Source organism: Nonomuraea sp. LP-02, assembly GCF_036289125.1.
Taxonomy (GTDB): domain Bacteria; phylum Actinomycetota; class Actinomycetes; order Streptosporangiales; family Streptosporangiaceae; genus Nonomuraea; species Nonomuraea bangladeshensis.
In genome coordinates this window covers 3153150-3209456 of sequence record NZ_JAXCLK010000001.1, presented here as the reverse complement: position 1 = coordinate 3209456, position 56307 = coordinate 3153150, and the positions used below count along the sequence as shown (strand labels likewise).

Genomic DNA, 56307 nt, shown 5'->3' with positions numbered 1-56307 from the left:
CCCGCTTCGCGGTCCGCTCGCGCCGCCGCGACAAGCGCTTCCCCCTGCGCTCCAACGACCTCGACCGCCTCGTCGGCGGCGCCATCAACGACGAGTACGGCCTCCCCGTCGACCTGCGCAACCCCGAGCTGACCCTGCACATCGAGGTCGACAGGGACGAGGTGTTCGTCTTCACCGGCGGCATCCCCGGCCAGGGCGGCCTGCCGGTCGGCAGCAGCGGCCGGGCGCTGGTGCTCATGTCGGGCGGCATCGACTCCCCGGTGGCCGCCTACCGCATGATGCGGCGCGGCCTCCACGTCGACTTCCTGCACTTCTCCGGCATCCCGTTCACCACCTCCGAGTCGATCTACAAGGCGTACGCGCTGGTGCGCAAGCTCGACCGCTTCCAGGGCCGCTCGCGGCTCTGGGTGGTGCCGTTCGGCAAGGCGCAGCAGTCGATCCGCACCTCCGGCCAGGACCGCCTGGCGGTCATCGCGCAGCGGCGGCTCATGCTCAAGACCGCCGAGGAGGTCGCCCACCGCATCAAGGCGGCCGCGCTGGTCACCGGCGACGCGCTCGGGCAGGTCTCCTCGCAGACCCTGACCAACATCACCGCCCAGGACAACGCGGTCGACCTGCCGATCCTGCGCCCGCTCGTCGGCTGGGACAAGACCGAGATCATGGCCGAGGCCCGGCGCATCGGCACGCTGGAGATCTCCGAGCTGCCCGACGAGGACTGCTGCTCCCTGCTGGCCCCCAAGCGGGCCGAGACCCGCGCCAAGATCGAGGACCTCAAGCAGATCGAGCGGCGGCTGGACGCCGAGGAGCTCTGCGTCCAGCTCGCCGACTCGATCCAGGAATACACCCTCTGAGACCAGGCTGAGACCGGGGGCGGCGCGGGCTCAGATCGCCAGCGCCGCCGCCGCCGACTTGCCGAGCAGCGGCGGCAGGTCCGTCATGACCTGGGCCAGCTCGCCCAGGTCATCCGCCACCAGCGCCTGCGGGCCGTCGCAGAGCGCCTGCTCGGGCCGCGGGTGCACGTCGATGATCACGCCGTCGGCGCCCACCGCCAGGGCCGCCCGGGTCAGCGGCAGCACCAGGTCGCGCCGGCCGCCCGAGTGCGACGGGTCCACGATCACCGGCAGGTGCGACAGCCGCTGCGCCACCGGCACCGCCGCGATGTCGAGCGTGTTGCGGGTCGCCTTCTCGAAGGTGCGGATGCCGCGCTCGCACAGCACGATGTCGAGGTTGCCGCGCTGGGCGACGTACTCGGCGGCCATCAGCCACTCCTCGATGGTGGCGCTCATGCCGCGCTTCAGCATCACCGGCCGGCCGGCCGCGCCGACCGCCTGCAGCAGCGCGAAGTTCTGCATGTTGCGGGTTCCGACCTGCAGCATGTCCGCGTACGCGGCCACCAGCTCCACGTCCTGGGCGTCCACGACCTCGGTCACGATCGGCATCCCCGTCTCCTCGCGCACGTCCGCCAGGATGCGCAGGCCCGCCTCGCCCAGCCCCTGGAAGGCGTACGGCGAGGTGCGCGGCTTGAACGCCCCGCCGCGCAGCAGCCGCGCCCCGGCCGCCTGCGCCATCCGGGCCGCGTCCAGGGTCTGCTGGTGGGTCTCCACCGCGCACGGCCCCGCGATGAGCGTCACGGTGCCGGGGCCGATCGGCACGCCGCCCACATGGACCGTCGAGCGTTCGGGATGGTTCTCCCGGCTCACCAGCTTGTACGGCGCGGAGATCCGCATGACGTCGCGCACCCCGGGCATGCCGCGCAGGCTCGCCCCGTCGAGCTGGGCCACGTCGCCGACCAGGCCGACGATCGTGCGCCGTACGCCCTTGCTGACGAACGCCTCCACGCCGGCCGCCTGCACGAGGCCGACGATCGCCTCGACGTCGCCGGACGTGGCCTCGGGCCCCATGACGATCACCATCTGAACACTCTCCTTTTCCCGGAAAACACAGAAGGCCCCGGGTCCTGTCGGACCCGGGGCCTTCGTTCGCCTGTCTGCTAGCGCAGCGTCAGATGGCGAACGGACTCGGGTCCGTCGCCATACCAAAACAGGAACGCGTTGCGCATAGGCCCGCATCCTATCGCATGAGACCCGGCCGCGAGCCGCGCGCGGACCGGTGGCAGGATGTGCGTCAGACGCGAGACAGGTGAGGGGAGAGATCGTGGAGGAGTCGCGCCTGCCACCAGGCCAGTACGTCCCGCGAGGCCGACCCGTCATCCACTACGGCAGGGTGCCGCGGTTCAAGCCGGAGACGTGGGACTTCAAGGTGTTCGGCGCCACCGCCTCGGGCGAGGAGCACCGTTTCACCTGGAGCGAGTTCGAGTCCCTGCCCCGCGTGACGCGCGTCGCCGACTTCCACTGCGTGACCAAGTTCTCGCTCATGGCCAACGAGTGGCGCGGCGTCACCCCGGCGACCCTCATGGCGGCCGCCCCGCCCGACCCGGGCGTCAGCCACGTCATGATCTGGGCCGAGTACGGCTACAGCGCCAACCTGCGCATGTCCGACTTCGCGGCCCCCGAGACGTTGTTCGCGATGGAGCTGGACGAGAAGCCGCTCAGCGCCGAGCGCGGCCACCCGGTCCGCATCGTGGTGCCGCACCTGTACGCGTGGAAGAGCGTCAAGTGGGTGCGCGCCATCGAATACCTCCTGGAGGACCGGCGCGGCTTCTGGGAGGAGCGCGGCTACCACAACGTCGCCGATCCCTGGCGCGAGCAGCGCTACTCCTACCAGGAAGAACCCGGCGAAGGCCCTCCCTGACTTCACTCTGCGTTTCCGAGCGAACACGCACCGTAGTGAACTACGGTGTGCCGCATGCTGATCATCGCGTGCCTGGCGCTGTGCTGCCTGGCCGTCGCCGCGGGGCTCGCCGCGGGGTGCGTCGCCGGCCCCCGTCTCGCCCGTGGTCCCCGCCGCCGCGGTGAGGACGGCTCGCCGGAGGGCGGGCGCACGGGCCGGCGGGCCGACGAGGCCACTTACGCCACCCTGCACCTCGCCGCGATGGCCGCCCCCGCCCTGCGCGCCGGGCTCGACCGCGACTCCGCCCGCAAGGCCGTACGCCATCTGCGCGCCCTGCTCGGCACCCGCGCCGTCGCCATCACCTCGACCGAGGCCGCGCTGGCCTGGGACGGCCCGTGCACCGACGACGTGCTCACGCACGCCCGTGCCGCGCTGGCCGCCGGCCGGGCGCAGGTGTTCGCGGGCGAGCCGCACGGGGCCGTCGTGGTGCCGCTCACCGTGGAGGGCACCGTCGTGGGCGCGCTCGCGGCCTTCGACGACGAGCTGAGCGCCGCGCTCGTGCGTACCGTCACCGAGGTCGCCGGATGGGTGTCGGGACAGCTCGAACTTGCCGAGCTCGACGCCTCCAGGCGGCGGGCGCTGGAGGCCGAGATGCGCGCGCTGCGCGCCCAGATCTCGCCGCACTTCGTCTACAACGCGCTCACCACGATCGCCTCGTTCGTGCGCACCGACCCCAAACGCGCCCGCGAGCTGCTGCTGGACTTCGCCGACTTCTCCCGGTACGCGCTGCGCCGCGCCCACGACTTCACCACCCTGGCCGACGAGCTCACCTGCGTCGACCGCTACCTGCTGCTGGAACGGGCCCGGTTCGGCGACCGGCTGCGCTTCAGCATGCAGGTGGCCCCCGAGGTGCTGCCCGTGCCGGTGCCGTTCCTGTGCCTGCAACCCCTGGTCGAGAACGCCATCAAGCACGGCATGCGGGGCAGCCGCGGCGGCGAGGTGCGGGTGACGGTGTGCGACGCGGGCCCCGAGGCGCACATCACGGTCGAGGACGACGGCGCCGGCATGGATCCGGAGTGCGCCCGCCGCACGCTGGACGAGGACCCGGCGCGCGAGGGCAGCGGCATCGGCCTGGCCAACGTGGACCTGCGGATGCGCCAGATCTACGGCGACTCCTACGGCCTCGTCGTGGAGACCGAGCTCGGCTCCGGCACGAAGGTACGGCTGCGCGTCCCCAAGACCCACGCCGCCAAGGTGTAGCCGAATCAGCACGCTCCGTTGGCGTGTCGCTTGTGACCTTCGCGTTCATGCGGCAGCGTGGCGGCCATGCTGAGAGTGCTGGCCGTGGACGACGAGGTCCCCGCCCTGGAGGAGCTGGCCTACCTGCTGCGCCAGGACGACCGGATCGAGCACGTCTCGACCGCGGCCGACGGCGTCACGGCGCTGCAGGACATGGTCCAGATGATCCGCGGCGGCGAGCGGCTCGACGCCGTGTTCCTCGACATCCGTATGCCGGGGCTCGACGGGCTCGACCTGGCCCGGCTGGTCGGCGGCTTCCCCAGCCCGCCGCGGCTGGTCTTCGTCACCGCCCACGAGGAGTGCGCGGTGCAGGCGTTCGAGCTGGAGGCGGTCGACTACCTGCTCAAGCCGGTCCGGGCCGAGCGGCTGTCGGAGGCCGTGCGCCGGCTGGAGGCCGCCACCGCGCCCGCGGCCGAGCCGGCGCAGGACGACGTCATCCCGGTCGAGCTGGGCGGGCGCACCCGGTTCGTGCCGCAGCAGGCCGTCCGCTACGCCGAGGCCAAGGGCGACTACGTGCGGCTGCACACCGTGGACGGTAGCTACCTCGTCCGCATGTCGCTGGCCGCGCTGGAGCGGCGCTGGTCGGACGCCGGGTTCCTGCGCATCCACCGCAGCACGCTGGTGTCGGCGCGGCACGTCAGCGAGCTGCGGTTCGAGGGCGGGCGGGTGACGCTCACCGTCGGCGGCGAGCAGCTCCCGGTGAGCCGCCGGCACAGCCGCCAGGTGCGCGAGCAGCTCGTCCGCCAGCACCGGGGCGTGATCTCGTAAGGGCGTGAAACGGGGTGCGGGCGCTCCCGCCCCGGCATCGCTCGCGGGGGCGGACCGTCCGCGCCGGTGGGAATGATTTCCCTGGTCACATGCCCTCGGACGGCAGGGCGAACGGGCCGGACGCGGACGCGGACGCAGGCGCCCGGCGGCCGGGCACGCCCCCTGATCGGCCGCTCGTCGTCCCGGGGTGACCGCTCGTCGTCAACCCACTCTCCGTACAGCGCTGACTACGCACCGTTCGACGCGCTGGTCATCAACAGGGTTTCGCTCCCAAGATCGCATCCGTAGTGTCATGGCATCGGAAGCCACTCCGGCGCATCGGGGGGACGAGCCGGGGGGCTCACCGCAGGTCTGATGCGCCGGACTCACCGGCGGCCTTCGCCGGCCGCCGCGGCGGCCGGGCCCTTGACCGGGGGGTGGGGCCCGCCACGCCGGCTCGTGAAGGGGCGCCCGCCGAGGCCGGTCCGCCGGCCCCGCGATCCGGCCACGGGGGCGGTCGGATCGCGCGCGCGGGCGCCCCAGCGTCACAGGATCCCGCCGTCACGGCACTCCGGGCGGCTCAGTGGGCGGCTCAGTGGGCGTCGCGCAGCTTCTTCAGCAGGGCGATGTCCTCGGCGTGCTTGGGCGCCTTGCCGGGCGTCTCGATGCAGATGGGCACGCCCGCCACCGCCGGATGCCGCATGATCTCCGCGAACGGCTCCGCGCCGATGTGCCCCGCCCCGATGTTCTCGTGCCGGTCCTTCTTCGCCCCGCACACGTCCTTGGAGTCGTTGGCGTGGATCAGCTTGAGCCGGCCCGGCGCGATGCGGTGCAGCGCGTCGAACGTCTCGGCCACCCCGCCCGGCGCGGCCAGGTCATGGCCGGCGGCATAGGCGTGGCAGGTGTCGAGGCAGACGCAGGCGCGCGGATGCCACTCCAGCGCCGCCAGGTAGGGCTCCAGGTCCTGGACGGTCGCGCACAGCATGGCGCCCTGCCCGGCCATCGGCTCGAGAAGCAGGTCGGGCCCGCCGTCGGGGATCTCGTCGAGCAGCGGCAGCAGATGCTCGTGGAGCTGGCGCATGGCGTCGTCGCGCGGCTGCGTCACCGCCGAGCCGGTGTGCACCACGACGCCCTTCGCGCCGGTCTCGACGCCGCGCCGCAGCGCGTGCCGGACCACGCCGACCGAGTTGGCGAGCGTGTCGGCGTTCGGCGAGCCGAAGTTGACGAGGTAGGGCACGTGGATGAAGGCCGTGACCCCCGACTCGGCCAGCTTGGCGTCCTGGTCGGGCTTGCCGTCGCTGAGCGCCCAGCCGCGCGGGTTGGTGACGAACACCTGGATCATCTCGGCGCCGATCTCGGCCATGTACTTGAGGCCGCCGGTCGCCAGGCCGCCGGTCACGGACACGTGTCCGCCGATCAGGGATGTTGGGCTCATGATGCCCTCAGTTTAGGCGCACCGCGTGCCGCCGGGAGCCGCCGCGACCTGCGCAGAGTCCGTGTCGCGGGCGACCGCGCCGGAGCATGGGTTGGAGCATGACACGAAAAGCGGGCCGCCCCGGGGGCGGGAGTTGGGAGTTCTCGCGGATGGACCGGGCACGAAGGGCCTGTGTGTACTTCTCACATGCCCGCAACGCTCAGCGCGCTCGCCGCGTTCAACGCCGCCCCGGCGGGACAGGCCGAGGAGGAGCTGCGCGCCTGCTGCGCCTCCACCGCCTTCGCCGCGCGCGTGGCGGCGGGCCGCCCGTACGGTGACCTCGCCGGCCTGCTGGCCGCGGCCGAGGCGGCGGCCGGCGCGCTGGCCTGGCCGGACGTGCTGGAGGCGCTGGCCGCCCACCCGAGGATCGGGGAGCGGCCCGCCGGCGCGGGCCGGGAGGCGGCCTGGTCGCGGCAGGAGCAGTCCGGCGTCGGCGACGACCTGCGCGCCGCGCTCGCCGAGGGCAACCGGGCCTACGAGGCCCGCTTCGGGCACGTCTATCTGGTGTGCGCCACCGGCCTCGGCGGGGCCGAGCTGCTGGCGCGGCTGCGCGAGCGGCTGGGAAACGACGAGGAGCGCGAGCGCGCGGCCGTACGCGGCGAGCTGGCGAAGATCACCCGGTTGCGGCTGGTCAAGCTGATGGGAGGAGGGGAGTGAGCTTCTCGACGCACGTGCTCGACGCGGTCGCCGGGCGGCCGGCCGCCGGGGTGCGGGTGCGCCTGGAGGACGCCGGCGGGCGCGTCCTGGCCGAGGGCCGCACCGACGGCGACGGCCGGATCAAGGGATGGGACACCGCGGGCGCGGGCGTGCGCCGCGTCGTCTTCGACACCGGCGGCTACCTCGCCGAGACCTTCTATCCCGAGGTCGTCATCGCCTTCACCGTCACCGACCCCGCGCAGCACCACCACGTGCCGCTGCTGCTCAGCCCCTACGCCTACTCCACCTACCGAGGAAGCTGATGACCGTCAAGCTCGGCCCCAACCGCTACGGCAAGGCGGGCGTCAGGCTCGTCCGGGTGGTCCGCGAGGGCCCCGTCCACCACCTCAAGGACCTCAACGTCTCCACCGCGCTCTCCGGCGACATGGAGGCCGTGCACCTGACCGGCGACAACGCCGCCGTGCTGCCGACCGACAGCCAGAAGAACACCGTGCACGCCTTCGCCAGGAAGCACGGCGTCGGCGAGATCGAGGAGTTCGCGCTGCTGCTGGCCCGGCACTTCGTCGGCACGGGGCGGGCCGTCCACCACGCGCGGGTGGAGATCGAGGAGTACGCCTGGCGCCGCGGCGGCCCGCACTCGTTCGTCCGCGACGGCGGCGAGGTGCGCACCTGCGTCGTCCACCACGACCGCGACGGCCGCACCACGGTGGTGTCAGGGCTCAAGGACCTGGTGCTGCTCAACACCACCGGCTCGGAGTTCCACGGGTACGCCGTGGACGAGTACACCACCCTCCAGCCCACCACCGACCGCATCCTGGCCACGGCCGTCACGGCCCGCTGGCGGCACCGCGGCGAGAGCGCCGACCACGCGGCGTCGTACGAGCGGGCCCGCCGCTGCCTGCTGGAGGCGTTCGCGGGCACCCACAGCCTGTCGCTCCAGCAGACCCTGTACGCCATGGGCGAGCGCGTCCTGACCTCCTGTCCCGAGCTGTGCGAGGTGCGGCTCGCCCTGCCGAACAGGCACCACTTCCTGGTGGACCTGTCGCCGTTCGGCCTGGACAACGACAACGAGGTCTACCACGCCGCCGACCGGCCGTACGGGCTCATCGAGGGCGGCGTGCTCCGCGAGGACGCGCCCGACGCCGGATTCGCCTGGGAGTAGCCACGATGGACTTCTTGCGGCCCACGACGTGGGCGGAGGCGCTGGCCGCCAAGGCGGACCAGCCGGAGGCGGTGCCCCTCCAGGGCGGCACCGACGTCATGGTGGAGATCAACTTCGCCGTGCGCAGGCCGCCCGCGCTGCTCGACCTCACGCGGGTGGCCGAGCTGCGGGAGTGGTCCGTGGCCGGCGGCGAATGCCGGATCGGGGCCGGGGTGCCGTACCGGGTGATCGTCGAGGAGCTGGGCGGCGTCGTGCCGGGGCTGGCGCAGGCGGCGCGTACGGTCGGCTCGCCGCAGATCCGCAACCGCGGCACGGTGGGCGGCAACCTCGGCGCGGCCTCGCCCGCGGGCGACAGCCATCCGCCGCTGCTGGCCGCCGGGGCGATGATCGAGGTGGAGTCGCGCGACGGGGGCGTGCGGACGATCCCCGCCGCGGAGTTCTACCTCGGCGTCAAGCGCAGCGCCCTGCGGCCGGACGAGCTGATCAGGGCCGTACGCGTGGCGAGCGCGCCGGGCCCTCAATACTTCTCCAAGGTCGGCACGCGCAACGCCATGGTGATCGCGGTGTGCTCGTTCGCGATCGCGCTCGACCCCGCGCGGCGGCGGGTGGGCACCGGGATCGGCTCGGCCGCCCCCACCCCGCGCCGGGCCGAGGAGGCCGAGGACCTGATGGCCCGCGAGCTCGACTGGGACGCCCCCGCGCTCGACCCGGCGCTGGTCGAGCGGTTCGGACGGCTGTGCGCGCGGGCCGCCGCGCCGATCGACGACGTACGCGGCACCGCCGCCTACCGTCTGCGTGCTCTCGACGTCATGGCCCGCCGCACGCTGACCTGGGCCTGGAACGACCACAGGGGAAGGAGGGCGGCCTGATGCGCGTCACGTTCACCGTCAACGGCCGCGAGGAGAGCGCCGACGGCGTGTGGGAGGGCGAGAGCCTGCTGTACGTGCTGCGCGAGCGGCTCGGCCTCCCCGGCTCCAAGAACGCCTGCGAGCAGGGCGAATGCGGCTCGTGCACCGTCTACCTGGACGGCGAGCCGGTCTGCTCCTGCCTGGTCGCCGCCGGTCAGGCCGAGGGCCGGCGGGTGCGCACCGTGGAGGGCCTGGCCGAGGGGGACAGGCTCGACCCGGTGCAGGAGGCGTTCGTCGAGTGCGGGGCCGTGCAGTGCGGCTTCTGCACGCCCGGGCTGCTCGTGCAGGCGCACGACCTGCTGGAACGCCTGCCGGACCCGTCCGACGCGGAGATCCGCGAGGCGCTGGCGGGCAACCTGTGCCGGTGCACGGGCTACGAGAAGATCCTCGACGCGGTGCGCCTGGCCGCCACCAGGAAAGGGGCCGCCGGATGAGCCTGATCATCGAGAACGTGCACCTCGCGCCGGTCGCCGGGCCCGAGATCGCCTCGGGCTGGCTGAGGATCGAGGGCGACAGGATCGCCGGGCTGGGCCCCGGCCCCGCCCCCGACGCGCCCGGCGCGGAACGCCTCGACGGGACCGGCTGCCTGGCCACCCCCGGGCTGGTCAACACCCACCACCACCTGTACCAGTGGGCCTCCCAGGGGCTCGCGCAGGACGCCACCCTGTTCGAGTGGCTGGTGGCGCTCTACCGCGTGTGGGCCGCCATGGACGCCGAGATCGTCAGGGGCGCCTCGGCGGCCGGGCTCGGCTGGCTGGCGCTGTCCGGCTGCACCACCTCCAGCGACCACCACTACCTGTTCCCGAAGGGGCGGGGCGACCTGTTCGCGGCCGGGATCGAGGCGGCGCGCGAGGTCGGGCTCCGCTTCCACCCCGCCCGCGGCTCCATGGACAGGGGCGAGTCACGCGGCGGCCTGCCGCCGGACGAGGTGGTCGAGGACCTGGACGAGATCCTCGCCGCCACCGCCGAGGCCGTGGACGCCTACCACGACCCGTCGCCCTCCTCGATGCTGCGGGTGGCGGTCGCGCCGTGCTCGCCGTTCTCGGCCAGCGGCGAGCTGATGACGCAGTCGGCCGCCCTGGCGCGGGACAAGGGCGTACGCCTGCACACCCATCTCGCCGAGACCGTGGACGAGGACGAGCACTGCCTGGAGCAGTTCGGCCTGCGGCCCGTGGACTACATGGACAAGCTGGGCTGGCTCGGTCCTGACGTGTGGCTCGCGCACACGGTGCACCTCAGCGACGCCGACATCGCCAAACTCGCCATCACCGGCACCGGCGCCGCCCACTGCCCGTCCTCCAACGGGCGGCTCGGGGCCGGCATCGCCCGCGTCTCGGAGATGCTGCGGCGCGGCGTGAACGTCGGCCTCGGCGTGGACGGCGCCGCCTCCTCCGAGCTGACTCCGCTGGCCGGCGAGATGCGCCAGGCCCTGCTGTTCCAGCGCGCCCGCTACGGCCCGCGGGCGCTGACCGCCCGCCAGGCGCTGGAGCTGGCCACCCTGGGCGGGGCGCGCAACCTCGGCCGCGAGGGCGAGCTGGGCACGCTGGAGCCCGGCAAGCTCGCCGACGTCGCCCTGTGGCGGGTGGACGGCCCGTACGCGGCGGCCGTCGCCGACCCGGTCTGCGCGCTGGTCTTCGGGCCCGCGCTGCCGCTCGTCCGGCTGCTGGTCGGCGGGCGTACGGTGGTCGCCGACGGCGAGCTCAGGACCGCCCCCCAGGACGCGCTCGGACGGGCCGGGGCCGCGGCCGGGCGCAGGCTGCTCGAACAGGCCGGAGGCACGGCATGACCGTTAAGGTGTGGATGTCCTGATCGAACACTCCCCCGGAAGGCGGCCCCGTGACGGCGGAACTCCCCGAACAGCGGCTGGCGCGGCTCAAGAGCACCTTCGCCGCGATCGACACCGACGGCGACGGCTACATCAGCGAGAGCGAGCTGAAGCAGCACTTTCCCGACCTGCCGGCCGAGGCGCTGGGGGCGCTGAGCCAGAGCGCGGACTCCGACCAGGACGGCCGCTACTCCCTGGAGGAGTTCATCCGCACGGTCTCCTGACGGCCCGCCCGCCGTACGGAGGGCTACGGGGCCGACAGCTCGCGCTCCAGCGGGGTGCGGAAGCGCGGGGTGACGCGGACCTCGCCGAGCCAGGCGGCCAGCGCGTCCGCCTGGGCCTCGACCGCCGCCCGCCCTTCCGCGCCCACGTCCGCGAGCAGCCGCCACACGATCTCGCCGTCCGGCCGCTGCGCCCAGCCGCCCGCCACGCGCCCGTCCCACCACACGGTGGGGCCGATGTTGCCGTTGCGGTCGAACAGCTCGGCGCGGTGCCCGGCGTCGAGATACCAGTCGCGCGCCTGCCATCCCATCGGCGTCGGATCGAGCGCCGGCAGCAGCGCCGCCCACGGCTCCGGCTCCGGCACCTCCTCCAGGTCGTCCGGCAGCGCCACGCCGGGCCCCTCGTCCAGCTCCACCTCCACCGCGCCGACCGCCGACAGGGCCGCGCGCGTCTCGGTCAGCGTCCAGCCGGTCCACCACTTGAGATCGGCCTCCGTGGCCGGGCCGAACGCCGCCAGCCACCGGCGCGCCAGCTCCGCCCGCGCCTCCGGCATCCCCAGGCGGGGGAGTTCGGGGGCGAGGCCCCACAGGTGCCGGCCGTTCACCCACGTGCCGCCGGCGCGGCGGCCGCGTACCAGCAGGCCGTCCATCGCCATCAGCGGCACCAGCCGGGAGCCCAGGCTGACCAGCGCCTCGTACGGCTTGCCCGCCGCCAGCACCGCCTGCTCGCGCAGCTCCGGCACCAGCGTCCCCAGCATGGCCGCGTCCGCCTCGCCGTGCTCGGCCAGCGCCCGCAGCACCGCGGCCTCGGCCGCCGCGACGCGGGCCTCGTCCCAGCCGTCCGCGCCGAAGACCTTCATCAGCGCGCGCCGCTCCCTGCGGGCGACCGGCGCCATCGTGGACCAGTGCACCACCGGCACCAGCTCGGCCGGCACCGCGAACACCGTCCGCCGCATGCCCGTCATGCGCACCAGCGTGCGCTCGTCGTAGATGGCCCGCTCCACCGGCTCGTGACCGGGCACGGCGAGCCGCGCCCCCGCCGACAGGAACACGCTCGTCGGGTCGCTGCCGTGCAGCGCCACCACGGACGCCGCCACCTCCTCCGGCGTGGCCGCCTTGACCGCGAGCCGATGCCGCAGGCCGAGCCGCGCCCGCCGCTGCCCCGTGGAGAAGCGGACCTTGGAACCGTGCACAACGCCCCTTTCGCTGCAAGGCCGTCGCGGGGAACACGATGCCTTGATGTCAGGATGATGAGGCACGCCTTCCTGCCCGCTCGCACCGGGCAGGAAGGCGTGTGCGGCCATTGTTCATCATCATGTGGGAGTTGGTAGTGGTTCAGCATGTTCTGGTGGCTCCGGACAAGTTCAAGGGGTCGCTGACGGCGGCGGAGGTGGCGGCGCGGGTGACGGCGGGGCTCGGCGTGCCCACGGTGGAGCTGCCGGTGGCCGACGGCGGCGACGGCACCGTGGACGCCGCCGTCGCCTGCGGGTTCGACCGCGTCACGATCGAGGTCACCGGGCCGACGGGTGAGCGCGTCACGGCCTCCTACGCCTGGCACCCCGGCGACGCCACGGCCGTGGTCGAGCTGGCCGAGGCGTCCGGGCTGCGCCGGCTGCCGGGCGGGCCCGAGCCGCTGACCGCCACCAGCCACGGCACCGGCGAGCTGGTCGCGCACGCGGTGCGGCACGGCGCCAGGCGCGTGGTCCTCGGGCTCGGCGGCAGCGCGTGCACCGACGGCGGCGCGGGCATGGCGCAGGCGCTCGGCGCCCGCCTGCTGGACGCCGAGGGCCGCGAGCTGCCGAGGGGCGGGGCGGCGCTGCGCGCGCTGGACCGCATCGACCTGTCCGGCTTCCCCGACCTCTCGGGGGTCTCGTTCGTGGTCGCCAGCGACGTGGACAACCCGCTGCTCGGCCCGCACGGCGCCGCCGCCGTGTACGGCCCCCAGAAGGGCGCCACGCCGGACGACGTGAAGATCCTGGAGTCGGGGCTGACCCGGCTGGCGGCCGTGGCGACCCGTACGCACGGGCTCATGGGCGCGGTCGAGCACGACGACATCGTCCGGGCCATGGGCGTGGCCGGCGCGCCGGGGGCGGGCGCGGCCGGCGGCGTCGGCTTCGCCGCGCTGGCGTTCCTGCACGCCGAGATCCGCCCCGGCATCGACCACCTGCTCGGGCTGCTCGGCTTCGGCGCGCACGCCGCGGACGCCCGGCTGGTGATCACCGGTGAGGGCTCGCTCGACGAGCAGTCGCTGCGCGGCAAGGCCCCCATCGGGGTCGCCCAGGCCGCGGCCAGGGCCGGCGTGCCGGTCGTCGCCGTCTGCGGGCGGCGTACGCTCTCCGACGCCGAGCTCAAGGCGGCCGGCATCGAGGCCGCCTACGCCCTCACCGACCTGGAGCCCGACCCGGCGCGCTGCATGGCGGAGGCCGGCCCCCTGCTGGAACGCCTGGCCGCCAGGATCGCCGCCGACCGCCGCCTCTCGGAGGGGACGCCATGACGCCGTTCGACCTCGTGGTGCGCTCCCGCAGAACCGTCACGCCGGAGGGGGAGCGGCCCGCCGCGGTGGCCGTACGGGGGGAGCGGATCGAGGCCCTGCACCCCTACGACGCGCCGCTCGACGCCGCCGAGGACGTCGACCTGCGCGACCTCGCGCTGCTGCCCGGCCTGGTGGACACGCACGTCCACATGAACGAGCCGGGCCGCACCCACTGGGAGGGGTTCGCCTCGGCGACCAGGGCGGCGGCCGCGGGCGGCGTCACGACGATCGTCGACATGCCGCTCAACTCGCTGCCGCCCACGGTCGACGTGGCCGCACTGGAGACCAAGCTGGCCGCGGCGCGCGGGCAGTGCCACGTGGACGTCGGGTTCTGGGGCGGGGCGGTGCCGGGCAACGTCAAGGAGCTGGGCCCGCTGCACGAGCGCGGCGTGCTCGGCTTCAAGTGCTTCATGTCGCCGTCCGGGGTGGCGGAGTTCCCGCCGCTGGCGGGAGGCGACCTGCGGCGGGCGCTGGAGGAGGTGGCCGGGTTCGGCGGGCTCATGGTGGTGCACGCCGAGGACCCGGCGCTGCTGGCGGAGCCGGACGGGCCGACGTACCCGGAGTTCCTGGCCTCGCGGCCGGAGGCCGCCGAGCGCGGCGCCGTCCACCGGCTCGTGGAGCTGGCCAGGGAGACCGGCGCGCGGGTGCACGTCCTGCACGTCTCCAGCGCCGCCTGCCTGGACGTGCTCGCGGCGGCCCGCGCCGACGGCCTGCCGGTCACCGCGGAGACCTGCCCGCACTACCTGACGCTGGAGGCCGAACGGGTGCCCGAGGGGGCGACGGCGTTCAAGTGCTGCCCGCCGATCCGTTCGGCGGCCAACCGCGACCTGCTGTGGGAAGGGCTGGCCGAGGGCACGCTGAGCTGCGTGGTGTCGGACCACTCGCCGTCCACCGCCGACCTCAAGGTGCCCGACTTCGCCGCGGCCTGGGGCGGGATCGCCTCGCTGCAGCTCGGCCTGTCCGCCGTGTGGACGGAGGCGGCCCGCCGGGGGCACCGGCTCGCCGACGTGGTGCGCTGGATGGCCGCCGCCCCGGCCGCGCTGGCCGGGATCCCCGGCAAGGGCACGATCGCGCCGGGCAACGACGCCGACCTCGTCGCCTTCGACCCGGCCGCCGACCAGGCCGTGGACGCCGCCCGCCTGCACCACAAGAACCCCGTCACCCCCTACCACGGGCAGGTGCTCAAGGGCGTGGTGCTGACCACCTGGCTGCGCGGCCGGCCCGTGGACGGCGAGCCGCACGGGAAATTCCTCCTGAGAGAGAGCACTGGATGACCAGCTTCACCATGCTGCCCGACCTCGCCCTGCGCACCTTCGGCGGGGCGGTCGTGGCCGCCAGCGACGAGTCGTTCGCCGAGAAGGAGAGCCTCGTCCGGCCAGGACGGCCCGGCTTCCGCCCCGAGACCTTCGGGCCCAAGGGCCAGGTGTACGACGGCTGGGAGACCCGGCGCCGGCGCGAGCCCGGCCACGACTGGGCGCTCGTGCGGCTCGGCGTGCCCGGCGTGATCCGCGGCGTGGTGATCGACACCGCCTGGTTCAAGGGCAACTACCCGCCGTACGCGACCGTCGAGGCCGCCCGCGTCGAGGGCCACCCGTCGCCCGCCGAACTGCTGGCGGCCCCGTGGACGGAGATCGTGCCGCGGGCCGCGCTGAAGGGCGACGCCGAGCACCACTTCGAGGCCGCGGGCGAGTTCCACGGCACCCACGTACGGCTCACCATCTTCCCTGACGGCGGCGTCGCCCGCCTGCGCGTGCACGGCGAGCCCCGCCCCGACCTGTCCGTGTACGACGGCCTCGGCCTCGACCTGGCCGCCCTCGCCAACGGCGGCGTCGTCACCGCCTGCTCCGACGACTTCTACTCGGCCCCCCACAACGTCATCGCCCCCGGCCTGGCCCGCCACCAGGCGGAGGGCTGGGAGACCGCGCGGCGGCGGGACGGCGGCAACGACTGGCTGATCATCCGGCTGGCCGGGCGCGGCGTGCTCAGGCTGGCCGAGATCGACACCACGAACCTGCTCTTCAACGCCCCCGCCGCGGTCACCCTCACCGGTTTCGACGGCGAGCCCGGCGCGGCCGCGCCCGTGGAGCTGCTGCCGCGCACCCGCCTGCAGCCGGACACCCCGCACCGGTTCCGCCTGGCGGCGGCGACGCCGGTCACCCACGTGCGGGTGGACATCCACCCGGACGGCGGCCTGGCGAGGGTCCGCCTCCACGGACACCTGACGCCCTGACCCGCCGGCCGGGGATCACTGCCAGAGGTGGACGGTGGCTCCGGCCGGGCGCTCGCTGTTGGGCAGCGGGCGCTGGAACTGGACCACGCCGCGGTTGCCGAGCCGGTGGACCTGCACCTTGAAGCCCTGCGCCTCCAGGTCGCGGCGGGCGTCGTTGACGTTCTTGCCGATCACCTGCGGGACGATGGCGAGCTGCTGGTCGTCGCGGGCCTGGGTGTCGCCCTGGCCGAACCACTGCCAGAAGTCGGTCTGGCAGCGCGCCACCGTGACCATGACCTGCGCGCCCCCGTCGACCTCGGACTTGGCCTTCGGCACCTGGGCGATGACGGTGCACGGCTCGGCGTCGTCGTCGACCTCCTGGACCTGCACCTGGAAGCCCTGCTGGCCGAGGTAGGCGGCGGCCTCGTCCTTCGGCATGCCGCCGACGTCGGGCATCAGCAGGCCGGCGCTGACGAAGATGTCGACCCGCGCGCCCTCCTTGACCTTCTCGCCCACCTGCGGCGAGGAGCGGATGACCTTGTCGCGCTCGACCTGCGTGTTGGGCAGGCGCTTCACCGAGCCCGGGGTGAGCCCTTCCTTGGCGAGCGCGGCGCGGGCGTCGTTGCCGGTCATGCCGGTGACGTTGGGCACGACCACGCGCTTGGGGCCGAGCGAGGGCGTCAGCGTGATCGTGCTGCCCCGCTCGACCTCGGTGCCGGCGACCGGCTCGGTGGCCAGCACCAGGCCCTCGGCGGTCTTCTCCGAGTACTGGCCCGGGGCCGTCTTGACCTTGAAGCCGCCGTTGACCGCGCTCTGCTCGGCCAGCACCACGTTCCTGCCGACCAGGCTGGGCACCTGGACGTAGTCGGGCTGGGCGAAGAACCACCCGGTCAGCGCGATGGCGGCGACCATGACGCCGGCCAGCGCCACCAGGAACCAGTTGGGCCGGAACCCGCGCCGCCGCGCCGGCGCGGGCACCTCGACGCGCGGCTGGATGAGCGTGTGCGCGGGGGCGGCCTGCGGCATCGACGGGGCGGCGTGCACGGCGGTGCGGTCGTTCGGCTGGGACGGCGGCTGCGGGCGGAACTGCGCCCCGGACCCGGCCATCGGGCCGGACATCGCCCCCGAAACCGCCCCCGAAACCGCCCCCGAAACCGCGCCCGGCACCGCCCCAGAGCCCGTCATCGCGCCCGAGCCGGGGAACGGCACCGGCCCGGAGCCCGGCCCCGGTCCGTACGGCTGCGCCTGCGGCGTCGGCGGGAGCGTGGTGCGCGGCAGCATGCGGTGCGCGTCGACCGCCGCCACCAGCAGGGCCGTGGCGTCCTTGGGCCGGTCGTGCGGCTCACGCGCGGTCGCCTGCGCCACCAGCGTGTCGATCAGCGGCGGCACGTCGGGCGCCAGCGCGGAAGGCGGCGGCACCGTGTCGTGGACGTGCCGGTAGGCGACCGACATCGGCGTCTCGCCGTCGTAGGGCTGCTGCCCGGTCACCAGCTCGAACAGCATGATGCCGGCCGCGTAGACGTCGCTGCGCACGTCGGCCGCGCCGGTGAGCACCTGCTCGGGCGCCATGTAGCCGATGGTGCCGATCATCACGCCGGTGCGCGTCTGGTTGGTCGCCTCGATGGCCTTGGCCAGGCCGAAGTCCACGACCTTGACCCGCCCGTCGTCGGTCATCAGGACGTTCTCGGGCTTGACGTCGCGGTGCACCATGCCGGCCTGGTGGGCCGCGCCGAGGGCGGCCAGCACCGGGATCAGGATCTCCAGCGCCTCGCGGGCGGGCAGCCGGCCGCGCTCGCGCAGGACGTCGCGGAGCGTGCGGCCCGGCACGTACTCCATCGACAGGTAGACGACGTCGTTGTCGGTGCCCTGGTCGAAGACGTGCACGACGTTGGGATGGGAGAGACTGGCCACCGACTTCGCCTCGCCGATGAACCTCCGGACGAACGCCGGGTCGTCGGCCAGCGAGCGGTGCATGACCTTCAGCGCGACGGTCCGGTCCAGCCGGACGTCGAGCGCCAGGTAGACGGTCGCCATACCGCCCCGGGCGATCCGGCTCTCGATGCGATAGCGCCCATCGAGGAGCCGCCCGACCAGAGGGTCCGCAGTCGTCGTATCCACCCCGCTGAGTTTACGGGCGTTTTGGCACCGGCAGGGCCCAGCCGCCCGAAACCGATGCCGAGCCGTGCCCCCTGTGACGCGCCGGAGCCTCGCCAGCCCCGGCGCGTCCCTCGCGTCTCAGGAGTCAGGGCGTCATGGGGGAGGACGCCTCGGCGTAGCGGCGGCGCGGGATGCGCCCGGCCTGCCGCGCCAGCCGCCCGGCCGTCACCGCCGCCTTCATGGCCGCGGCCATCTGGTCGGGGCGCTGGGCCCGGGTGACCGCCGTCGCCAGCAGCACCGCGTCGCAGCCGAGCTCCATCGCCAGCGCGGCGTCGCTGGCCGTGCCGATCCCCGCGTCGAGAATCACCGGCACCGACGCGGCCTCCACGATCAGCTCGATGTTGTGCGGGTTGCGGATGCCGAGGCCCGATCCGATCGGCGCGCCCAGGGGCATCACCGCCGCGCAGCCCGCCTGCTCCAGCCGTCGGGCCAGCGCCGGGTCGTCGCCGATGTACGGGAGCACCACGAACCCGTCGGCCACCAGCCGCTCGGCCGCGTCGAAGGTCTCGATGGGGTCGGGCAGCAGCGTCCGCTCGTCGGCGATGACCTCCAGCTTGACCCAGTTCGTGCCGAGCGCCTCCCTGGCCAGCCGGGCCGTCAGCACGGCGTCGCCCGCCGTGAAGCAGCCGGCCGTGTTGGGCAGCACCTTGATGTGGCGCTCGCGCAGCACGTCGAGCACCGACCCGCGGGAGCGCGGGTCGAGCCGCCGCATGGCGACCGTGGTCAGCTCGGTGCCGGAGGCCGCCAGTGCCTGGTCGAGCACCTCCAGCGAGGGGGCGCCGCCGGTGCCCATGATGAGCCGGGAGGAGAACTTCTCCCCGGCGATGATCAGCTCATCCACCCTGCACCGCCGTCAGCACCTCCACGCGGTCGCGCTCACGCAGCGCCGTGGTCTCCCAGGCGCCGCGCGTGACCACCTCGTCGTTGACCGCCACGGCGACCCCGGTGGTCGTCGCGGTCAGGGCGCGTACGGCCTGCGCCACGGTCGTCCCGTCGGCGACCTCGTGCGTGGCCCCGTTGATCTGCACCATCATGCGATCTCTCCAAATCTCGCCGGCGAGCACAACGCCGCCAGCCCGCCCTCCTCGCCGCCCGCCTCCCCGGCCACCAGGGCCGCCGTCAGAGGCGCGAGCAGCACGCCGCCCCGGTGGTGTCCGGTGGCGAGCACCAGCCCGTCACCGGCCGGCCCGACGATCGGCACGTTGTCCGGCGTGCCGGGGCGCAGGCCCGCCACCACGTCGGCCAGCTCCAGCTCGGTCACGCCCGGCACCAGCTCCCTGGCGTCGCGCAGCAGCTCGTACAGGCCGCCGGCGGTCACCCGGGTGTCGAAGCCCAGCTCCTCCTGGGTCGCACCGACCACCAGCTCGCCGTCGCCCCGGGGGACGAGGTAGACGGGGGAGCCGTGCACGGAGCCTCGTACGCACCGGGTCAGCAGCGGCTGCGGCGAGCGCAGGCGCAGGATCTGCCCCTTGACCGGCCGCACCGGCACCCCGGCCAGAGCGGCGCTCCAGGCCCCGGCCGCCAGCACCACCGTCGTGGCGGGCAGCTCGGCACCCTCCTCCAGCCGCACACCCGTGACCCGGCCCGCCGGCCCGTCCGCGCGCAGCAGCGTGGTGACCCGGGCGCGTACGAGCGGCACGTCCAGACGTTCCAGCGCGGCGAGCAGCGCCGCCGTCACCCGGCGCGGATCCACCCAGGCGTCACCGGCGGCCAGCAGCCCGCCGCGCACCGACGGCGCCAGCATCGGCTCCAGGCGGCGGCACTCGCGCCCGGTCAGCCGCTCCACCGGGAGCCCCAACTTGTCCATGAACGCGGCCAGCTCGTCCAGCGCCGCGAGGTCGTCGGCCCCGAACGCCACGTCGAGCGTGCCCTCCGCGCGCAGGTCCACCCCGCGCGCCCCCTCGGGCAGCCCCGCGTCGGCGGCCAGCTCGGCGGCGAAGGCCGGCCAGCGGCGCAGCGACGCCAGGCCCAGCCGCAGCAGCGGCTCCTCGGTGTAGGTCACCTCGCTGACCGGCGCCAGCATGCCCGCGGCCGCGTGCGAGGCCCCGCCCGCGGGATCGGGATCGACCACGGTGACCGGCCGCCCCGCCCGCGCCAGCCGCCACGCGACGGACAGCCCGACGACCCCGCCGCCGACGATGACCTCCACCATGCGCTCCCTTCGCCGGCATGATCCGGATCAGGTGTCTTGCGGTCGAAGGCCCTGTACAGCCTTCCTCTCAGCCCGGTCACGGCCGGACTCCCGCGCGTCTTACGCCCCCAGCCTACGACCTCGCCGGCGGCGCCAGGCACGCCCCCCTTCGCCGCCGGGCCCCGTACCCGTCTATGGTCTTGGTCGTGGACCATGTCGTGGTGGTGGGAGCGGGCCTGGCCGGCGTACGCACGGTCGAGGCGCTGCGCGGGCGCGGATTCGGCGGCAGGATCACCCTCGTCGGGCGGGAACGCCACCGCCCCTACGACCGTCCGCCCCTGACCAAGAGCGTGCTGCTCGGCGAGTCCGACACCACCTTTGTCGACGCCGACCTCGCCGCGCTGCGCGTCGCCTTCCGTCCCGGCGTGTCCGCCACCGCGCTGCGGCCGGGCGCCGTCGAGACCACCGAGGGCGAGCTGCGCTACGACGGCCTGGTCATCGCGACCGGCGCCGACCCGGTCCTGCTGCCGGGCGACGGCCCCCAGCACGTCCTGCGCACCCTCGACGACGCGCACGAGCTGCGCGCCGCGCTCGTGCCCGGCGCCCGCGTCGTGGTCGCCGGCGCGGGCTGGGTGGGGGCCGAGGTGGCCACGGCCGCCCGCCGCGCCGGCTGCGCGGTCACCGTCGTCGAGGCCGGTCCCGCGCCGCTCGCCGCCGCCGTCGGCGAGGAGATCGGCGCCCGCACCGAACGCTGGTACGACGGCATCGACCTGCGTCTCGGCGCCATGGTCCACTCCGTCGAGGAGGGCGGCGTCGAGCTGGTCGGCGGCGAGTTCATCGACGCGCACGTGGTCGTCGCCGGCATCGGCGTGCGCCCGGCCGTCCAGTGGCTGGCCGACGCCGACCTCGACCTGCACAACGGCGTCGTCGTGGACGAGCACCTGCGCGCCTCGCTGCCCGGCACGGTCGCGGTGGGCGACTGCGCCGCCTGGTGGTCGCGCCGCTTCCAGGACCGGCTGCGGGTCGAGCACTGGGACACCGCGCTCAACGCCCCCGAGGTCGCCGCCGCGAGCCTGCTCGGCGAGGACGCCGTCTACGACCCGGTGCCGTACTTCTGGTCGGAGCAGTTCGGGCACATGGTCCAGTACGCCGGCCATCACCCCGCGGGCGAGCGCCTGCTCTACCGCGGCGGCCCCGAGGGCAAGTGGTCGGCCGTCTGGCTGAGGGGCGACGACACCCTCGCCGCGGTGTTCGCCGTCGACCGGCCGAGAGACCTCGTCCAGGGCCGCCGCATCATCGGCGCGGGCTCCCGGCTGGACGCGGAACGCCTGGTAGATCCAGACGTCCCCCTACGGGATTGTGTTGTTTGAGCAAGCACGGCATGTGGTAGTTGTGGTTCCGTGACGCTTTCTGTTGCACAGATCGACCGGGAGACCGACCAGCTCGTCAGCGAGTGGCTCACGCTCCCCGAAGTGGCCCAGCGCCTGGAACTCCCGATCGGGCGGGCCAAGCAACTCCTCAAGGATCACAAGCTCCTCGGCGTGCGCCGGGAGGGCAGCGGGTCCCCGCAGGTGCCCGCGGTGTTCCTCGACGGGAAGGACGTGATGAAGGGCCTGCCCGGCACCCTGACCGTGCTGCAGGACGCCGGCTACGACGACGCCGAGTCCCTGCGCTGGCTCTTCACCCCCGACGACTCGCTGCCAGGCTCGCCCATCGAGGCGATCAGGGCCGGTCGCCACACCGAGGTCAAGCGGCGTGCCCAGGCCCTTGCTTTCTGACGCGCGCCTCTATCTCTGCACCGACGGCCGCCGCGACCGCGGCGACCTCGCGCAGTTCCTCGACACGGTGCTGGCGGGCGGCGTGGACATCGTCCAGCTGCGGGAGAAGGGCCTGGAGGCCCGCGAGGAGCTCGCCCTCCTCGAGGTCTTCCGCGACGCCTGCGACCGGCACGGCAAGCTGCTGGCGGTCAACGACCGGGCGGACATCGCCTACGCCGCCCGCCCCGACGTGCTCCACCTGGGGCAGGACGACCTTCCCACGACGGTCGCGCGAGAGATACTCGGCGACGACATCGTCATCGGACGGTCCACCCACTCCGCCGCCGAGGCCTCCGCCGCGGCCGTGGAGGAGGGCGTCGACTACTTCTGCTGCGGGCCGATCTGGCCCACGCCGACCAAGCCCGGCCGCCCGGCCCCCGGCCCGTCGCTGCTGCGGCACGCGGCGTCGCTGGGCGAGGCGCGGCCGTGGTTCGGCATCGGCGGCATCGACCTCGGCAACCTCGACGACGTCCTGTCGTACGGCGTGCGCCGGGTCGTCGTCGTGCGTGCCATCACCGAGGCCGACGATCCTGGCGCGGCGGCGGCGGAGTTCGCCAAGCGCCTGGCCGCGGCGGCCTGACCCACCCACCCGACCCTCGCGCCGCCCCGCCCTCCGGCGGGGCGGCGCTCGCATGTCCGGCGCCGCCAGGCGCGGCCGATCAGGTGGTGCGAGAGGTGGCGGCGATCGCCAGCTCCTTCAGCGCCGTGCGCGCCTCCTCGGTGACCGGGGCCCGGTCGAGCGCGGCCAGCGCCTCGCCGAGGTAGTCGCCGATGAGGTCCTCGCACGCGCTCAGCGCGCCCGTGCCCTCGATGACGCCGCGCAGCGTGGCGACGCCGTCCTCGTCGAGGCCGGGGTCGCCGAGCAGGCGGCGCACGGTCGCGGCCTCGCCGGGGGAGGCGGCGGAGAGCGTGCGGGCCACGAGCATGGTGCGCTTGCCCTCGCGCAGGTCGTCGCCCGCGGGCTTGCCCGTCTGCGCCGGGTCGCCGAAGACGCCGAGGATGTCGTCGCGGAGCTGGAAGGCGATGCCGACCCGCCGCCCGTAGCCGGTGCACAGCTCGTCCATCCAGGGCGCGAGCTCGCGGGCGGCCAGCGCGAGGCCGAGGCGCAGCGGCTGCTCGACGGAGTACTTGCCGCTCTTGTAGAGCGCCACCCGCAGCGCCGAGTCGAAGGTGTTCTCGCCGTGGGCCTGCTCCAGCAGGTCGAGGTACTGGCCGCACATCAGCTCGGTGCGCATGTGGTCGTGCACGGGCTGGGCCGCCTCCAGCGACTCGGGGGGCAGCCCGCTGGTGCGCCACATCTCGCCCGACCAGATGAGCAGCAGGTTGCCCAGCAGGATCGCGGCGCCCTCGCCGAACTGCGCGGCCGAGCCGTGCCAGCTCTCCTTCTCGTGCAGCGCCTCGAAACGGCGGTGCGCCGCCGGCATGCCCCTGCGCAGGTCGCTCTTGTCCATCACGTCGTCGTGCACGAGCGCGCTGGCCTGCAGCAGCTCAAGCGAGGCGGCGGCGGTGAAGATGCCGGGGCCGTCCGCGCCGCCCGCGCCGCGCCACCCCCAGTAGCAGAACGCGGGCCGCAGCCGCTTGCCGCCGGCCAGCAGGTCCTCGGCGGCCGCGCGGAGCGGCTGGAAGTCGGGGTCACCGGAGGCGGGGAGCTGGCGTTCGACGAAGGCGCCCAGGGCACGCTCAACCCGCGTGCGCAGGACGTCCATGCTCGCGGCGTCAGTGGTCATGACTCCGAGACTAGTGGCCGGTTCGAGCGGTTCCGATCGGGGCGCGCGCGAGCGGTGGTGATCCGCGCCACGGCGGGCCGCGCCGCTGCCTGTAACCTGTGGGGCATGGCGCTTGGTCGACCCTCCGTCCTGCCGGGACGTGTCCCCACCGTCCGCGACATGCTCGCCTCCGGCAAACGCACGTTCTCGTTCGAGTTCTTCCCCCCGAAGACCGACGAGGGCGAGCGGCAGCTGTGGAAGGCGATCAGGGAGCTGGAGTCGCTGCGGCCGACGTTCGTGTCGGTGACCTACGGCGCCGGCGGTTCCACCCGTGACCGCACCGTCGACATCGTCGAGCGCATCGCGCACGACACCACGCTGACCCCCGTGGCCCACTTCACCGCGGTCAACCACTCCGTCCGCGAGCTGCGCCACCTGGTGGGGCGCTTCGCCGACGCCGGGGTGCGCAACATCCTGGCCGTGCGCGGCGACCCGCCCGGCGACCCCACGGGCGAGTGGGTGCGGCATCCCGAGGGCGTGCTCTACGCCGAGGAGCTCGTACGCCTGGTCAGGCAGGCGGGCGACTTCTGCGTGGGCGTGGCGGCGTTCCCGTACAAACACCCGCGCTCGCCGTCCATCGAGTCAGACACCGACCACTTCGTACGCAAGTGCCGGGCCGGGGCCGACTACGCGATCACCCAGATGTTCTTCCAGGCCGACGACTACCTGCGGCTGCGCGACAGGGTGGCGGCCCAGGGCTGCGACACGCCGATCATCCCGTGCATCATGCCGGTCACCCAGATGAGCACGATCGCGCGTTCGGAGCAGTTGTCAGGTGCGCCGTTCCCCTCGGACGTGGCGGCGCGCTTCGAGGCGGTCAAGGACGATCCCGCGGCGGTGCGGCGGCTCGGCATCGACCACGGCGCCGAGCTGTGCCAGCGGCTGCTGGACGAGGGCGCGCCGGGCATCCACTTCATCACCTTCAACCGCTCCAGCGCCTCCCGCGAGGTGTTCCAGCGCCTGGAGCCGGCGTCGCTGCCCGCCTAGACGACCTGCGTAAAGGCTCGTCCATGAGCGGGTGCGGGCCGTCATCCGCCCGCAGGGGGACCGGGCGGATGACGGCAGGGTAACCAGATCGGTCGGTAAAGGGTCGGTCACTTTCCGTGATGACTCATGCCCCGGGTCATCACGCGGTAAACCAACGGTTGAGGGCAGGGCTCAGGGCAGGGGGAGCGGGCGGCCCGCGATGGCGTACTCCTCGTAGCCGCCGGGGAAGACGAACCCGGCGAGCAGGTCGACGAAGCCGAGGCTCGCGTAGAGGTGGCGGGCGGCGGTCGGCTGGTCGTGGGTGGACAGCACGGCCGACCGTTCCGGGCGGCCGGCGCAGAGCGTCCTGATCATCGCGCGGCCGATGCCCTTGCCTTGGAAGTCGGGGTGCACGTGGATCTCGGCCAGCTCGAAGGCGTGGCCCAGCCAGGCATGGGCGGCCTCGGGCCCGGACCGCTCGGTGAGCGCCCGCAGCACGACGTCGTGCCACCACTGCCCGGGCGCGCCGCGGAAACCGTAGGCGAAGCCGACGACGTACGGCTTCTCGCGGTGGCCCGGCGAAAGGGATGAATCGCGCAATTCTGCGAAATAACACTGGAAATAGGGATATGTCGCGTGGTTGCGCATGATGGTCTTGCGGCCGGCGATCTGGTCCGCGGGCGGGCGCATCGCGGCCGTGTAAATGCCGATCACCGTGTCCAGCCGCTCGGTGAACTCGGCCGGTCCCGCCCCGCGAAACTCGATCACCGTCGCACCCTACTCGACGTCCACCGCCACGCCTCCGGTGATCCGCACCAGCTCCTCGAACGTGGTCGGGAACACCGTCAGCGGATGCCCGCCCGCCGCCCACACCACCTCGTGCTTGCCCAGCCAGTTGTCCACCAGCGTGCGCACCGGCGCGGGATGCCCGACCGGGGCCACGCCGCCGATGGGCTGGCCGGTCGCCGCCCGGACGAACTCGGGGGTGGCCCGCCGTACCTTCGCCGCGCCCGCCGTACGGGCGATGAGGGCGGTGTCGACGCGGTGCGCGCCGCTCGTCAGCACCAGCAGCGGCTCGCCGTCGGCGTCGAAGATCAGGCTGTTGGCGATGGCGCCGACCTCACAGCCGAGCTGCGCCGCCGCGGTGGCCGCCGTGGGCGCCTTCTCCGGCAGCACGATGACCTCGCCGTCCGCGCCCAGCTCGCGCAGGGCGGACTGCACGACGACGGCGTTTGGTGGCAACTTCTGAGACATGGGGACACTCTAAACAGGTTGACGGCTTCATTACCCGTTCATGGTGACTGGTGTAGGGTCCTGTGATCCGTTGTCCACGGCATGAGAGGTGGTACGGGTGGGAGTTTCGCGACTGCCCGGAATGGCGGCTCTGCTGACGGCCGGAGCTTTAGCGCTCGCGGGATGCGGCACGGCGGCGCTCAGCCCGCCCGCGCACAACCTCTCCACACCCGCGACGGCGGTCGCGCCCGCGGGAGCGCAGGCCGGTCCCGCGACCACCGCTCCCGTCGCTGTCCCGCGCAAGACGCTGAAACTGGGCGCCAAGGGCAAGGCCGTCACCTGGGTGCAGCGGCGGCTCACGGAGCTGGGCTACCGTCCTGGCAAGGCCGACGGCCGCTACGGCGGCAGCACGCTGGCCGCCGTGTGGGCGTTCCAGAAGGTCAACGGCATCAAGCCGACCAGTACGATCGCCAAGCGCACCTGGGACGCGCTGGAGAGTCCCAAGGCCCCCAAGGTCCTGGTGCCGCGCGGCCGGCCGACCCGCGCCGAGGTCAACCTGAGCAAGCAGATCATGGTGCTGTACGTCGGCGGGAAGCCCGAGCTGATCACGCACATCTCCTCCGGCAGCGGCGTGCCGTACTGCGAGACCGCCGTGTGGCAGGGCAAGGAGCAGCGTTTCTGCGGCTCGGCCACCACCCCCACCGGCGACTACCGGACCACCTGGCGCACCAGCGGCTGGCACAGGTCCTACCTCGGCGAGCTGTACAACCCGATCTTCTTCAACGGCGGCATCGCCTTCCACGGCGCGCTCTCGGTGCCGCTGTACCCGGCCTCGCACGGCTGCGTCCGCCTGCCGATGAACGTGGCCGAGGCGCTGCCCGGCCTGCTGGGCAAGGGCGTGCCGGTGCACGTACGGGGCCGCTTCAGGGGCCTGTGAGCGGGCCTCACGACGCGGGGCGGGGTTCCTCGGCCTCCTCGGCCGGCAGCGGCGTCCGTGGGGCCTCGGCGGGCCTGCGGCGGGCCGTCAGCGCCAGCCCCACGGCCTGCGCGAGCCCCGCCGCGGGCAGCAGGAAGGCCGTGGCCGGCTGCCAGGCGGGCAGGCCCGCGACGAAGTCCGCCGCCTGGTAGAGGCCGCCCAGGAGCCGCGGCGGGTTGACGAACGCCACCACGCAGCCCAGCGCGTACGGCACGATCAGGAAGCCCGACAGCACGAGCAGGAACGTCCGGCCCCGCCCGCCGCGCCCCAGCAGCGGCCCGATGACCAGGTAGGCCAGCGCGGCCACCCCCACCACCAGGGCGGTGAGCACCACCACGCGCCAGGCGTCCACGCCGAGCGAGGTCAGGCCGTCGGCGTCGATCCGGCCGCCCTCCCACCTCGGGCCGCGCGCCTGCGCCTCGGCGGCCTGGTGGACCGCCGTCCGCCCGGCCAGCGCGTACGCCGCCACCAGCACCGGCCCCGACGCCAGCAGCGCCACGCCGATCCGCCGCCCCCGGCCGCCCATGCGCCCCCCTTGCTCGACCGGTCTCAGCTTGCCATCCCCGGCGGTTCCACCGGGATCCGGCCGGCGGCCCGGGTCTCGAGGGCGCGCAGCCCGTCCAGCGCCAGCTCGGCCGCGCGCCGGCCGGTCGTCTGGAGGTCCTTCAGCGACCGTTCGTGCCCGAGATGCGCCATCACGGCCAGCTTGACCGCCCCGAACAGCGCGCCCACGGCGGCCGCCGCCTCGACCTCGTCCAGCTCGTCCGGGCACGCCTGGCGCAGGGCCGCGGCCAGCTTGAGCTGGCTGTCGTACATCAGCAGCAGCGCCCGCGCCCGCAGGGCGGGCTCCTCCATGATGAGCCGCATCCGCAGCTCGGCCTCCTCGAACGTCAGCGCCTCGTCCTCCAGCGCCCACCCGAACCCGGCCTCGACGAGCCGCAGCAGCAGCGCCCCGGCCGTCTCGCCGGGACGGCGGCCGGCCAGCAGCGCCAGCGCGCGCTCCATGCGCTCCTCGCCGTCGTGGAAGACCAGGTCGTCCTTGCCGTTGAAGTAGCTGAAGAACGTGCGGGTGGAGACCTCGGCCGCGGCGGCGATCTCCGCGAGCGTCGTGTCGGCGTAGCCCTTGCGCGCGAACAACCGGAGCGCCGCGTCGATCAGCGCCCGGCGCGTGCGCTGCTTCTTGCGCTCCCGAAGTCCCGCCATGTCCGAACTTTACTGCATGCGAAGTTCTCTTTCATTCATTGCAATTTTGCAGTGGTAGAGGTTTTCTGGGAGTACGTTTCGGAGAGGAGCCGAGGCATGTCCGATCTGACCCTTCCCATGGCCCGGCGGCACCCGCTGGACCCACCCGACGAGCTCGGCGAGCTACGGCGGCAGGCACCCCTGCACCGCCTGACCTTCGCCGACGGCCATCTGGGCTGGCTCGTCACGGGCTACGCCGCCGCCCGCGCGGTGCTGGCCGACCCGCGCTTCTCCAACCGGCCGGAGGGGATGCACCCGCCGCTCCCCGGCAGGATGGAGCTGGCCAAGCGGCAGGACTTCCGCGTGCCGCCGGGCATGTTCCTGCGTACCGACCCGCCCGAGCACACGCGCTACCGCCGGCTGCTGACCGGGCAGTTCACCGTACGCAGGATGAAGGCGCTGGAGCCGCGCATCGCCGAGATCACCGAGGAGCACCTGGACGCCATGGAGGCCGCGGGGCCGCCCGCCGACCTGGTGGAGTCGTTCGCGCTGCCCATCCCCTCGCTGGTGATCTGCGAGCTGCTCGGCGTCCCGTACGAGGACCGCGCCCGCTTCCAGGAGGACGCCAGGGTGCTGTTCAACCTGGAGACCAAGGTCGAGGACGCGCTGGCCGCCGTGGGCAGCACCATGGCCTACCTGCACGACCTCATCGGCCGCAAGCGCGACAAGCCGGACGACGACCTGCTGAGCGGGCTCATCGAGGGCGGCGAGCTGACCGACGAGGAGCTGACGGGGGTCGGGTTCCTGCTGCTCGTCGCCGGGCACGAGACCACCGCCAACATGCTCGGGCTCGGGACGTACGCGCTGCTCACCAACCCCGCGCAGCTCGCCGCGCTGCGCGACGACCCCTCGATCACCGAGACCGCCGTCGAGGAGCTGCTGCGCTACCTCACGATCGTCCACCTGGGGCCGCTCAGGAGCGCCGTCGAGGACGTCGAGATCGAGGGCGTGCTCATCAGGGCGGGGGAGACGGTCGCGCTCAGCCTGTCCGCCGCCAACCGCGACCCGGCGCGCTTCCCCGGTGGCGACACCCTCGACGTCACCCGGCCCGCGACCGGCCATCTCAGCTTCGGCCACGGCATCCACCAGTGCCTCGGCCAGCAGCTCGCGCGTACGGAGATGCGCATCGCCTACCCTGCGCTGGTGCGCCGTTTCCCTGGCCTACGCTTGGCCGTAACGCCGGAGGAGGTGCCGATGCGCTCGGACATGAGCATCTATGGAGTGCACCGCCTCCCTGTCACCTGGTAGAGGTCATCACCATGGAAATCAAGGCAGACACGACCGTGTGCATCGGTGCCGGCATGTGCGCGCTGACGGCTCCCGAGCTGTTCGACCAGAGCGAGGACGAGGGCACGGTGCTGGTCCTGCGGCGCGAGGTGCCCGCGGAGATGGAGGACGTCGTACGGCGGGCCGTCACCCTGTGCCCCTCGGGCGCCATCTCCGCCGGCTGACGCCGCCCTCCTCCCGCCGGGAGGGGGCCACGAGCAAGGGCCGCCGTCGCGACACGCCGTCGCGACGGCGGCTTTCCTGCTTTCGAGCTGCTTTCCTTCAAGGTCATCGAACCTGTGTTCGTGGAACCGGTTGACATCGGAGGGTGATCGAAATTATGTTCGACCTAGTGACGGTGGGGCTCGCGGCTCAGCGTCACGAGAGCCTGGTCGCGGGCTGATCGCTTCCCCAAGCGCGACCCGCGGCCAGGCTCCACGGGCGAAGGTCATGTCCTCGTCGTCGGCGGAGACGAACGGGCGTGTCCTGGCCGGACGGGGAGAGGGGAAGCTCCTCGTCCGGCCGGCCCGGCGGAAATGTCGGTGGCGTCTGAGAGTGTTGACATCACCGGTGGAGATGCCGGCAGCCGCCCACGATTTCGAGGAGGCGCGCAAGATGGCACCAAGGCCGAGAGACACGCCCGGGCCCCGGCTGTCGCCCGCGGTCCGGGCACACCTGGCCGACGCACGTTCCAGCCTGGCGGAGGCGAGCGCCGCTCGCACCCCGGCGTCCCGATACGTGGCCGCGCACCTGGCGGCCCTGAGAGCGGCCGCGGCGATGCTCGCCGCCCGCCCCCGTCCCGGCGAGGGTCGCAGACGCAAACTGCGCAGCGCGTGGGACCTGCTGCCCGAGGCGGAGCCGCACCTGACCGAGTGGGCCGCCTACTTCTCGGTGACCGCCGCCAAGCGGGCCGCCGCGGAGGCGGGCATGACCAGCCGGATCAGCGCGGCCGACGCCGACGAGATCCTGGCCGAGGCCGACACGTTCGTGTCCACCGTCGAAGATCTGCTGGGGGTTCCCGTCCAGCCCCAACTACCACTGAACGTCCCCCTCGCCGGCTGACTACCTGATCCCGCCGCCGACGATGACGGCGACGAGGGGACAACCGGGACGGCCTGACCGCTGGCCCGTCAGTGCGACCTGTCCGGGCGCGGTCTGACCGCCGGCCTGTCAGTGGCCCAGCGGCTGCTTTCTGTGTGCCCGGAACACCCTCCCCGCCGTACGGCGTTCATGGATGTGGGCTGAAACGGGGAACGCTTCCCGGTCAAGGCCGGTCGGGCCCTGGCGGGAAGCGCTCGGTTACATCACCCCTGTCAGTCGTCGGCGCAGATGGCGAAGACGCTGATGCCGACGTCGTTGTAGCCGATCTGGCGGCCGATGCCGATCCAGCCGCGGCGGTCGTCGGTGGGGAACGAGCCGACCAGGATCGCTCCGTTGCCGCGGGCCTCGGCGCCGCCGCCGACGACCTTCTTGCCGGCGGGACAGTACAGCGTGCGGCGCTGGAAGTTGGGAACGTTGGCGTTGGGCAGCGTGACGAGCTGGAAGCCCGAGCCTCGCCCCGATGGGCGGCTCTCGGCGGAGGCGGTCGAGGTGCCGACCACGGCGGCGGTGGCCACGCACGCGCCCGCCGCGATGAGCGCGAGGGGAATGGTCAGGAGCTTCTTGGACTGCATGGGTTCTCCTTCTTGCGAACTCCCGATGAACGCGATCCGGGCAGCACGAGACACGCCGGCGTATCCGGTGCTCGTGGACTGCGGTCACGGGGGCTAAAGGGCCTTACACGAAGAGTATCCATGTGATTACGCTCCGCGTCCAGGAACCTTTACTACAGGGGCCGGAGAAAGGCCGAGAAGGGCCGAGAAGGGCCGGAAAAAGCGAAGGAGCCCGCCGGGCGTGGCGGGCTCCTTGAAAAGGGTCAAACGGCCGGGCGGTCGGCCCGTACGGGTCCGGGGGCCGGCCCCGATGGGGCGGGACGACCGCGCGGGATCAGAAGGACTCGACGGCCCTGCGGGCCTCCGCGTCGAGGACGCCCCAGCTGATGAGCTCCTCGGTCAGCTCGCTCGGCGACTTGTCATAGATCACGGCGAGGGAGCGCAGGTCCTCCTGGCGGATGGACAGCACCTTGCCGTTGTAGTCGCCACGCTGGCTCTGGATGGTGGCGGCGTAGCGCGCCAGCGCGCCGGCCTTCTCCTTCGGCAGCGTCGCCAGCCGCTCCAGGTCGATCACAAGCTTGGGTGTCGGCCCCAGCGGGCTGGGCGCGGCCCCACCCGGCAGCAGCTCCGAGACGGGCACCCCGTAGAAGTCGGCAAGCTCGGCAAGCTTCTGCACCGTGACCGCGCGGTCGCCACGCTCGTACGAGCCCACGACCACGGCTTTCCACCTGCCACGCGACTTCTCCTCGACTCCATGCAGGGACAGGCCCTGCTGGGTGCGGATGGCGCGAAGTCGTGCACCCAGCGACTTTGCGTACTCAGACGGCATCGTGTGGCCCCCCGGCTCTCGTATGTATCGCTCTCAGTAGATTGTGCTCCCTTGCGGCATATGCCCCAGCCACCGGGGGGTCTGGTGCCAGGCTCGGCACCATCGGTAGCCATGGCTCTGGGTTTACCCCAGAAGGCCGCGAGGTGTGGTTACGCACAGTGACGGTAAAGGGGTGGACGCCGAAGGTCAAGCTGATTGGAAAAAAGATGCCGAATCCGGTCCGGTATGGATCGCCGCAAACGCCCCTCATGTCCCAGAGGTAACACTACTTTGTCACAGAATGCCCATGCATGCGCCCATGTCAGGGCTGCCGCGTCAGAATCATGACAGGGCGCGTCGAGGCCCGTACGATCTTCAGCGAGGTGTCCCCGAGGAACACCCGCCGAAGTGGCCCGGTGTCGCTCGAAGCGCATATGATCATCTCGCCGGGCAGCCACGAGGCCGCGCCGAGCGCCTGCGCGACCGTCCGGCCCTCCAGCACCTCGACCTCCACGCGCAGCCGCCGGGCCTGGCCGCGGGCCGCCGCGCGCAGATCGGCCGCGGCCTGCTCGCGCAGCCGCGCCAGCATGTCCTCCTCGGCCCTGACCCGGCGGGCGGGACCGACGACCAGCGTCACCAGCCGCAGCGGCAGGCCGAGCGCCACCGCCGTGCGGGCGGCGTCCTTGACCGCGGCGTCGCAGCCGGGGCCGCGCCGGTAGGCGAGGGTGAGCCGGTCGAAGGCGGGCGGCGGCTCGTCGCCGTACCCGCGCGGGGCGAGCAGGACGGGCACGGACGAGGCGTGCAGGAGCTGGTCGGCCGTGCTGCCGACGGCGATGCGGCCTCTGGCGCCGCCAGGGGCCGAGCCGATCACCACGACGTCGGCCGAGCGCCTGCGCGCCAGCTCCACCAGCCCGCGCCCGCTGTGCCGGCTGGCGTGGACGACGTACCCGGCCTCGTCTCCCGCCAGCTCGCGGGCCTGGGCGAGCGCGGCGTCGGCCTGCTCGGCCAGGTACGCCCGCCAGGCGCTGTCCTCCGCCCGCGCCGGGCCCGGAGGCGACCAGACGGGCGGGCGCACGTACGCCACCGTCAGGCGGGCGCCGGCCCGCCGCCGCAGCAGCAGCGCCAGCGCCAGCCCGTCCCGGCCGCGCGGCCCCGGCACGTACCCCGCGAGAAGTTCGCCCAGCCTCATGGCTCCACCTCGGTGTTCAGCCGCGAACGGCGGAAGCCGTACAGGAAGTAGCAGGCCAGCCCGACCGCCATCCACAGCCCGAACGCCGCCCAGGTCACCCCGGCCAGCCCCGCCATCACCAGCACGCACATGACGGCCCCCAGCACCGGCGTGAGCGGGAAGAACGGGACGCGAAAGCCGCGCGGCAGGTCGGGCCGGCGCCGCCGCAGCACCACCACGCCCACGTTGACCAGCGCGAAGGCGAACAGCGTGCCGATGCTGGTGGCCTCGGCGAGCTGCCCCAGAGGCACCAGCCCGGCCAGCACCGACACGAACACGGCCACGATGAGGGTGTTGGCGACCGGCACCTGCCGGCGCGGATCCACCCGCTGGAACACGCGCGGGACGAGCCCGTCGCGCGACATCGCGAACAGGATGCGGGTCTGCCCATAGAGAACGGTCAGCACGACGCTGGCGATGGCCACGACCGCGCCGAACGAGATGATCAGCCCCGGCCAGGTCGCTCCCACGGCCAGGTCCGCGATGGCCGACAGGCTCGCCTCCGAGCTCGCGCCGAACTCCGTCCACGGCCTGGCTCCCACGGAGGCCACCGCCACCAGCACGTACACGGCGGTCACGACGGCCAGCGACAGGATGATCGCCAGCGGCAGGTCGCGCCGCGGGTTGCGCGCCTCCTCGCCGGCCGTGGAGGCCGCGTCGAAGCCGATGTAGGAGAAGAACACCTGCGAGGCCGCCGCGGTCACCCCCGCCACCCCCAGCGGCGCGAACGGCGTCATGTTGCCCGACCGGAAGGCCGTGAACGCCACCGCGCAGAAGAACAGCAGCACCGCCACCTTGATCAGCACGAAGACGACGTTGGCCCGCGCGCTCTCCGACGCCCCGTGCAGCAGCAGCCAGGTCGCCAGCGCCACGATGAGGATCGCGGGAAGGTTGACCACGCCGCCGTCCTGGCCGGGGGAGCGGGTGATCGCCGCCGGCAGCTCGAAGCCGGCCAGCGAGCGCAGGAACGCGTTGAGGTAGTCGCCCCACCCGACGGCCACGGCCGCCACGGACACGGCGTACTCCAGCATCAGGCACCAGCCGCACACCCAGGCCACCAGCTCGCCCATCGTCGCGTACGCGTACGAGTACGACGAGCCGGACACGGGGATCGTCCCGGCCAGCTCCGCGTACGACAGGGCCGACAGCAGCGCCGTGAACGCCGCCAGCACGAACGACAGCACCACGGCCGGGCCCGCCTTGGGCACCGCCTGCCCGAGGATGACGAAGATGCCGGTGCCGAGCGTCGCGCCCACGCTGAACAGCGTGAGCTGCCACAGCGACATCGTCCGCCGCAGCTCGCCGCCCTCGCCGTGGCCGCCCTCGGCCACGATCCGCTCGGTGGGCTTGGTGCGGAAGAGCCGCCCGACCGGCGTCATCCGCCCCACCCCCTGCCCCCCGCGCAACGTGCCGGCCGGCGGCGTCGTCCGCGCCGGCGTGACCGGATCGTGCCCGAGGACCGGCCGAGTATGCGCGGGCCCCGCCGGCCCCCCGGCGGGCCCTCTAGATGCCGTCGCGTTCGAGCGGGCAGCTCATGCAGCGCGGCCCGCCGCGGCCCCGTCCCAGCTCGCTGCCCCTGATGGTGATCACCTCGATGCCGTGGTCGCGCAGGTAGGCGTTCGTCGTGGTGTTGCGCTCGTAGGCGACGACCACGCCGGGCTCCAGCGCCAGGCCGTTGCAGCCGTCGTCCCACTGCTCTCGGGCCGCCGCCCGCACGTCCTGCGCCGCGCTCAGCACCGTGATCTCCGGCAGGTCCAGCGCGTGCGCGATGGCCTTGTGCATGTCCTCGGGCGGATGGTCCGTGAACCTGAGCTCCTTGGCGGTGCGGCCGGGCTCGATCGTGTACGCGGGCAGCATCCCGAGGCCCGCGTACTGGGTGAACACCCCCTCGTCGAGCATCGTCATCACGGTGTCGAGATGCATGAACGCCCGCGCCTTCGGCATGTCCACGGCCACGATCCGGTTCGCCGCCCCGGCGCGGAACAGCCGCCGCGCCAGCATCTCCACCGCCTGCGGCCGGGTGCGCTCGCTCAGCCCGACCAGGACCGCGCCGCGGCCGAGCACCAGCACGTCGCCGCCCTCCATGGTGGCGGGCGCGGCCGCGTGCCCCGGCGTCCAGCAGTGGAAGCCGCCCTGGCCGGGCCGGTCGAAGCCGGCCGCGAACATCGGGTGGAACATGTAGACGGCCTCCATGTTGACCGTCTCGCGCATGCGGGCCTTCCTGCGCATCGCGTTGATCGCGACGCCGTCGTACACCCAGCAGGAGGGGTCGCGGGTGAACAGGTGGTTCGGCAGCGGCGGCAGGATGAAGTCGTGCTCGCCCATGGCGTGGAAGGTCACCGACTGCGGCGCGCACCCCAGCTCGGCCAGCTCGCCCTTGGTGATGCCGCCGGTCAGGTAGACCTGGAGCGTCGCGGAGTCCATGCCGTCCAGGGTGTTGCGGATGTCGTCGATCGCCACCGGCCCGAGCCAGCGCTCGTCCACGACGGCGTCGAGGATGTGCTTGCGGGCCTCCGGGATCTCGACCGTCTCGCGCAGGAGGTCGTCGAGCATGTGGATGACGACGCCCCGCGAGCGCAGCACCTGCTGGAACTCCTCGTGTTCCTCCATCGCGCGCTGCACCCACAGCACGTCGTCGAACAGGAACGCGTCCTTGTTGCCGGGGGTGAGTCGTTTGAGCGCGAGGTCGGGCTTGTGCAGGAGGACCTGCCGGAGCCGCCCGACCTCCGAATCGACGTGAAATGTCATCCTTGCGGTATCCCCGTGCGATGGCCGATCTCACGCCGCGCCACGCCCGGCGCACCACGGGGCGCTCACGTCGTACCTGGTAGCCCCTGGTACTGTGTGTCACGGCCAACACCCTTTAATGACCCGTCCCGTGAGGCGGGAAAGGCGGTGAGTTTCGTCATGTCCGACTCCCGGCCCGAGCCGCGGGCCGATGCGCGGGCGGTCCTTGAGGCCCCCGACGTCCACCGGGCGCTGACCCGCATCGCGCACGAGATCCTCGAACGCACCAAGGGCGGCGACGACGTCGTCCTTCTCGGCATTCCCACCCGCGGCGCCACCCTGGCCCGCCGCCTCGGCGACCGCATCGAGCAGTTCGAGGGCGTCAAGATCCCCGTCGGCTTCGTCGACGTCACCATGTACCGCGACGACCTGCGGCTCAGGCCCGCCCGTCCGCTCGGCCGCACCGAGCTGCCGCCCGACGGCGTCGACGGCAAGATCGTCGTCCTGGTCGACGACGTCCTCTACTCCGGCCGCACCGTCCGCGCCGCGCTCGACGCGCTCAACGACCTCGGCCGCCCGACCGCCGTCCAGCTCGCCACGCTGGTCGACCGCGGCCACCGCGAGCTGCCCATCCGCGCCGACTACGTCGGCAAGAACCTCCCCACCGCCAAGAGCGAGAAGGTCAGGGTCTACCTGCAGGAGACCGACGGGCGTGACGCGGTGCTGCTCATGAAGGGCCTGCCGGCGAAGGAGGAATCCAGGTGAACCGTCACCTCATCTCCGCGGGCGACCTGTCCAAGGACGACGCGCTGCTCATCCTCGACACCGCCGAGGAGCTGGCGAGGGTCTCGGAACGTTCCATCAAGAAGCTGCCGACGCTGCGCGGCCGCACCGTGGTCAACCTGTTCTTCGAGGACTCCACCCGCACCCGCATCTCGTTCGAGGCGGCGGCCAAGCGGCTGTCCGCCGACGTCATCAACTTCTCGGCCAAGGGGTCGAGCGTGTCCAAGGGCGAGTCGCTCAAGGACACCGCGCTCACCCTGGAGGCCATGGGCGCCGACGCGGTCGTCATCCGCCACGGCGCCTCCGGCGCGCCGCACCGCCTGGCCAACTGGGTCCACGGCAGCGTCGTCAACGCCGGCGACGGCACCCACGAGCACCCCACGCAGGCGCTGCTCGACGCCTTCTCCATGCGCCGCCGCCTCGGCGGTCTCGAAGGCCGCAGGATCACGGTCGTGGGCGACATCCTGCACAGCCGGGTCGCCCGCTCCAACGTGCTGCTGCTGCACACGCTCGGCGCCGAGGTCACCCTGGTCGCGCCGCCCACGCTGCTGCCGGTCTCGGTCGGCGACTGGCCGTGCGAGGTCTCCTACGACCTCGACGCGGTGCTGCCCAAGTCCGACGTGGTCATGATGCTGCGGGTGCAGAAGGAGCGGATGAACGCCGCGTACTTCCCGAGCGAGCGCGAATACTCCCGCCGCTACGGGCTCGACCGCGACCGCTTCGCCAAGATGCCGGACGAGGCCATCGTCATGCACCCCGGCCCGATGAACCGGGGCATGGAGATCGCCGCCGAGGTGGCCGACTCGGCCCGGTCCACCATCGTGGAGCAGGTCGCCAACGGCGTGACCATCCGGATGGCCGTCCTTTACCTGCTGCTCGGGGGAGAGACCGCATGATCGTCGTCAAGAACGTCAGGATCCTCGGCGGCGAGCCCGCCGACATCAGGATCGACCAGGGCGTGATCGCCGAGATCGGCCAGGGGCTGAGCGGCGGCGAGGAGATCGACGGCGGGGGCGCCGTCGCGCTGCCCGGCCTGGTCGACCTGCACACCCACCTGCGCGAGCCCGGCCGCGAGGACGCCGAGACCGTGCAGACCGGCACCCGCTCCGCCGCCCGCGGCGGCTACACCGCCGTGCACGCCATGGCCAACACCTCGCCCGTCGCCGACACCGCCGGCGTGGTCGAGCAGGTGTGGCGGCTCGGCCGCGAGTTCGGCCACTGCGACGTGCACCCGGTCGGGGCCGTCACCGTCGGCCTGGAGGGCCGCCAGCTCGCCGAGCTCGGCGCGATGGCCGACTCGGCGGCCCGGGTGCGGGTCTTCTCCGACGACGGCCGCTGCGTGGACGACGCGGTCCTCATGCGCCGCGCCCTGGAGTACGTCAAGGCGTTCGACGGCGTCGTCGCCCAGCACGCCCAGGAGCCGCGCCTGACCCAGGGCGCCCAGATGAACGAGGGCGTCGTCTCCGGCCGGCTCGGGCTGACCGGCTGGCCCGCGGTCGCCGAGGAGGCGATCATCGCCCGCGACTGCCTGCTGGCCGCGCACGTCGGCTCCCGCCTGCACGTCTGCCACGTCTCCACGGCCGGCTCCGTCGAGATCATCCGCTGGGCCAAGTCCAAGGGCTGGGACGTCACCGCCGAGGTGACCCCCCACCACCTGCTGCTCACCGACGACCTCGTCGAGGACTCCCCGGTGGGCGCCTACAACCCCATCTACAAGGTCAACCCGCCGCTCCGCACCCGCGCCGACGTCGAGGCGCTGCGCGCGGCGCTGGCCGACGGCACGATCGACATCGTCGCCACCGACCACGCGCCCCACCCGGTCGAGGACAAGGAGACCGAGTGGTCGGCCGCGGCCATGGGCATGGTCGGCCTGGAGACCGCGCTCAGCGTCGTCCAGGAGGCCATGGTGGAGACCGGGCTGCTCGACTGGGCGGGCGTCGCCCAGCGCATGAGCGCCGCGCCCGCGCGCATCGGGCGGCTCTCCGGCCAGGGGCAGCCGCTGGAGCAAGGCGCTCCGGCCAACATCACGCTGTACGACCCGTCCGCGCGGACCGAGGTGGATCCCTCCGCCTTCGCGTCCAAGAGCAGGAACACCCCCTACGAGGGCATGACGCTGCCCGGCAGGGTGGTGGCCACGTTCCTGCGGGGCAGGCCGACCGTTCTCGAAGGGAAGCTGGTTTGAACACGCCCGCCGTGCTCGTACTGGAAGACGGCCGTGTCTTCCACGGAACCGCCTACGGAGCCGAAGGCGAGACGTTCGGCGAGATGGTCTTCAACACCGGCATGACCGGCTACCAGGAGACCCTCACCGACCCCTCCTACCACCGGCAGATCGTCGCCATGACGGCGCCGCACATCGGCAACACCGGCGTCAACGACGAGGACCCCGAGTCCCGCCGCGTCTGGGTCGCCGGCTACGTCGTGCGCGAGCCGTCGCGGGTCGTCTCCAGCTGGCGGGCCAACCGCTCGCTGGACGACTACCTCAAGGAGCAGGGCGTCGTCGGCATCGCGATCCCCGGCACCCGCGCCCTGACCCGCCACCTGCGCGAGCGCGGCGCCATGCGGGCGGGCATCTTCACCGCCCCCGCCGTGCCGGTCGAGGAGCTGGCCGAGCGGGTCAGGCAGGCGCCGCGCATGGAGGGCGCCGCCCTCGCCGGCGAGGTCGCCACGACCGAGCCGTACGTCGTGCCCGCGATCGGCGCCAAGCGGTTCACCGTCGCCGCCGTCGACCTCGGCATCAAGGGCATGACCCCGCAGCGCATGGCCGAGCGCGGCTGCGAGGTGCACGTGCTGCCCGCAGACGCCACCTTCGAGCAGATCATGGCCGTGCGGCCGGACGGGGTGTTCCTGTCCAACGGCCCCGGCGACCCCGCCACCGTGGACGTCACCACGCTGCGCCGGGTGCTGGAGGCGAAGGTGCCGTTCTTCGGCATCTGCTTCGGCAACCAGATCTTCGGCCGGGCGCTCGGGCTGTCCACCTACAAGCTGCGCTACGGCCACCGGGGCGTCAACCAGCCGGTCCAGGACGTACGCACCGGCAAGGTGGAGATCTCCGCGCACAACCACGGGTTCGCGGTGGACGCGCCGCTCGACGGGCCGTTCGCGACCCCTTACGGCGAGGCCGAGGTCAGCCACGTCAACCTCAACGACCGCTGCGTGGAGGGGCTGCGCCTGCTCGACGGCAGCGCGTTCAGCGTCCAGTACCACCCGGAGGCCGCGGCGGGTCCGCACGACGCCGCCTACCTTTTCGACGAGTTTTGCGAGGTCATGAGCCGTGCCCAAGCGTGAGGACATCAGGTCGGTCCTGGTGATCGGCTCGGGGCCGATCGTGATCGGCCAGGCGTGCGAGTTCGACTACTCGGGCACCCAGGCGTGCCGGGTGCTGCGGGCCGAGGGCTTCCGCGTCATCCTGGTCAACAGCAACCCGGCCACGATCATGACCGACCCCGAGTTCGCCGACGCCACCTACGTCGAGCCGATCACCCCGGAGTTCGTCGAGAAGATCATCGCCAAGGAGCGGCCCGACGCGCTGCTGCCCACCCTCGGCGGCCAGACCGCGCTCAACACGGCGGTCGCGCTGCACGAGTCGGGCGTGCTGGAGACGTACGGCGTCGAGCTGATCGGCGCCGACTTCGACGCGATCCAGGCGGGCGAGAACCGCGAGCGGTTCAAGGAGATCGTCGCCAAGGTCGCCCGCGAGCACGGGCTCAACGCCGAGTCCGCCCGCTCGGTCATCTGCCACACCATGGACGAGGTGCTGGCCGGCGCGGCCGAGCTCGGCTACCCACTGGTGGTGCGGCCCTCGTTCACGATGGGCGGCGCCGGCTCCGGCTTCGCCTACACCGAGGACGACCTGCGCCGCATCGCCGGCGCCGGCCTCGACGCCTCGCCGACCACCGAGGTGCTCCTGGAGGAGTCCATCCTCGGCTGGAAGGAGTACGAGCTGGAGGTCATGCGCGACAAGGCCGACAACGTCGTCATCGTGTGCTCCATCGAGAACATCGACCCGATGGGCGTCCACACCGGCGACAGCGTCACCGTCGCGCCCGCGCTGACCCTGACCGACCGCGAATACCAGAACATGCGCGACGTCGCCATCGCGGTCATCCGCGAGGTCGGCGTCGACACCGGCGGCTGCAACATCCAGTTCGCGGTCGACCCGCGCACCGGCCGCATGATCGTCATCGAGATGAACCCGCGCGTGTCGCGCTCGTCCGCGCTCGCCTCCAAGGCCACCGGCTTCCCGATCGCCAAGATCGCCGCCAAGCTGGCCATCGGCTACACCCTCGACGAGATCCCCAACGACATCACCAAGGAGACCCCGGCCTCCTTCGAGCCGACCCTCGACTACATCGTGGTCAAGGTGCCGCGCTTCGCCTTCGAGAAGTTCCGCGGCGCCGACCCCACGCTCACCACGCACATGAAGTCCGTGGGCGAGGCGATGGCCATCGGCCGCTCCTTCCCCGAGGCGCTCCAGAAGGCGCTGCGCTCCATGGAGAAGAAGGACTCCGCCTTCACCTGGGCGGGCGAGCCCGGCGACAAGGACGAGCTGCTGGCCGCCTGCCGCACCCCGCACGACGGCCGCCTGCGCACCATGCAGCAGGCCATCAGGGCCGGCGCCACGCCCGAGGAGCTTTTCGCGGCCACGAGCGTCGACCCGTGGTTCATCGACCAGCTCTTCCTGCTCGACGAGGAGGCCGCGGCCGTCGCCGCGGCGCCCGAGCTGACCGCCGAGGTGCTGGGCCGCGCCAAGCGCCACGGCTTCAGCGACGCGCAGCTCGGCGAGATCCGCGGCATCGACGAGGCGCGGGTGCGCGACCTGCGGCACGCCCTCGCGCTGCGGCCCGTCTACAACACCGTCGACACCTGCGCCGCCGAGTTCGCCGCCAAAACCCCCTACCTCTACTCGACGTACGACGAGGAGAACGAGGTCCCCTACGGTGAGCGGCGCAAGGTCATCATCCTCGGCTCCGGGCCCAACCGCATCGGCCAGGGCATCGAGTTCGACTACGCCTGCGTGCACGCCTCGTTCGAGCTGTCGCGGGCCGGGTTCGAGACCGTCATGGTCAACTGCAACCCCGAGACCGTCTCCACCGACTACGACACCTCCGACCGGCTCTACTTCGAGCCGCTCACCCTGGAGGACGTCCTGGAGGTGGTCCACGCCGAGCAGCAGACCGGGCCCGTCGTGGGCGTGATCGTGCAGCTCGGCGGGCAGACGCCGCTCGGGCTCGCGCAGGCGCTCAAGGACGCCGGCGTGCCCGTCGTCGGCACCTCGCCGGAGTCCATCCACCTCGCCGAGGAGCGCGGCGCGTTCGGGCGGGTGCTGGCCGAGGCCGGGCTGCCGGCGCCGAAGCACGGCACCGCGCTCACGGTGGCCGAGGCCAAGGAGATCGCCGACGAGATCGGCTATCCGGTGCTGGTGCGGCCCTCGTACGTGCTGGGCGGGGCCGGCATGGCCATCGTGTACGACGAGCAGACGCTGAGCACCTACATGGCGGCCCAGGAGGGCGGCCACCCGGTGCTCGTCGACAAGTTCCTCGACGAGGCCATCGAGATCGACGTGGACGCGCTCTACGACGGCGAGGAGCTCTACCTCGGCGGCGTCATGGAGCACATCGAGGAGGCCGGCATCCACTCCGGCGACTCGGCGTGCGCCCTGCCGCCCATCACGCTCGGCGGCCACGACATCAAGCGCATCCGCGCGGCCACCGAGGCCATCGCGCGGGGCGTGGGCGTGCGCGGGCTGCTCAACGTCCAGTACGCGATGTCGGCCGGCGTCCTCTACGTCCTGGAGGCCAACCCGCGGGCCTCGCGCACCGTGCCGTTCGTGTCCAAGGCCACGGCCGTGCCGCTGGCGAAGGCGGCGGCCAGGGTGATGCTGGGCGCGTCGATCGCCTCGCTGCGCGCCGAGGGCATGCTGCCGGCCGAGGGCGACGGCGGCACGCTGCCGCTCGACGCCGCGATCGCGGTCAAGGAGGCGGTGCTGCCGTTCAACCGCTTCCGCGGCGTCGACATCGTGCTCGGGCCTGAGATGCGCTCCACGGGCGAGGTCATGGGCATCGACGCGTTCTTCGGCATCGCCTTCGCCAAGTCGCAGGCGGCCGCGTACGGCGAACTTCCGACCAAGGGACGCGCGTTCGTGTCCGTGGCCAACCGCGACAAGCGTGCGATGATCTTCCCTGTGAAGGCTCTGGCGGATCTCGGCTTCGAGATCCTCGCCACCGAGGGCACCGCCGAGGTGCTGCGCCGCAACGGCGTCCATGCCAAGATCGTGCGCAAGCACAGCGAGGGGCCGGGCCCGGGAGGTGAGCCGACGAGCGTGCGCGCCATCCTCGACGGCGAGGTCGACCTCATCGTCAACACGCCCTTCGGCAGCCCGGGCCAGTCGGGGCCGCGTCTCGACGGCTACGAGATCCGCACCGCCGCGGTGCTGCGGGGCATCCCGTGCATCACGACCGTCGCGGGGCTCGCGGCCGCGGCGGCGGGCATCCAGGCGATCGTACGCGGCGACGTGGGCGTACGGTCGCTCCAGGAGCACGGGCAGGCGCTGCGGGGCTGAGCCCCGCAGGGGAGGTGAAGACGACTGGCCGGCACACCGGTGCAGGTGACGGGCACGGTGCTGACGACGCGCCGGGTCGACGCCTACCATGCGCTGACGGTGGTCGCGCCCGGCATCGCCGAGCGCTTCCGCCCCGGTCACTTCGTCTCCGTGGCCGTGGGCGGCGGGCACACGTCGATGGTGACGCGGCGCGCGTTCTCCGTCCACGACGTCAAGTCCGACTACGGCGGCACGGTCGAGCTGGTCTTCACCGTACGCGGCCGGGGCACGGCCTGGCTGGCCGAGCGGCGCGCCCGCGACACGCTCGACCTGGTCGGGCCGCTCGGCCGCCCCTTCCCGCTGCCCCGTGACCCGGCGCACTGCGTGCTGGTGGGCGCCGAGTACGGCTCGGCCGTGCTGTTCCCGCTGGCCGACGCGCTGCTGGCGCGCGGCTGCCGGGTCGACTTCGTGCTGGGCGGCGCGGGCGCCGAGCGGGTCTTCGGCGCGATGCGGGCCCGCCGCATCGCCGAGACGACGACGCTGACCACCGAGGACGGCTCGCTCGGGCTGCGCGGCAAGGTCACCGACGCGCTGCCTTCGGTGATCGCCGACACCCGTGCCGACGCGGTCTACGCCTGCGGGCCGATGGAGACGCTGCGGGCGGTGACGGCGGTGGGCATGGAGTTCGACATCCCGGTGCAGGTGGCCGTCGAGGAGCGGATGGCCTGCGGCATCGGGGTGTGCATGACGTGTGTGATCCCGGTCATCGGGGAGGACGGGGCGACCAGGATGGTCCGGGCGTGCGCGGAGGGGCCGGTGTTCCGGGGGGAGCGGGTGCGGTTCGAGGACGTGGGAACGATCCCGTTCGACGCGCTCGGCGCCCCCGGAGGCGGTGCGCGACATGTCAGTTGATATGCGTACATTCCTGGCGCACGTGGAGCTCGCCAACCCGATCACCACGGCCGCCGGGTGCGCCTCCTCGGGGCGGGAGCTGGCCCAGTTCTTCGACCTGCACCGGCTCGGCGCCCTCACCACCCGCTCCATCACCATGGCGCCGCGCGCCGGCCGGCCCACGCCCCGCATGGCCGAGACGCCCTCGGGCATGCTCAACGCGGTCGGGCTGCAGGGGCCGGGCATCGAGGCGTTCCTGGAGCGCGAGCTGCCCTGGCTGGCCCAGCGCGGCATCAAGACCATCGTCTCCATCGGCGGCGGCACCGTCGCCGAGTACTCCGAGCTGGCCCGCAGGCTCGCCGACGCGCCCGGCGTCACCGCGCTGGAGGTCAACCTCTCCTGCCCCAACATCGAGGACCGCGGCCGGATCTTCGCCCGCGAGGGCAGCGCCGCCGCCGAGGTCATCGCCTCCGTACGCTCGATCATGCGCTACGACGTGCCGGTCGTGGCCAAGCTCGCCCCCGACGTGGCCGACATCGTGTCCGTGGCGCGGGCCTGCGTGGACGCCGGCGCCGACGCGCTGTCCATGATCAACAACCCGCTCGGCATGGCCATCGACACCGAGGCCCTGCGCCCGTCGCTCGCCGCCGTCACCGGCGGGCTGTCCGGGCCGGCCATCCTGCCGCTCGCCGTACGCTGCGTGTGGCAGGTGCACGCCGCGCTGCCCGGGGTGCCGCTCATCGGCATCGGGGGCGTCATGACCGGCAGGGACGCCTTCCAGCTCGTCCTGGCGGGCGCCTGCGTGGTCGGCGTGGGCACCGCGCTGTTCCACGACCCCTACGCCTGCCTGCGCATCGAGCGTGAGCTTGAGGACCTCCTGCGGGCCCGCGGGTTCCAGCGGCTCGCCGACGCCGTCGGGCTGGCCCACCGGCCGCCGGGGAGCGCACCCCGGCACCTGCTCGTCGACACCGAGGAGAGCGCGCTATGACGCGCCCCTCTGACCACTACGCCTCTGAACCACGACCGAACGACCGAGGAGAGCACGACTTGACCCCCGCACCGATCGCCGTCGCACTCGACGCCCCTGACCTGGAGACCGCCGCGCGCTGGGCGTCGCTGGTGACTCCGCACGTCAGCACGGTCAAGGTGGGCCTGGAGCTCTACCTGCGCTACGGCCCCGACGTGATCGCCTCCGTGCGCGGCGCCAGCGGCGTGCAGGTGTTCCTCGACCTGAAGCTGCACGACATCCCCAACACCGTCTCCGGCGCCGCCCGCGCGGTCGCCCGCCTGCGGCCGGCCATCCTGACCGTGCACGCGGGCGGCGGCCCGGCGATGATCCGCGCCGCGGTCGAGGCCGCGCCGCACACGGCGATCGCCGCGGTCACCGTGCTGACCTCGCTGGACGAGGCCGACCTGGAGCGCATCGGGCTCCGCGGCCCGGCCGGCGACGCGGTGCGCCGCCTCGCGGCGCTGTCGGTGGAGGCGGGAGCCACCGCGCTGGTGTGCTCGCCGCACGAGGTGTCGGCCGTGCGGCGTGAGGTGGGGGAGGGCATCACCCTCATCACGCCCGGCGTGCGGCCCGTCGGCGCGGACGTGCAGGACCAGGCGCGGGTGGCGACGCCGGAGCAGGCTCTCGCCGACGGCGCGGACCTGCTCGTCATCGGCCGGCCCATCACCGGCTCCCCGGACCCGGGTGCGGCCGCCGCCGCGATCGCCGCCTCGCTGCGGCGCGCGTCCTGACGGGACACACCGGGGCACGGGCCGGTGCGGCCTGTCCGGCAAGATCATAGCGGGGCGTCATCCCAAGATCAAAGCAGGTTTCGGGCCTGGTGGGGATGGGGTTTCGGACATCGGCCCGGCGCGGGGACACGATCACCGCTGCGTTTCGCGACATCGGCGGGATCGGACGTCCGTACGCGGATGTGAGGGCGATTTGATCAGCACTGTGTGATTTTACTGTCACGGACAGTGATGAAGTGGATTTTGTGAGGAGAGAAACTGCTCTTGGCGTTGCTTAGGGGGCGATGACCAGCTAGTTTCCCTTCCCGTCCGAGTACATCGACAGAAATTCGAGGTGACCCGGCGTGGCTCTTCCTCCCCTGACCCCTGAGCAGCGCGCCGCAGCCCTGGAGAAGGCTGCCAAGGCCCGTAAAGAGCGTGCCGAGGTCAAGAACCGGCTCAAGCATGGCGCGGTTTCTCTGGCTGAGGTGCTCAAGGATGGGCAGACCGACGACGTCATCGGCAAGATGAAGGTGTCGGCTCTGTTGGAATCACTCCCCGGCGTGGGCAAGGTCCGCGCCAAGCAGCTCATGGAGCGGCTTGCCATCGCCGAGTCCCGTCGCGTACGGGGCCTCGGCGCGAACCAGAGGGCCTCCCTCGAGCGCGAGTTCGGTGGCAACGAGAGCTAATCTCGGTTCCACACGGAAACGCGGGTTCAACGGGGGGTAGGAAAGTGACCGACAGGTCCTGGTCCGGCGGTGCACGTGCCCACGAGGCGGTCGGGCCGGGGGCGGAGGTCGGATTCCTGCCCATGAACGAACGACGCCTGACGGTCCTGTCGGGGCCGTCGGGCGTCGGCAAGTCCACGGTCGTCGCCGAGCTCCGGCGGGCACACCCCGAGGTGTGGCTGTCGGTCTCGGTGACCACCAGGAGCCCACGGCCCGGCGAGGTCAACGGGGTCCACTACTTCTTCGCCGACGGCGAGGAGTTCGACCGGCTGGTGGAGTCGGGCGAGCTGCTGGAGTGGGCGGAGTTCGCGGGCAACCGCTACGGCACGCCGCGCGAGCCGGTACTGAAGAAGCTCGCCGAGGGTGTCCCCACCCTGCTGGAGATCGACCTGGAGGGCGCCAGGCAGGTGCGCCGCACCATGCCGGAGGCCCTGCTGGTGTTCCTGGCCCCGCCCACCTGGGAGGAGCTGGAGAAGCGGCTGCGCGGGCGCGGCACCGAGCCGGAGGACGTCATCGCGCGCCGGCTGGAGGCGGGACGCGTCGAGATGGCCGCCGAGCCGGAGTTCGACCTGACATTGGTCAACACGAGTGTCCAGGACGTGTGCGACCGGCTGATAGCCTTGATGACTGACCCTCAGGGGGTCACGACTACCACCAAACGAGAGGTCTGACATCGTGGCAGGCACCGTTGCGGCCGCGGAGGGCATCACCAACCCGCCGATCGACGCGCTGCTCGACATCGTCGACAGCAAATACTCCCTGGTGATCATGGGCGCCAAGCGTGCTCGCCAGATCAACGCCTACTACTCGCAGCTCGGCGAGGGCCTGCTGGAATACGTCGGACCGCTGGTCGAGACGCACGCCCAGGAGAAGCCGCTGTCCATCGCGCTGCGCGAGGTCTCCGAAGGGCTGCTGACCGCCGAGCCCATCGAGGGCGCGGCCTGACCCTTCGATGAAGGTCGTCCTGGGCGTCAGCGGCGGCATCGCCGCATACAAGGCGTGCGAGCTGCTGAGGCTGTTCACCGAGTCCGGTCACGAGGTGCGGGTCGTCCCGACCCGCGAGGCCCTGAATTTCGTGGGCGCGCCCACCTGGGCCGCCCTGTCGGGCAACCCCGTGTCGGCCGAGGTGTGGGACGACGTCCATCAGGTGCCCCACGTGCGGATCGGCAAGAGCGCCGATCTCGTCGTGGTGGCGCCGGCGACCGCCGACCTGCTCGCCAAGGCGGCGCACGGGCTGGCCGGCGACCTGCTCACCAACACGTTGCTCACCGCGACGTGCCCGGTCGTCTTCGCGCCCGCGATGCACACCGAGATGTGGCAGCATCCCGCCACCCGCGCCAACGTCGCCACGCTGCGCGAGCGCGGCGCGATCGTCCTCGATCCCGCCGTCGGGCGGCTCACCGGCGCCGACACCGGCCCCGGGCGGCTGCCCGACCCCGCCGAGATCTTCCAGGTCTGCCTGCGCGTGCTGCGCGGCAGGCCGCGCGACCTGGCCGGGCGCCGGGTCGTGGTGTCCGCCGGCGGCACCCGCGAGGCCATCGACCCCGTCAGGTTCCTCGGCAACCGCTCGACCGGGCTGCAGGGCTACGCCCTGGCCCGCACGGCGGCGGCGCGCGGCGCGGAGGTCACGCTGGTGGCCGCCAACGTCGCGCTGCCCGACCCGGCCGGGGCCACGGTCGTCCGGGTGGAGTCGGCGGCCCAGCTGCGCGAGGCGGTGCTGGCCGCGTCGGAGGGGGCCGACGTCGTCGTCATGGCCGCCGCGGTGGCCGACTTCCGGCCCGCGGACCGGCACGACATCAAGATCAAGAAGACGGACGGCGAGCCCGAGCCCATCCGCCTCACCAAGAACCCCGACATCCTCGCCGAGCTGGGCGAACTGCGCCGCGCGGCCCGCGAGGCCGCGGGTCACCCCGAGGCCGGTCGCGCGCCGGTGGTTCACGCGGCGGCCGGTCCTGCAACGGCGGGGCCTGCGGCGGCGGGGCCTGCGGCGGCGGGGCCTGCGGCGGACGGACCCGCGCCGGGCCGGCCTGCGGCGGACGGTCGCGTGGCGATGGGGCCCGCGGTCATCGTCGGGTTCGCCGCCGAGACGCACGACGTGCTCGCCAACGGGCAGGCCAAGCTCGCCCGCAAGGGCTGCGACCTGCTGGTGGTCAACCAGGTGGGGGAGGGCCGGGCCTTCGGCACCCCCGACAACGCGGCCACCGTGCTGGTCGCCGGGGGCGAGCCGGTGGAGGTGCCGCTCGGGCCCAAGGATGACGTGGCCGACGCCGTCTGGGACCTGGTGGCCGTGCGACTCCCGTGACCTGTGCCACAAAAGCGGCGAAAACGTACAAAGCGTGTTAGATCGATTACTCGATCACCTGTTGCGACATTCCCCCCTGCCTGCGGATACTTGGGGCGGAGGGGGACGGAATGCCGCTGGGTTCTGCTGTCAGGGATCGGTGCCGGACGTTGCTCGGGGGGCAGGGGGACATCCACTACGTGTTCCCCGCATCCGCTGTGGGACCGGCGGGCACGGGACACTTCCTCGTCGTCGTCACGGAGGCGTCCATCGCGGTGCTCGCCACCCGCACCCTCAGGACCGACCGCCCGATCGGCGTGTACGCCGAGTTCCCGCGCAGGACCCGCCTCGGGCCCGTCCTGCCCGGACCGGTCCTGGAACTGGGCTCGATGATGTTCGCCTTCGACGAGGAGTACGCCGCGGTCGTGGCGGCGGCCGACGCGGAGGTGTTCGCCCCCGAGACGCTGCCCCACGATCCGCTGCCGGACCTGTGACTCACGCGACGCGAGCGCGCGGATGGGGCGTGGTTTCGCGACCCGGCACCCGGTAGGGCTAGACTTCGGCGAGGCCCTGGCGCGCGTCCCGTCCCGGGCCGTCGATACGTCAGCAGCCGCTGCATTGAGGAGCCACTGAGTTGTCACGTCGCCTGTTCACCTCCGAGTCGGTCACCGAAGGCCACCCGGACAAGATCGCCGACCAGATCAGTGACGCGATTCTCGACGCCATGCTCAAGGACGACCCCAAGAGCCGGGTCGCCGTCGAGACACTGATCACCACTGGCCAGGTCCACGTCGCAGGCGAGGTCACGACCGAGACCTACGTCGACATCCCCGGCGTCATCCGCGAGAAGATCCTCGAGATCGGCTACGACGCCTCCCACAAGGGTTTCGACGGCGCCTCGTGCGGCGTGTCGGTGTCCATCGGCGCCCAGTCGCCGGACATCGCGCAGGGCGTCGACGACGCCTACGAGCACCGCGTCGACGGTGACGGCGACGAGCTCGACCGCCAGGGCGCGGGCGACCAGGGCCTCATGTTCGGCTACGCCTGCCGCGAGACCCCCGAGCTGATGCCGCTGCCGATCACGCTGGCCCACCGGCTCTCCCAGCGGCTGTCGCAGGTCCGCAAGGACGGCACCGTCCCCTACCTGCGCCCCGACGGCAAGACCCAGGTCACCATCGAGTACGACGGCGACACGCCGGTCCGCCTCGACACCGTGGTCGTCTCGACGCAGCACGCGGCCGAGATCGACCTCAAGGAGATGCTGACGCCCGACATCAAGGAGCACGTGGTCGACCCCGTGCTCGCCGACCTCGAGATCGCGGTCGAGGGCTACCGGCTGCTGGTCAACCCGACCGGGCGTTTCGAGATCGGCGGCCCCATGGGCGACGCCGGCCTGACCGGCCGTAAGATCATCATCGACACCTACGGCGGCATGGCCCGCCACGGCGGCGGCGCGTTCTCCGGCAAGGACCCGTCCAAGGTCGACCGCTCGGCCGCCTACGCCATGCGCTGGGTCGCCAAGAACGTCGTCGCGGCCGGGCTCGCCGACCGCTGCGAGGTGCAGGTGGCCTACGCGATCGGCAAGGCGCAGCCGGTCGGCCTGTTCGTCGAGTGCTTCGGCACCGAGAAGCTGCCGGTGGAGCAGATCCAGGGCGCCGTGCTCCAGGTGTTCGACCTGCGGCCGGCGGCGATCATCCGCGACCTCGACCTGCTGCGGCCCATCTACTCCGAGACCGCCGCCTACGGGCACTTCGGGCGTGAGGGCTTCTCCTGGGAGTCCACCGACCGCGCCGAGGCGCTCCGCACGGCCGCCGGTCTCTGACCGATCTCCGGTGACGTCGGGAGGCCCGCCCTGAGGGGCGGCGCCTCCTGAGACGTCGCCTGCGCGAGCCCGGATGGCACCACTCGGTGCGATCCGGGCATTCGCCTGCCCCTCGCCGGACGCCCCCTCATGGGACGAGGTGCGGGCGGGCGTGGCGGGGTGAGCGGGTCTGGTAGACGTTATGCGTGACCGACTCCGACGACGCCCTCCTGCCGCTCGACGCCGTGCGGCCCGCGGCCTCGTCGAAGGACACCAAGGGCGCCGTTGTCCCCGCGCCCGAGCGGCCCGTGGCCCGGGTCGCCGTGGACAGCCCGCTGCCCCACCTCGACCGCCCCTTCGACTACCTGGTGCCCGCCGCCCTGCACGAGACGGCCGAGCCCGGGGTGCGGGTGCGGGTACGGTTCGCCGGCAAGCTGGTCGACGGGTTCCTGCTGGAGCGGGTGGACGAGAGCGACCATGAGGGGCGGCTCATGCCGCTCGAACGCGTGGTGTCCCCCGAGCGGGTGCTGACCCCCGAGATCGCCGGGCTGGCCAGGGCGGTCGCCGACCGCTACGCGGGCACCTTCACCGACGTGCTCCGCCTCGCCATCCCGCCCCGCCACGCCAAGGCCGAGGCCGAGACCCCGAAGCCGGACCGTTCCACGGCGCCCCACGCCCCCGGTGGGACGGACGTCCAGGACGAGGACGCGGGGAGTGCCCGGGACGGGGAAGGAGCTGGGGGTCCAGGAGGCATTGGGGATCCGGGGGGCGGCGGAAGCTCGGAAGGCGCCGGAAGCTCGGAAGGCGCCGGGAATTCGGAAGGCGCCGGGGATCCCGGAGGCGCCGGGGATCCGGGAGGCGCCGGGGGTCCAGGAGGAGGCGCGGGTCCAGGAGGAGGCGCGGGTCCAGGAGGAGGCGCGGGAGATACGGGAGGCGCCGGAGACCCGGGAGGTGCCCGGGGCGCGGAGAGCGCCTGGGACGCCTATCCGATGGGGCCGTCCTTCCTGGACGCGCTTCGCCACGGCAGAGCCCCCAGGGCCGTCTGGTCCGCGCTGCCCGGCGCTCTCGGCTGGGCCCGCCCCATGGCCGAGGCCGTAGGGGCGACGCTGGACGGCGGCAGGGGAGCGGTCGTCGTGGTCCCCGACGGCAAGGACGTGGCGCTGGCCGACGCCGAGCTCGCCCGAATGCTCGGCCCGGGCAGGCACGTGGCGCTCACCGCCGACCTCGGCCCCGCCGAACGGTACCGCCGCTGGCTGAAGGTGCTGCGCGGCCAGGTGCGGGCCGTGGTCGGCACCCGGGCCGCCATGTTCGCCCCGGTCGCGGAGCTGGGGCTGGTGGCGATCTGGGACGACGGCGACGACCTGCACGCCGAACGGCTGGCCCCCTACCCGCACGCGCGCGAGGTGCTCGGCCTGCGCGCGCACCGCACCGGGGCGGCCATGCTGATCGGCGGCTACGCCCGTACCGCCGAGGCCACCCAGCTCGTCGCCGGGCGCTGGGCCCGTCCCATCGTGGCGGCCAGGACCACGATCAGGAGCCTCGCGCCGCGCGTGCGGCCCGCGGGCGAGGACGCCGAACTGGCCAAGGACCAGGCCGCCCGGCAGGCCCGCCTGCCCAGCCTCGCCTGGCGCGCCCTGCGGCACGGGCTGGACGGCGGCGGGCCGGTGCTGGTCCAGGTGCCGAGACGCGGCTACCTGCCCGCCCTGGCCTGCCGGCACTGCCGTACGCCTGCCCGGTGCGTCCTCCCGCCCACCCGCACCCTCCTCGCCCCGCCCGGGGCGGACGCGTCCCCGGCCGTCCCCGCCTCCGGCCCGTCGTCGGGCTTCTCGGGGGGCGGGGGAGAGGCGCGCGGGCGCGCGGGTGGTGGACAGGACCTGGGCCGTCTCCCAGGTGGTCCGTCCCGCGTGTCGTCGGGCCTCGCCGGTGGTGGGCAGGATGTGCATCACTTCCCGGGGGGTTCGTCCCGCCCGCAGTCGGGCCCGTCCGGTGGTGGGCAGGAGGTGCGTCACTTCCCGGGTGGTTCGTCCCTTGCGTCGTCGGATGTGACCGGCGGCGGGCAGGAAGTGCTTCACCTCCCAGGCGGCCCATCCCGCTCGCCCGCGGATCCGGCGCGCGGTGGGGAGGACGAGCGCCGCTTCCCCGGCGGGCCGACCCGTCCGGGGGCCGGTGATGCGGGTCAGGGAGGCGTTGGTGAGGGGGTCGGTGCCGCTCTGCCGCTGGAACTGGCGGGGACGCCGGCCGCGTCGTGTCACGGGCCTCTGGCCCTGCGTGGCGGGCATGCCGCGCCGTACTGCCGCTGGTGCGGGCGGGTGGACGCCGCGTGGCGCTGCCCGTCGTGCGGCAGCCCGCACCTGCGGGCCGTGGTCATCGGTGCCCGCCGTACCGCCGAGGAGCTGGGCCGGGCCTTCCCGTCGATCCCCGTGCGCACGTCCGGCCGGGACGGCGTGCTGGCGACCGTGCCCGGCTCCCGTGCCCTGGTCGTCGCCACGCCGGGGGCCGAGCCGGTGGCCGAGGGAGGGTACGCCGCCGCCGTCCTGCTGGACGGCTGGGCGCTGCTCGGCCGGGCCGACCTGCGGGCCGGCGAGGAGGCCGTACGCCGCTGGATGAACGCCGCCGCCCTGCTGCGCCCCGGCGCGGAGCTGGTGGTGCTGGCCGACGCCGCGCTGCCCGCCGTACAGGCTCTGGTGCGCTGGGACCCGATCACGCACGCCGAGCGCGAGCTGGCCGACCGGACCGAGCTGGGCTTCCCGCCCGCCGTCCGGATGGCCACGCTCACCGGCCCGGCGGCCGCCGTCCGGCAGATGATCGACGAGGCCCACCTGCCCGCCGAGGCGCAGGTGCTCGGTCCCGTGCCGGTCGACGACGAGGGCCAGGAACGCGCCATGATCCGGGTACGCAGAACCGGTGGTGCGGCGCTGGCGGCAGCGCTCAAGGGGGCCAGCGGGGTACGCGCGGCGCGTAAGACGCCGGATGTCGTGAGGGTGAGTGTCGACCCACTCGACCTGATTTAGACCGTTTCCCCGATTCGCTCATCCGGAGACCAGCCGTTAGCGTGCCCCTGTGTCGATCGAATGGGTGAACCAAGCCATCGACGACCTGCGCGCCTGGGGGCGCGCGCGGGAAGTCGAGGTGGACGCGGACGAGGTCCGCCTGCTCTGCGACTACGCCAGCGACTACCTCAACGTCAACGAACCAGGGGATTTCACCCCGGAGACCTTCGACGAGCTGCTCCTGTCCATCTACCCGCGCAAGGTCATCGCACCTCCGGAGAGCGCCCCGGAGACCATCGCCGCAGCCCGCACCCTGGTCGCCTACCTCACCGAGACGGGCGCCGTTCCCGAGGAACGGGCGGCCCGCATGCGCGAGCACATCGCCGACATCGAGCCCCGCATGTCCGACGCGCTCGCCGACACCGCCAACTTCGGCATGGCCAAGAGCCTGTTCAGCTCCATCGGCCCCGAGTCGCTGGAGCAGTCGATCGCCATCCCCTCGGGCGAGGTGCCCGACCTCGGCGAGGCGCCCTGCGACTGCCCCGGCTGCACCCCGCTGCCCGCGGCCCGCCTCGCCCCGCCCGAGGAGCTGACCGCCGCACTGGGCGACGTCCCGATGCTGCGCGAGCGGCCACTGCCGGGGGCCGGCGAGCCGCTGAGCGAGTGGGCCGACGTCGTCACCGGCATTCTCGAACGCGACCCGCGCGGCTCGGTCACCGGCTCCGCCGAGCTGGACGAGGGCCTCTACGACCTGTTCGACATGCTCTACCGCCTCCAGGTGCGGGTGCCGGCCGGCGTCATCGGCGACTACCTCGACGACCTGTCCTGCGACGGCGAGGTCGACCTGGACGCCGTGCTCGACCGGCTGTCCTGGTGCGGCCTGCTGCGGGTGGAGGACGGCGAGGCCGAGCTCACCCCGCTGGCCGTCTGGGGCCTGCGCGAGCACTACCTCGCGCTCGGCCTCGACGCCCCGCTCGCCCCCGACCTGGCAGAGGCCGACGCGTTCGGACTCATCCAGGGGCTGCTCGAAGGCGTGCCCGCCGAGCTCGCCGAGGGCGACATCGACCGCTGGCTGAGCGGCCGCACCCCCGGCGAGGCGGCCGGCGAGCTGCTGGCCGCCGCCTCCGGCGCGCCCGCCGTGGCCCGCGGGATCGCCGTCACCATCGTCGACCGGCTCGGCGCCGAGGCCGAGCCCCAGGTACGCCATCACCTCGACGACGCCGAGCTGCGCCCCCACGTCATCCACTGGCTGGCCGCCCGCCGCCTGCCCGCGCCGCAGCTCACCCAGGACGAGCTGCTGTGGGTCAGCGTGGACATGCTCGCCCTCGCCATGCCGGCCGCCGAGGAGGATCCGGAGATCTTCGCCGAGAACATGGCGGCGTCCGGTCCGCCGGCGCATATGATCGAGGAGATGTGGCGGGTCGACCACCCTGACGTCGTCGAGGTCCTGGAGCTGCTGGGACGCTCGATCCCCGACGGCACGGTCGCCAAGGCCGCCCGCAAGGCGGCCTTCAAGGCCCGCTCCCGGACGATCCGTTGAGTACGCTCATGTGACTGCCGTGCAGTAAGTTTCGTGAGTGGCCAACAACGTCTTCGACCTCGCCGAGCTGCGCAAGCTGATCGATGAGCAGGCTGCCGTGCCCCCACGGCAGGCCGAGGCGGCTCCCGCCGAGGAGCACGAAGCGCTGACCTTCCCGCCGGTCCTGCTGGCGTCCGACGCCGAGCTGGCCCGGGCGGTCCCCGCGGTGCCGCTCGTGGCCGACGCGATCAGGCTCACCGCGTGGACGGGCGAGCGCGCCGTCGGCCCCGACGGGCACCTCGGCGAGTCCGACGCGGCGGCCGCCGCCGCCCGGTTCGGCCTGAGCGCCGCCCGGCTGCGCCTGGTCTGGATCGTCGCCGTCAACACCGGCCTGCTGCGCATCACGGCCGGACGGGCCGCGCGGGGGCCGCTGTCGATGCAGCTCACGGTCGAGGCCACGCTGGAGTTCTGGGACGGCGTGGTCATGGACGTCCTCGACCGCGCCGACGAGGGCCTGACCGGCTCGGCCGTGGTGGACGGCCACCTGGCCGAGATGCTCGCCACCATCTACTCCGTACGCTCCGGCGTCGCCACCGCCAACCTCGCCCGCGGCATCCTCCAGTCCCACGAGGTCGCCTGCGCCCCCGGGGCCGCCGAGATGCGCAGGCTGGCCGCCGCGCTGCCGGCCGAGCTGCTGGAGGCGCTGTCGCTGCTCACGTACTGCGGGCTGGTCGAGCAGACCCCCGCGGGGCGCACCGCGCTCACCCCGCTCGGGGTGTGGGCCGTCCGCCGCGACCTGCTGCGTGAGGGGCACGACGCGCCGACCGCCGAGGAGGTGGAGGTCTTCGCCGACCTGTCGGCCGCCGAGCTGGTCGAGGCGCTGGTCAAGGGCACGGCCACGCAGAGCGCCGTCGCCGGGTGGCTGGAGCGCCGGCCGCCCGAGTCGGCCGCGCGCGACCTCGTCGCGATCGCCGCCTCCGGCACCGCCGGGCAGCGCGGCGCGGTGGGCGCGATCCTGGAGGAGCTGGGTCCCGAGGCCGAGGCGCCCGTACGCGAGGCGCTCGACGAGCCGCTCCTGCGCCGCTACGCCGCCTCCTGGCTGCACATCCGCGACCTGCCGGCCCCGTCGCTCGGCCCCGAGGACCACACCTGGCTCGCGGTCGACTCCCTGGCGGCCCTGCTGCACCTGTCCGGGCCCGCCGCCGCGCGGCTCGACCCGCCGGAAGACCTCGTCAAGCTCGTCGCCGAGATGCCCGCCGTCGGCCACCCCGACACCATCGCCGTGCTCGACCTGCTGGCGGGCCGCCACGACGACGAGTC

Annotated in this window: 56 protein-coding genes and 1 riboswitch (2 of these 57 running past the window's edge); of the genes, 39 read left to right on the top strand and 17 right to left on the bottom strand. The window is 73.2% G+C overall.

The window, feature by feature from the left end:
• A protein-coding gene (gene thiI, locus SMD20_RS14925) for a tRNA uracil 4-sulfurtransferase ThiI (protein WP_329580683.1) crosses the window boundary here: on the top strand, positions 1-851 show its 3' portion. Its footprint begins 349 nt before the window's first position; the window shows 851 of its 1200 coding nt (coding positions 350-1200); the start codon falls outside the window, past its left edge; it ends in the stop codon at positions 849-851.
• A 30-nt stretch (positions 852-881) separates the two neighbouring features.
• Here thiI and aroF read toward each other — a convergent pair whose 3' ends face one another.
• A complete protein-coding gene (gene aroF, locus SMD20_RS14920; RefSeq protein ID WP_329580681.1) occupies positions 882-1913 on the bottom strand; it encodes a 3-deoxy-7-phosphoheptulonate synthase in 1032 nt (343 codons plus the stop codon).
• Positions 1914-2154: 241 nt separating this feature from the next.
• Between aroF and SMD20_RS14915 the strand changes: the two genes are divergently transcribed.
• From SMD20_RS14915 to SMD20_RS14905, 3 genes are all read left to right on the top strand, one after another.
• Positions 2155-2751, top strand: a complete 597-nt coding sequence (locus SMD20_RS14915) for a molybdopterin-dependent oxidoreductase (RefSeq protein WP_329580679.1) — start codon at positions 2155-2157, stop codon at positions 2749-2751.
• Positions 2752-2805: 54 nt separating this feature from the next.
• Complete coding sequence (locus SMD20_RS14910; protein ID WP_329580677.1) at positions 2806-3990, top strand: sensor histidine kinase; 1185 nt, start codon at positions 2806-2808, stop codon at positions 3988-3990.
• Between the two features lie 66 nt (positions 3991-4056).
• Positions 4057-4797, top strand: a complete 741-nt coding sequence (locus SMD20_RS14905) for a LytR/AlgR family response regulator transcription factor (protein ID WP_329580672.1) — start codon at positions 4057-4059, stop codon at positions 4795-4797.
• 571 nt (positions 4798-5368) lie between these two features.
• Here the strand turns inward: SMD20_RS14905 and SMD20_RS14900 are convergent.
• Positions 5369-6211: a deoxyribonuclease IV gene (locus tag SMD20_RS14900; RefSeq protein WP_329580670.1), complete on the bottom strand. Its 843-nt coding sequence runs from the start codon at positions 6209-6211 to the stop codon at positions 5369-5371.
• A 186-nt stretch (positions 6212-6397) separates the two neighbouring features.
• On the opposite strand from SMD20_RS14900, the gene uraD reads away from it, so the two are divergent.
• From uraD to SMD20_RS14865, 7 genes are read left to right on the top strand one after another with little or no spacing between them, the layout of a single operon-like run.
• Positions 6398-6907 carry a 2-oxo-4-hydroxy-4-carboxy-5-ureidoimidazoline decarboxylase gene (gene uraD / locus SMD20_RS14895; protein WP_091076240.1) on the top strand — a complete coding sequence of 170 codons (510 nt, stop codon included), beginning with the start codon at positions 6398-6400 and terminating at the stop codon, positions 6905-6907.
• The gene (gene uraH / locus SMD20_RS14890; protein WP_329580665.1) at positions 6904-7209 is read left to right on the top strand and encodes a hydroxyisourate hydrolase; all 306 of its coding nucleotides are present in this window, start codon (positions 6904-6906) and stop codon (positions 7207-7209) included. Before uraD ends, uraH begins: the two co-directional genes overlap by 4 nt.
• Positions 7209-8069: a factor-independent urate hydroxylase gene (gene pucL / locus SMD20_RS14885; protein ID WP_329580662.1), complete on the top strand. Its 861-nt coding sequence runs from the start codon at positions 7209-7211 to the stop codon at positions 8067-8069. The genes uraH and pucL overlap by 1 nt, the downstream gene beginning before the upstream one ends.
• Positions 8070-8074: 5 nt before the next feature.
• Entirely contained in the window at positions 8075-8938 is an 864-nt protein-coding gene (locus tag SMD20_RS14880; protein WP_329580660.1) for an FAD binding domain-containing protein, read from the top strand.
• Positions 8938-9411 (top strand): (2Fe-2S)-binding protein, encoded by a 474-nt coding sequence (locus SMD20_RS14875; RefSeq protein ID WP_329580656.1) that lies wholly within the window; start codon positions 8938-8940, stop codon positions 9409-9411. Before SMD20_RS14880 ends, SMD20_RS14875 begins: the two co-directional genes overlap by 1 nt.
• A complete protein-coding gene (locus SMD20_RS14870) occupies positions 9408-10763 on the top strand; it encodes an 8-oxoguanine deaminase (RefSeq protein WP_329580654.1) in 1356 nt (451 codons plus the stop codon). Before SMD20_RS14875 ends, SMD20_RS14870 begins: the two co-directional genes overlap by 4 nt.
• 50 nt (positions 10764-10813) lie before the next feature.
• A complete protein-coding gene (locus SMD20_RS14865; RefSeq protein ID WP_329580652.1) occupies positions 10814-11026 on the top strand; it encodes an EF-hand domain-containing protein in 213 nt (70 codons plus the stop codon).
• A gap of 23 nt (positions 11027-11049) precedes the next feature.
• Here the strand turns inward: SMD20_RS14865 and SMD20_RS14860 are convergent, their stop codons facing one another.
• On the bottom strand, positions 11050-12216 hold the full coding sequence (locus tag SMD20_RS14860) for a winged helix DNA-binding domain-containing protein (RefSeq protein WP_329580650.1): 1167 nt from the start codon (positions 12214-12216) through the stop codon (positions 11050-11052).
• Positions 12217-12371: 155 nt separating this feature from the next.
• Here SMD20_RS14860 and SMD20_RS14855 point away from each other — a divergent pair, with 155 nt between their 5' ends.
• Genes SMD20_RS14855 through alc form a run of 3 tightly spaced genes read left to right on the top strand, consistent with a single transcriptional unit; the run spans position 12372 to position 15786 of the window.
• The gene (locus SMD20_RS14855; protein ID WP_329580648.1) at positions 12372-13517 is read left to right on the top strand and encodes a glycerate kinase; all 1146 of its coding nucleotides are present in this window, start codon (positions 12372-12374) and stop codon (positions 13515-13517) included.
• Positions 13514-14830, top strand: coding sequence for an allantoinase AllB (allB, locus tag SMD20_RS14850; RefSeq protein ID WP_329580645.1), 1317 nt, complete (start codon positions 13514-13516; stop codon positions 14828-14830). Before SMD20_RS14855 ends, allB begins: the two co-directional genes overlap by 4 nt.
• Complete coding sequence (alc, locus tag SMD20_RS14845) at positions 14827-15786, top strand: allantoicase (protein WP_329580643.1); 960 nt, start codon at positions 14827-14829, stop codon at positions 15784-15786. The genes allB and alc overlap by 4 nt, the downstream gene beginning before the upstream one ends.
• Positions 15787-15801: 15 nt before the next feature.
• On the opposite strand, the gene SMD20_RS14840 is transcribed toward alc, so the two are convergent.
• The 4 genes from SMD20_RS14840 to thiO form a co-directional block, all read right to left on the bottom strand.
• A complete protein-coding gene (locus SMD20_RS14840; RefSeq protein WP_329580640.1) occupies positions 15802-17883 on the bottom strand; it encodes a Stk1 family PASTA domain-containing Ser/Thr kinase in 2082 nt (693 codons plus the stop codon).
• Between the two features lie 124 nt (positions 17884-18007).
• Complete coding sequence (locus SMD20_RS14835; protein WP_329580637.1) at positions 18008-18763, bottom strand: thiazole synthase; 756 nt, start codon at positions 18761-18763, stop codon at positions 18008-18010.
• The gene (gene thiS, locus SMD20_RS14830; protein ID WP_091076213.1) at positions 18756-18956 is read right to left on the bottom strand and encodes a sulfur carrier protein ThiS; all 201 of its coding nucleotides are present in this window, start codon (positions 18954-18956) and stop codon (positions 18756-18758) included. Before thiS ends, SMD20_RS14835 begins: the two co-directional genes overlap by 8 nt.
• On the bottom strand, positions 18953-20074 hold the full coding sequence (gene thiO, locus SMD20_RS14825) for a glycine oxidase ThiO (RefSeq protein ID WP_329580631.1): 1122 nt from the start codon (positions 20072-20074) through the stop codon (positions 18953-18955). Before thiO ends, thiS begins: the two co-directional genes overlap by 4 nt.
• A riboswitch (TPP riboswitch) is annotated at positions 20062-20178 on the bottom strand. (Overlaps the previous gene by 13 nt.)
• Positions 20179-20259: 81 nt before the next feature.
• Here thiO and SMD20_RS14820 point away from each other — a divergent pair.
• From SMD20_RS14820 to thiE, 3 genes are read left to right on the top strand one after another with little or no spacing between them, the layout of a single operon-like run.
• Positions 20260-21423, top strand: coding sequence for an NAD(P)/FAD-dependent oxidoreductase (locus tag SMD20_RS14820; protein ID WP_329580628.1), 1164 nt, complete (start codon positions 20260-20262; stop codon positions 21421-21423).
• A gap of 30 nt (positions 21424-21453) precedes the next feature.
• Entirely contained in the window at positions 21454-21831 is a 378-nt protein-coding gene (locus tag SMD20_RS14815) for an Rv2175c family DNA-binding protein (protein WP_329580625.1), read from the top strand.
• Positions 21809-22450 carry a thiamine phosphate synthase gene (gene thiE, locus SMD20_RS14810; RefSeq protein WP_329580622.1) on the top strand — a complete coding sequence of 214 codons (642 nt, stop codon included), beginning with the start codon at positions 21809-21811 and terminating at the stop codon, positions 22448-22450. The genes SMD20_RS14815 and thiE overlap by 23 nt, the downstream gene beginning before the upstream one ends.
• 79 nt (positions 22451-22529) lie before the next feature.
• Here the strand turns inward: thiE and SMD20_RS14805 are convergent, their stop codons facing one another.
• On the bottom strand, positions 22530-23597 hold the full coding sequence (locus SMD20_RS14805) for a polyprenyl synthetase family protein (protein WP_329580620.1): 1068 nt from the start codon (positions 23595-23597) through the stop codon (positions 22530-22532).
• A gap of 105 nt (positions 23598-23702) precedes the next feature.
• Here SMD20_RS14805 and metF point away from each other — a divergent pair, with 105 nt between their 5' ends.
• The gene (gene metF / locus SMD20_RS14800; RefSeq protein ID WP_329580617.1) at positions 23703-24623 is read left to right on the top strand and encodes a methylenetetrahydrofolate reductase [NAD(P)H]; all 921 of its coding nucleotides are present in this window, start codon (positions 23703-23705) and stop codon (positions 24621-24623) included.
• A gap of 171 nt (positions 24624-24794) precedes the next feature.
• Here metF and SMD20_RS14795 read toward each other — a convergent pair whose 3' ends face one another.
• Together SMD20_RS14795 and SMD20_RS14790 are read right to left on the bottom strand one after the other, a co-directional pair.
• The gene (locus SMD20_RS14795; RefSeq protein ID WP_329580614.1) at positions 24795-25370 is read right to left on the bottom strand and encodes a GNAT family N-acetyltransferase; all 576 of its coding nucleotides are present in this window, start codon (positions 25368-25370) and stop codon (positions 24795-24797) included.
• A gap of 9 nt (positions 25371-25379) precedes the next feature.
• The gene (locus SMD20_RS14790) at positions 25380-25856 is read right to left on the bottom strand and encodes a YbaK/EbsC family protein (protein ID WP_091076197.1); all 477 of its coding nucleotides are present in this window, start codon (positions 25854-25856) and stop codon (positions 25380-25382) included.
• A gap of 97 nt (positions 25857-25953) precedes the next feature.
• Between SMD20_RS14790 and SMD20_RS14785 the strand changes: the two genes are divergently transcribed.
• Positions 25954-26772, top strand: coding sequence for a L,D-transpeptidase family protein (locus SMD20_RS14785; protein WP_329580610.1), 819 nt, complete (start codon positions 25954-25956; stop codon positions 26770-26772).
• A 7-nt stretch (positions 26773-26779) separates the two neighbouring features.
• Here SMD20_RS14785 and SMD20_RS14780 read toward each other — a convergent pair whose 3' ends face one another.
• Positions 26780-27337, bottom strand: a complete 558-nt coding sequence (locus SMD20_RS14780; protein ID WP_329580608.1) for a hypothetical protein — start codon at positions 27335-27337, stop codon at positions 26780-26782.
• 23 nt (positions 27338-27360) lie between these two features.
• Complete coding sequence (locus SMD20_RS14775) at positions 27361-28014, bottom strand: TetR/AcrR family transcriptional regulator (RefSeq protein WP_329580605.1); 654 nt, start codon at positions 28012-28014, stop codon at positions 27361-27363.
• A 96-nt stretch (positions 28015-28110) separates the two neighbouring features.
• On the opposite strand from SMD20_RS14775, the gene SMD20_RS14770 reads away from it, so the two are divergent.
• The 3 genes from SMD20_RS14770 (at position 28111) to SMD20_RS14760 (ending at position 30381) form a co-directional block, all read left to right on the top strand.
• Positions 28111-29301, top strand: coding sequence for a cytochrome P450 (locus SMD20_RS14770; RefSeq protein ID WP_329580602.1), 1191 nt, complete (start codon positions 28111-28113; stop codon positions 29299-29301).
• Positions 29302-29312: 11 nt separating this feature from the next.
• Positions 29313-29504, top strand: a complete 192-nt coding sequence (locus SMD20_RS14765) for a ferredoxin (protein WP_329580600.1) — start codon at positions 29313-29315, stop codon at positions 29502-29504.
• A gap of 430 nt (positions 29505-29934) precedes the next feature.
• Complete coding sequence (locus SMD20_RS14760; protein ID WP_329580598.1) at positions 29935-30381, top strand: SAV_6107 family HEPN domain-containing protein; 447 nt, start codon at positions 29935-29937, stop codon at positions 30379-30381.
• Positions 30382-30632: 251 nt separating this feature from the next.
• On the opposite strand, the gene SMD20_RS14755 is transcribed toward SMD20_RS14760, so the two are convergent.
• The 5 genes from SMD20_RS14755 to SMD20_RS14735 all read right to left on the bottom strand — a co-directional run bounded on the left by SMD20_RS14755 (position 30633) and on the right by SMD20_RS14735 (position 35755).
• Positions 30633-30992: a hypothetical protein gene (locus SMD20_RS14755; RefSeq protein WP_329580595.1), complete on the bottom strand. Its 360-nt coding sequence runs from the start codon at positions 30990-30992 to the stop codon at positions 30633-30635.
• A gap of 313 nt (positions 30993-31305) precedes the next feature.
• A complete protein-coding gene (bldD, locus tag SMD20_RS14750) occupies positions 31306-31800 on the bottom strand; it encodes a transcriptional regulator BldD (protein WP_026214021.1) in 495 nt (164 codons plus the stop codon).
• 301 nt (positions 31801-32101) lie between these two features.
• Complete coding sequence (locus SMD20_RS14745) at positions 32102-32968, bottom strand: universal stress protein (RefSeq protein WP_329580591.1); 867 nt, start codon at positions 32966-32968, stop codon at positions 32102-32104.
• Positions 32965-34386: an amino acid permease gene (locus tag SMD20_RS14740; RefSeq protein ID WP_329580589.1), complete on the bottom strand. Its 1422-nt coding sequence runs from the start codon at positions 34384-34386 to the stop codon at positions 32965-32967. Before SMD20_RS14740 ends, SMD20_RS14745 begins: the two co-directional genes overlap by 4 nt.
• 124 nt (positions 34387-34510) lie before the next feature.
• Positions 34511-35755 carry an arginine deiminase gene (locus tag SMD20_RS14735; RefSeq protein WP_329580587.1) on the bottom strand — a complete coding sequence of 415 codons (1245 nt, stop codon included), beginning with the start codon at positions 35753-35755 and terminating at the stop codon, positions 34511-34513.
• A 159-nt stretch (positions 35756-35914) separates the two neighbouring features.
• Between SMD20_RS14735 and pyrR the strand changes: the two genes are divergently transcribed.
• From pyrR to SMD20_RS14650, 17 genes are all read left to right on the top strand, one after another.
• Entirely contained in the window at positions 35915-36499 is a 585-nt protein-coding gene (gene pyrR, locus SMD20_RS14730) for a bifunctional pyr operon transcriptional regulator/uracil phosphoribosyltransferase PyrR (RefSeq protein WP_329592561.1), read from the top strand.
• Positions 36496-37413 carry an aspartate carbamoyltransferase catalytic subunit gene (locus SMD20_RS14725; RefSeq protein WP_329580584.1) on the top strand — a complete coding sequence of 306 codons (918 nt, stop codon included), beginning with the start codon at positions 36496-36498 and terminating at the stop codon, positions 37411-37413. The genes pyrR and SMD20_RS14725 overlap by 4 nt, the downstream gene beginning before the upstream one ends.
• Complete coding sequence (locus SMD20_RS14720) at positions 37410-38699, top strand: dihydroorotase (protein WP_329580582.1); 1290 nt, start codon at positions 37410-37412, stop codon at positions 38697-38699. The genes SMD20_RS14725 and SMD20_RS14720 overlap by 4 nt, the downstream gene beginning before the upstream one ends.
• Positions 38696-39805, top strand: coding sequence for a glutamine-hydrolyzing carbamoyl-phosphate synthase small subunit (gene carA, locus SMD20_RS14715; RefSeq protein ID WP_329580579.1), 1110 nt, complete (start codon positions 38696-38698; stop codon positions 39803-39805). Before SMD20_RS14720 ends, carA begins: the two co-directional genes overlap by 4 nt.
• On the top strand, positions 39792-43079 hold the full coding sequence (gene carB, locus SMD20_RS14710) for a carbamoyl-phosphate synthase large subunit (protein ID WP_329580576.1): 3288 nt from the start codon (positions 39792-39794) through the stop codon (positions 43077-43079). Before carA ends, carB begins: the two co-directional genes overlap by 14 nt.
• 24 nt (positions 43080-43103) lie before the next feature.
• Positions 43104-43970 carry a dihydroorotate dehydrogenase electron transfer subunit gene (locus SMD20_RS14705; protein WP_329592559.1) on the top strand — a complete coding sequence of 289 codons (867 nt, stop codon included), beginning with the start codon at positions 43104-43106 and terminating at the stop codon, positions 43968-43970.
• Positions 43960-44937, top strand: coding sequence for a dihydroorotate dehydrogenase (locus tag SMD20_RS14700; protein WP_329580575.1), 978 nt, complete (start codon positions 43960-43962; stop codon positions 44935-44937). Before SMD20_RS14705 ends, SMD20_RS14700 begins: the two co-directional genes overlap by 11 nt.
• Before the next feature lie 59 nt (positions 44938-44996).
• Positions 44997-45689, top strand: a complete 693-nt coding sequence (gene pyrF, locus SMD20_RS14695; RefSeq protein ID WP_329580572.1) for an orotidine-5'-phosphate decarboxylase — start codon at positions 44997-44999, stop codon at positions 45687-45689.
• A 344-nt stretch (positions 45690-46033) separates the two neighbouring features.
• Positions 46034-46357, top strand: coding sequence for an integration host factor, actinobacterial type (mihF, locus tag SMD20_RS14690; protein ID WP_020541698.1), 324 nt, complete (start codon positions 46034-46036; stop codon positions 46355-46357).
• Positions 46358-46479: 122 nt separating this feature from the next.
• Positions 46480-47067 carry a guanylate kinase gene (gene gmk / locus SMD20_RS14685; RefSeq protein ID WP_329580567.1) on the top strand — a complete coding sequence of 196 codons (588 nt, stop codon included), beginning with the start codon at positions 46480-46482 and terminating at the stop codon, positions 47065-47067.
• 4 nt (positions 47068-47071) lie between these two features.
• Positions 47072-47341 (top strand): DNA-directed RNA polymerase subunit omega, encoded by a 270-nt coding sequence (gene rpoZ / locus SMD20_RS14680; RefSeq protein ID WP_020541700.1) that lies wholly within the window; start codon positions 47072-47074, stop codon positions 47339-47341.
• Positions 47342-47348: 7 nt separating this feature from the next.
• Positions 47349-48698: a bifunctional phosphopantothenoylcysteine decarboxylase/phosphopantothenate--cysteine ligase CoaBC gene (gene coaBC, locus SMD20_RS14675; RefSeq protein WP_329580563.1), complete on the top strand. Its 1350-nt coding sequence runs from the start codon at positions 47349-47351 to the stop codon at positions 48696-48698.
• 179 nt (positions 48699-48877) lie between these two features.
• Positions 48878-49171, top strand: coding sequence for a hypothetical protein (locus SMD20_RS14670; RefSeq protein ID WP_329580560.1), 294 nt, complete (start codon positions 48878-48880; stop codon positions 49169-49171).
• 140 nt (positions 49172-49311) lie between these two features.
• Complete coding sequence (metK, locus tag SMD20_RS14665) at positions 49312-50499, top strand: methionine adenosyltransferase (protein WP_329580557.1); 1188 nt, start codon at positions 49312-49314, stop codon at positions 50497-50499.
• A 185-nt stretch (positions 50500-50684) separates the two neighbouring features.
• The gene (locus SMD20_RS14660) at positions 50685-53489 is read left to right on the top strand and encodes a primosomal protein N' (protein WP_442942482.1); all 2805 of its coding nucleotides are present in this window, start codon (positions 50685-50687) and stop codon (positions 53487-53489) included.
• Positions 53490-53538: 49 nt separating this feature from the next.
• Positions 53539-55008: a hypothetical protein gene (locus tag SMD20_RS14655; RefSeq protein WP_329580554.1), complete on the top strand. Its 1470-nt coding sequence runs from the start codon at positions 53539-53541 to the stop codon at positions 55006-55008.
• Positions 55009-55045: 37 nt separating this feature from the next.
• Positions 55046-56307 carry the 5' portion of a hypothetical protein gene (locus tag SMD20_RS14650; RefSeq protein WP_329580552.1) on the top strand. The gene runs 67 nt beyond the window's last position, so the window shows 1262 of its 1329 coding nt (coding positions 1-1262); the start codon lies at positions 55046-55048; its stop codon lies off the right edge, out of view.

Excerpts from the sequence above, each read along its gene's own strand:
- aroF (WP_329580681.1), bottom strand. The coding sequence starts at position 1,913 with ATGGTGATCGTCATGGGGCCCGAGGCCACGTCCGGCGACGTCGAGGCG.
- SMD20_RS14910 (WP_329580677.1), top strand. The coding sequence starts at position 2,806 with ATGCTGATCATCGCGTGCCTGGCGCTGTGCTGCCTGGCCGTCGCCGCG.
- SMD20_RS14905 (WP_329580672.1), top strand. The coding sequence starts at position 4,057 with ATGCTGAGAGTGCTGGCCGTGGACGACGAGGTCCCCGCCCTGGAGGAG.
- SMD20_RS14900 (WP_329580670.1), bottom strand. The coding sequence starts at position 6,211 with ATGAGCCCAACATCCCTGATCGGCGGACACGTGTCCGTGACCGGCGGC.
- uraD (WP_091076240.1), top strand. The coding sequence starts at position 6,398 with ATGCCCGCAACGCTCAGCGCGCTCGCCGCGTTCAACGCCGCCCCGGCG.
- pucL (WP_329580662.1), top strand. The coding sequence starts at position 7,209 with ATGACCGTCAAGCTCGGCCCCAACCGCTACGGCAAGGCGGGCGTCAGG.
- SMD20_RS14880 (WP_329580660.1), top strand. The coding sequence starts at position 8,075 with ATGGACTTCTTGCGGCCCACGACGTGGGCGGAGGCGCTGGCCGCCAAG.
- SMD20_RS14875 (WP_329580656.1), top strand. The coding sequence starts at position 8,938 with ATGCGCGTCACGTTCACCGTCAACGGCCGCGAGGAGAGCGCCGACGGC.
- SMD20_RS14870 (WP_329580654.1), top strand. The coding sequence starts at position 9,408 with ATGAGCCTGATCATCGAGAACGTGCACCTCGCGCCGGTCGCCGGGCCC.
- allB (WP_329580645.1), top strand. The coding sequence starts at position 13,514 with ATGACGCCGTTCGACCTCGTGGTGCGCTCCCGCAGAACCGTCACGCCG.
- alc (WP_329580643.1), top strand. The coding sequence starts at position 14,827 with ATGACCAGCTTCACCATGCTGCCCGACCTCGCCCTGCGCACCTTCGGC.
- thiS (WP_091076213.1), bottom strand. The coding sequence starts at position 18,956 with ATGATGGTGCAGATCAACGGGGCCACGCACGAGGTCGCCGACGGGACG.
- thiO (WP_329580631.1), bottom strand. The coding sequence starts at position 20,074 with ATGGTGGAGGTCATCGTCGGCGGCGGGGTCGTCGGGCTGTCCGTCGCG.
- SMD20_RS14805 (WP_329580620.1), bottom strand. The coding sequence starts at position 23,597 with ATGACCACTGACGCCGCGAGCATGGACGTCCTGCGCACGCGGGTTGAG.
- metF (WP_329580617.1), top strand. The coding sequence starts at position 23,703 with ATGGCGCTTGGTCGACCCTCCGTCCTGCCGGGACGTGTCCCCACCGTC.
- SMD20_RS14790 (WP_091076197.1), bottom strand. The coding sequence starts at position 25,856 with ATGTCTCAGAAGTTGCCACCAAACGCCGTCGTCGTGCAGTCCGCCCTG.
- SMD20_RS14780 (WP_329580608.1), bottom strand. The coding sequence starts at position 27,337 with ATGGGCGGCCGGGGGCGGCGGATCGGCGTGGCGCTGCTGGCGTCGGGG.
- SMD20_RS14775 (WP_329580605.1), bottom strand. The coding sequence starts at position 28,014 with ATGGCGGGACTTCGGGAGCGCAAGAAGCAGCGCACGCGCCGGGCGCTG.
- SMD20_RS14770 (WP_329580602.1), top strand. The coding sequence starts at position 28,111 with ATGTCCGATCTGACCCTTCCCATGGCCCGGCGGCACCCGCTGGACCCA.
- SMD20_RS14765 (WP_329580600.1), top strand. The coding sequence starts at position 29,313 with ATGGAAATCAAGGCAGACACGACCGTGTGCATCGGTGCCGGCATGTGC.
- SMD20_RS14760 (WP_329580598.1), top strand. The coding sequence starts at position 29,935 with ATGGCACCAAGGCCGAGAGACACGCCCGGGCCCCGGCTGTCGCCCGCG.
- SMD20_RS14755 (WP_329580595.1), bottom strand. The coding sequence starts at position 30,992 with ATGCAGTCCAAGAAGCTCCTGACCATTCCCCTCGCGCTCATCGCGGCG.
- bldD (WP_026214021.1), bottom strand. The coding sequence starts at position 31,800 with ATGCCGTCTGAGTACGCAAAGTCGCTGGGTGCACGACTTCGCGCCATC.
- SMD20_RS14745 (WP_329580591.1), bottom strand. The coding sequence starts at position 32,968 with ATGAGGCTGGGCGAACTTCTCGCGGGGTACGTGCCGGGGCCGCGCGGC.
- SMD20_RS14740 (WP_329580589.1), bottom strand. The coding sequence starts at position 34,386 with ATGACGCCGGTCGGGCGGCTCTTCCGCACCAAGCCCACCGAGCGGATC.
- SMD20_RS14735 (WP_329580587.1), bottom strand. The coding sequence starts at position 35,755 with ATGACATTTCACGTCGATTCGGAGGTCGGGCGGCTCCGGCAGGTCCTC.
- pyrR (WP_329592561.1), top strand. The coding sequence starts at position 35,915 with ATGTCCGACTCCCGGCCCGAGCCGCGGGCCGATGCGCGGGCGGTCCTT.
- SMD20_RS14720 (WP_329580582.1), top strand. The coding sequence starts at position 37,410 with ATGATCGTCGTCAAGAACGTCAGGATCCTCGGCGGCGAGCCCGCCGAC.
- SMD20_RS14700 (WP_329580575.1), top strand. The coding sequence starts at position 43,960 with ATGTCAGTTGATATGCGTACATTCCTGGCGCACGTGGAGCTCGCCAAC.
- gmk (WP_329580567.1), top strand. The coding sequence starts at position 46,480 with ATGAACGAACGACGCCTGACGGTCCTGTCGGGGCCGTCGGGCGTCGGC.
- coaBC (WP_329580563.1), top strand. The coding sequence starts at position 47,349 with ATGAAGGTCGTCCTGGGCGTCAGCGGCGGCATCGCCGCATACAAGGCG.